51 protein-coding genes, 3 tRNA genes and 2 pseudogenes (1 of these 56 only partly in view) are annotated in these 56068 nt (G+C 70.2%); 32 read left to right on the top strand and 24 right to left on the bottom strand.

Going from position 1 to position 56068, the window contains the following annotated elements; all coding sequences use genetic code 11:
* The 3 genes from gyrA to ACIRP7_RS11500 form a co-directional block, all read left to right on the top strand.
* Window positions 1-2041 carry the 3' portion of a DNA gyrase subunit A gene (gene gyrA / locus ACIRP7_RS11510; RefSeq protein WP_403656596.1) on the top strand. It extends 545 nt beyond the left edge of the window, so the window shows 2041 of its 2586 coding nt (coding positions 546-2586); its start codon lies beyond the left edge, outside the window; it ends in the stop codon at window positions 2039-2041.
* Window positions 2042-2059: 18 nt separating this feature from the next.
* Window positions 2060-2854 carry a DUF3566 domain-containing protein gene (locus ACIRP7_RS11505; RefSeq protein ID WP_403656593.1) on the top strand — a complete coding sequence of 265 codons (795 nt, stop codon included), beginning with the start codon at window positions 2060-2062 and terminating at the stop codon, window positions 2852-2854.
* A 112-nt stretch (window positions 2855-2966) separates the two neighbouring features.
* Window positions 2967-3043: transfer RNA gene (locus tag ACIRP7_RS11500), tRNA-Ile, on the top strand.
* 272 nt (window positions 3044-3315) lie between these two features.
* On the opposite strand, the gene ACIRP7_RS11495 is transcribed toward ACIRP7_RS11500, so the two are convergent.
* Window positions 3316-3657 (bottom strand): DUF6344 domain-containing protein, encoded by a 342-nt coding sequence (locus ACIRP7_RS11495; protein WP_403656590.1) that lies wholly within the window; start codon window positions 3655-3657, stop codon window positions 3316-3318.
* A gap of 350 nt (window positions 3658-4007) precedes the next feature.
* Between ACIRP7_RS11495 and ACIRP7_RS11490 the strand changes: the two genes are divergently transcribed.
* The gene (locus tag ACIRP7_RS11490; RefSeq protein WP_003999697.1) at window positions 4008-4136 is read left to right on the top strand and encodes a DLW-39 family protein; all 129 of its coding nucleotides are present in this window, start codon (window positions 4008-4010) and stop codon (window positions 4134-4136) included.
* 184 nt (window positions 4137-4320) lie between these two features.
* Window positions 4321-5718 carry a hypothetical protein gene (locus ACIRP7_RS11485; protein ID WP_403656588.1) on the top strand — a complete coding sequence of 466 codons (1398 nt, stop codon included), beginning with the start codon at window positions 4321-4323 and terminating at the stop codon, window positions 5716-5718.
* 12 nt (window positions 5719-5730) lie between these two features.
* Here ACIRP7_RS11485 and ACIRP7_RS11480 read toward each other — a convergent pair whose 3' ends face one another.
* Window positions 5731-7680 carry a protein kinase gene (locus ACIRP7_RS11480; protein ID WP_403656586.1) on the bottom strand — a complete coding sequence of 650 codons (1950 nt, stop codon included), beginning with the start codon at window positions 7678-7680 and terminating at the stop codon, window positions 5731-5733.
* 238 nt (window positions 7681-7918) lie between these two features.
* Window positions 7919-8467, bottom strand: coding sequence for a DNA-binding protein (locus ACIRP7_RS11475; protein WP_352387221.1), 549 nt, complete (start codon window positions 8465-8467; stop codon window positions 7919-7921).
* A gap of 185 nt (window positions 8468-8652) precedes the next feature.
* On the opposite strand from ACIRP7_RS11475, the gene ACIRP7_RS11470 reads away from it, so the two are divergent.
* Window positions 8653-8725: transfer RNA gene (locus tag ACIRP7_RS11470), tRNA-Ala, on the top strand.
* A gap of 147 nt (window positions 8726-8872) precedes the next feature.
* On the opposite strand, the gene ACIRP7_RS11465 is transcribed toward ACIRP7_RS11470, so the two are convergent.
* Window positions 8873-9823: a glycoside hydrolase family 26 protein gene (locus ACIRP7_RS11465; RefSeq protein WP_403656584.1), complete on the bottom strand. Its 951-nt coding sequence runs from the start codon at window positions 9821-9823 to the stop codon at window positions 8873-8875.
* A gap of 153 nt (window positions 9824-9976) precedes the next feature.
* On the bottom strand, window positions 9977-10666 hold the full coding sequence (locus ACIRP7_RS11460; protein ID WP_403656582.1) for a DUF5324 family protein: 690 nt from the start codon (window positions 10664-10666) through the stop codon (window positions 9977-9979).
* A gap of 242 nt (window positions 10667-10908) precedes the next feature.
* Between ACIRP7_RS11460 and ACIRP7_RS11455 the strand changes: the two genes are divergently transcribed.
* A complete protein-coding gene (locus ACIRP7_RS11455; RefSeq protein ID WP_280850479.1) occupies window positions 10909-11442 on the top strand; it encodes a peptidylprolyl isomerase in 534 nt (177 codons plus the stop codon).
* A 124-nt stretch (window positions 11443-11566) separates the two neighbouring features.
* A complete protein-coding gene (locus ACIRP7_RS11450; RefSeq protein WP_403656579.1) occupies window positions 11567-12451 on the top strand; it encodes a rhomboid family intramembrane serine protease in 885 nt (294 codons plus the stop codon).
* 264 nt (window positions 12452-12715) lie between these two features.
* Here ACIRP7_RS11450 and crgA read toward each other — a convergent pair whose 3' ends face one another.
* Window positions 12716-12970, bottom strand: a complete 255-nt coding sequence (gene crgA / locus ACIRP7_RS11445) for a cell division protein CrgA (protein ID WP_403656576.1) — start codon at window positions 12968-12970, stop codon at window positions 12716-12718.
* Between the two features lie 140 nt (window positions 12971-13110).
* On the opposite strand from crgA, the gene ACIRP7_RS11440 reads away from it, so the two are divergent.
* The 6 genes from ACIRP7_RS11440 to ACIRP7_RS11415 are packed head-to-tail and all read left to right on the top strand — an operon-like array spanning window position 13111 to window position 17377.
* Window positions 13111-13890, top strand: a complete 780-nt coding sequence (locus ACIRP7_RS11440) for a DUF881 domain-containing protein (protein WP_403656573.1) — start codon at window positions 13111-13113, stop codon at window positions 13888-13890.
* A 27-nt stretch (window positions 13891-13917) separates the two neighbouring features.
* Window positions 13918-14607: a class E sortase gene (locus ACIRP7_RS11435; RefSeq protein WP_403656570.1), complete on the top strand. Its 690-nt coding sequence runs from the start codon at window positions 13918-13920 to the stop codon at window positions 14605-14607.
* Between the two features lie 26 nt (window positions 14608-14633).
* Entirely contained in the window at window positions 14634-14822 is a 189-nt protein-coding gene (locus tag ACIRP7_RS11430; protein WP_352387235.1) for a hypothetical protein, read from the top strand.
* Window positions 14819-15457 (top strand): aminodeoxychorismate/anthranilate synthase component II, encoded by a 639-nt coding sequence (locus tag ACIRP7_RS11425; RefSeq protein ID WP_403656566.1) that lies wholly within the window; start codon window positions 14819-14821, stop codon window positions 15455-15457. The genes ACIRP7_RS11430 and ACIRP7_RS11425 overlap by 4 nt, the downstream gene beginning before the upstream one ends.
* Window positions 15454-16626, top strand: a complete 1173-nt coding sequence (locus ACIRP7_RS11420; protein ID WP_403656563.1) for a class E sortase — start codon at window positions 15454-15456, stop codon at window positions 16624-16626. The genes ACIRP7_RS11425 and ACIRP7_RS11420 overlap by 4 nt, the downstream gene beginning before the upstream one ends.
* A gap of 13 nt (window positions 16627-16639) precedes the next feature.
* A complete protein-coding gene (locus ACIRP7_RS11415; RefSeq protein ID WP_403656560.1) occupies window positions 16640-17377 on the top strand; it encodes a class E sortase in 738 nt (245 codons plus the stop codon).
* A gap of 96 nt (window positions 17378-17473) precedes the next feature.
* Here ACIRP7_RS11415 and ACIRP7_RS11410 read toward each other — a convergent pair.
* Window positions 17474-17752: pseudogene (locus ACIRP7_RS11410) on the bottom strand (restriction endonuclease); the annotation flags it as partial.
* 28 nt (window positions 17753-17780) lie between these two features.
* Between ACIRP7_RS11410 and ACIRP7_RS11405 the strand changes: the two are divergent.
* Window positions 17781-18257, top strand: coding sequence for a hypothetical protein (locus ACIRP7_RS11405; protein ID WP_403656557.1), 477 nt, complete (start codon window positions 17781-17783; stop codon window positions 18255-18257).
* A gap of 11 nt (window positions 18258-18268) precedes the next feature.
* Here the strand turns inward: ACIRP7_RS11405 and ACIRP7_RS11400 are convergent, their stop codons facing one another.
* The 7 genes from ACIRP7_RS11400 to ACIRP7_RS11370 all read right to left on the bottom strand — a co-directional run bounded on the left by ACIRP7_RS11400 (window position 18269) and on the right by ACIRP7_RS11370 (window position 26888).
* Window positions 18269-18529, bottom strand: coding sequence for a hypothetical protein (locus ACIRP7_RS11400; RefSeq protein ID WP_403656554.1), 261 nt, complete (start codon window positions 18527-18529; stop codon window positions 18269-18271).
* 178 nt (window positions 18530-18707) lie between these two features.
* A complete protein-coding gene (gene pknB, locus ACIRP7_RS11395) occupies window positions 18708-20702 on the bottom strand; it encodes a Stk1 family PASTA domain-containing Ser/Thr kinase (protein WP_403656551.1) in 1995 nt (664 codons plus the stop codon).
* A 169-nt stretch (window positions 20703-20871) separates the two neighbouring features.
* Window positions 20872-22344 (bottom strand): peptidoglycan D,D-transpeptidase FtsI family protein, encoded by a 1473-nt coding sequence (locus ACIRP7_RS11390; RefSeq protein ID WP_403656548.1) that lies wholly within the window; start codon window positions 22342-22344, stop codon window positions 20872-20874.
* The gene (locus ACIRP7_RS11385; protein WP_403656545.1) at window positions 22341-23795 is read right to left on the bottom strand and encodes an FtsW/RodA/SpoVE family cell cycle protein; all 1455 of its coding nucleotides are present in this window, start codon (window positions 23793-23795) and stop codon (window positions 22341-22343) included. Before ACIRP7_RS11385 ends, ACIRP7_RS11390 begins: the two co-directional genes overlap by 4 nt.
* Before the next feature lie 27 nt (window positions 23796-23822).
* Window positions 23823-25388: a Stp1/IreP family PP2C-type Ser/Thr phosphatase gene (locus tag ACIRP7_RS11380; RefSeq protein WP_403657128.1), complete on the bottom strand. Its 1566-nt coding sequence runs from the start codon at window positions 25386-25388 to the stop codon at window positions 23823-23825.
* Window positions 25389-25486: 98 nt separating this feature from the next.
* The gene (locus tag ACIRP7_RS11375) at window positions 25487-25999 is read right to left on the bottom strand and encodes an FHA domain-containing protein (protein ID WP_352387250.1); all 513 of its coding nucleotides are present in this window, start codon (window positions 25997-25999) and stop codon (window positions 25487-25489) included.
* Between the two features lie 10 nt (window positions 26000-26009).
* Window positions 26010-26888: an FhaA domain-containing protein gene (locus ACIRP7_RS11370; protein ID WP_403656542.1), complete on the bottom strand. Its 879-nt coding sequence runs from the start codon at window positions 26886-26888 to the stop codon at window positions 26010-26012.
* Window positions 26889-27387: 499 nt separating this feature from the next.
* On the opposite strand from ACIRP7_RS11370, the gene ACIRP7_RS11365 reads away from it, so the two are divergent.
* Window positions 27388-27474, top strand: a tRNA-Leu gene (locus ACIRP7_RS11365).
* Between the two features lie 93 nt (window positions 27475-27567).
* Here ACIRP7_RS11365 and ACIRP7_RS11360 read toward each other — a convergent pair.
* Window positions 27568-30026, bottom strand: a pseudogene (locus ACIRP7_RS11360) (FtsX-like permease family protein).
* Window positions 30020-30880, bottom strand: coding sequence for an ABC transporter ATP-binding protein (locus ACIRP7_RS11355; protein WP_403656539.1), 861 nt, complete (start codon window positions 30878-30880; stop codon window positions 30020-30022). The pseudogene ACIRP7_RS11360 and the gene ACIRP7_RS11355 overlap by 7 nt, the downstream one beginning before the upstream one ends.
* Before the next feature lie 190 nt (window positions 30881-31070).
* Between ACIRP7_RS11355 and ACIRP7_RS11350 the strand changes: the two genes are divergently transcribed.
* The 5 genes from ACIRP7_RS11350 to ACIRP7_RS11330 all read left to right on the top strand — a co-directional run bounded on the left by ACIRP7_RS11350 (window position 31071) and on the right by ACIRP7_RS11330 (window position 35944).
* Window positions 31071-32378 (top strand): sensor histidine kinase, encoded by a 1308-nt coding sequence (locus ACIRP7_RS11350; RefSeq protein WP_403657125.1) that lies wholly within the window; start codon window positions 31071-31073, stop codon window positions 32376-32378.
* Window positions 32378-33010 carry a response regulator gene (locus ACIRP7_RS11345; protein ID WP_403656536.1) on the top strand — a complete coding sequence of 211 codons (633 nt, stop codon included), beginning with the start codon at window positions 32378-32380 and terminating at the stop codon, window positions 33008-33010. Before ACIRP7_RS11350 ends, ACIRP7_RS11345 begins: the two co-directional genes overlap by 1 nt.
* A 106-nt stretch (window positions 33011-33116) precedes the next feature.
* Window positions 33117-34640, top strand: coding sequence for a DUF2252 domain-containing protein (locus ACIRP7_RS11340; protein WP_403656533.1), 1524 nt, complete (start codon window positions 33117-33119; stop codon window positions 34638-34640).
* A gap of 102 nt (window positions 34641-34742) precedes the next feature.
* Window positions 34743-35558, top strand: a complete 816-nt coding sequence (locus ACIRP7_RS11335; RefSeq protein ID WP_403656530.1) for a hypothetical protein — start codon at window positions 34743-34745, stop codon at window positions 35556-35558.
* 56 nt (window positions 35559-35614) lie between these two features.
* On the top strand, window positions 35615-35944 hold the full coding sequence (locus ACIRP7_RS11330) for a rhodanese-like domain-containing protein (protein ID WP_352388024.1): 330 nt from the start codon (window positions 35615-35617) through the stop codon (window positions 35942-35944).
* A gap of 166 nt (window positions 35945-36110) precedes the next feature.
* On the opposite strand, the gene ACIRP7_RS11325 is transcribed toward ACIRP7_RS11330, so the two are convergent.
* The 6 genes from ACIRP7_RS11325 to paaA all read right to left on the bottom strand — a co-directional run bounded on the left by ACIRP7_RS11325 (window position 36111) and on the right by paaA (window position 40997).
* Window positions 36111-37259 (bottom strand): acyl-CoA dehydrogenase family protein, encoded by a 1149-nt coding sequence (locus ACIRP7_RS11325; protein ID WP_403656527.1) that lies wholly within the window; start codon window positions 37257-37259, stop codon window positions 36111-36113.
* Window positions 37260-37359: 100 nt separating this feature from the next.
* Window positions 37360-38418 (bottom strand): 2Fe-2S iron-sulfur cluster-binding protein, encoded by a 1059-nt coding sequence (locus ACIRP7_RS11320; protein WP_403656524.1) that lies wholly within the window; start codon window positions 38416-38418, stop codon window positions 37360-37362.
* Window positions 38418-38942 carry a 1,2-phenylacetyl-CoA epoxidase subunit PaaD gene (gene paaD, locus ACIRP7_RS11315; protein WP_403656521.1) on the bottom strand — a complete coding sequence of 175 codons (525 nt, stop codon included), beginning with the start codon at window positions 38940-38942 and terminating at the stop codon, window positions 38418-38420. The genes ACIRP7_RS11320 and paaD overlap by 1 nt, the downstream gene beginning before the upstream one ends.
* A complete protein-coding gene (gene paaC, locus ACIRP7_RS11310) occupies window positions 38936-39703 on the bottom strand; it encodes a 1,2-phenylacetyl-CoA epoxidase subunit PaaC (protein ID WP_403656518.1) in 768 nt (255 codons plus the stop codon). Before paaC ends, paaD begins: the two co-directional genes overlap by 7 nt.
* Complete coding sequence (gene paaB / locus ACIRP7_RS11305) at window positions 39700-39987, bottom strand: 1,2-phenylacetyl-CoA epoxidase subunit PaaB (RefSeq protein ID WP_403656515.1); 288 nt, start codon at window positions 39985-39987, stop codon at window positions 39700-39702. Before paaB ends, paaC begins: the two co-directional genes overlap by 4 nt.
* Window positions 39984-40997, bottom strand: a complete 1014-nt coding sequence (paaA, locus tag ACIRP7_RS11300) for a 1,2-phenylacetyl-CoA epoxidase subunit PaaA (RefSeq protein WP_403656512.1) — start codon at window positions 40995-40997, stop codon at window positions 39984-39986. Before paaA ends, paaB begins: the two co-directional genes overlap by 4 nt.
* Window positions 40998-41324: 327 nt before the next feature.
* Between paaA and ACIRP7_RS11295 the strand changes: the two genes are divergently transcribed.
* The 3 genes from ACIRP7_RS11295 to ACIRP7_RS11285 are packed head-to-tail and all read left to right on the top strand — an operon-like array spanning window position 41325 to window position 44349.
* Complete coding sequence (locus ACIRP7_RS11295) at window positions 41325-42263, top strand: DUF5819 family protein (RefSeq protein ID WP_403656510.1); 939 nt, start codon at window positions 41325-41327, stop codon at window positions 42261-42263.
* On the top strand, window positions 42260-43606 hold the full coding sequence (locus ACIRP7_RS11290) for an HTTM domain-containing protein (protein WP_403656507.1): 1347 nt from the start codon (window positions 42260-42262) through the stop codon (window positions 43604-43606). The genes ACIRP7_RS11295 and ACIRP7_RS11290 overlap by 4 nt, the downstream gene beginning before the upstream one ends.
* On the top strand, window positions 43603-44349 hold the full coding sequence (locus ACIRP7_RS11285) for a TrmH family RNA methyltransferase (protein ID WP_403656505.1): 747 nt from the start codon (window positions 43603-43605) through the stop codon (window positions 44347-44349). Before ACIRP7_RS11290 ends, ACIRP7_RS11285 begins: the two co-directional genes overlap by 4 nt.
* Here the strand turns inward: ACIRP7_RS11285 and paaN are convergent.
* Entirely contained in the window at window positions 44346-46037 is a 1692-nt protein-coding gene (gene paaN, locus ACIRP7_RS11280) for a phenylacetic acid degradation protein PaaN (RefSeq protein ID WP_403656503.1), read from the bottom strand. The two genes, ACIRP7_RS11285 and paaN, sit on opposite strands and share 4 nt — an antisense overlap.
* A gap of 160 nt (window positions 46038-46197) precedes the next feature.
* On the opposite strand from paaN, the gene ACIRP7_RS11275 reads away from it, so the two are divergent.
* Window positions 46198-47715: a 3-hydroxyacyl-CoA dehydrogenase gene (locus tag ACIRP7_RS11275; RefSeq protein ID WP_403656500.1), complete on the top strand. Its 1518-nt coding sequence runs from the start codon at window positions 46198-46200 to the stop codon at window positions 47713-47715.
* Window positions 47712-48302, top strand: coding sequence for a TetR/AcrR family transcriptional regulator (locus ACIRP7_RS11270; RefSeq protein ID WP_352387281.1), 591 nt, complete (start codon window positions 47712-47714; stop codon window positions 48300-48302). Before ACIRP7_RS11275 ends, ACIRP7_RS11270 begins: the two co-directional genes overlap by 4 nt.
* A 2-nt stretch (window positions 48303-48304) precedes the next feature.
* Here ACIRP7_RS11270 and ACIRP7_RS11265 read toward each other — a convergent pair whose 3' ends face one another.
* A complete protein-coding gene (locus ACIRP7_RS11265; RefSeq protein ID WP_403656497.1) occupies window positions 48305-48805 on the bottom strand; it encodes an Lrp/AsnC family transcriptional regulator in 501 nt (166 codons plus the stop codon).
* Window positions 48806-48979: 174 nt separating this feature from the next.
* Between ACIRP7_RS11265 and pdhA the strand changes: the two genes are divergently transcribed.
* From pdhA to ACIRP7_RS11235, 6 genes are all read left to right on the top strand, one after another.
* On the top strand, window positions 48980-50125 hold the full coding sequence (gene pdhA, locus ACIRP7_RS11260; RefSeq protein WP_403656494.1) for a pyruvate dehydrogenase (acetyl-transferring) E1 component subunit alpha: 1146 nt from the start codon (window positions 48980-48982) through the stop codon (window positions 50123-50125).
* Window positions 50122-51126 carry an alpha-ketoacid dehydrogenase subunit beta gene (locus tag ACIRP7_RS11255; protein ID WP_403656491.1) on the top strand — a complete coding sequence of 335 codons (1005 nt, stop codon included), beginning with the start codon at window positions 50122-50124 and terminating at the stop codon, window positions 51124-51126. Before pdhA ends, ACIRP7_RS11255 begins: the two co-directional genes overlap by 4 nt.
* On the top strand, window positions 51126-52445 hold the full coding sequence (locus ACIRP7_RS11250; RefSeq protein WP_403656488.1) for a dihydrolipoamide acetyltransferase family protein: 1320 nt from the start codon (window positions 51126-51128) through the stop codon (window positions 52443-52445). The genes ACIRP7_RS11255 and ACIRP7_RS11250 overlap by 1 nt, the downstream gene beginning before the upstream one ends.
* A 160-nt stretch (window positions 52446-52605) precedes the next feature.
* Window positions 52606-53526 (top strand): NTP transferase domain-containing protein, encoded by a 921-nt coding sequence (locus ACIRP7_RS11245; RefSeq protein ID WP_403656486.1) that lies wholly within the window; start codon window positions 52606-52608, stop codon window positions 53524-53526.
* Window positions 53523-54908: a molybdopterin molybdotransferase MoeA gene (locus tag ACIRP7_RS11240; protein WP_403656483.1), complete on the top strand. Its 1386-nt coding sequence runs from the start codon at window positions 53523-53525 to the stop codon at window positions 54906-54908. Before ACIRP7_RS11245 ends, ACIRP7_RS11240 begins: the two co-directional genes overlap by 4 nt.
* Window positions 54905-56002: a potassium channel family protein gene (locus tag ACIRP7_RS11235; RefSeq protein ID WP_403656480.1), complete on the top strand. Its 1098-nt coding sequence runs from the start codon at window positions 54905-54907 to the stop codon at window positions 56000-56002. Before ACIRP7_RS11240 ends, ACIRP7_RS11235 begins: the two co-directional genes overlap by 4 nt.
* The last annotated feature ends 66 nt before the right edge of the window (window positions 56003-56068 follow it).

Raw genomic sequence — 56068 nt, 5'->3', positions numbered from 1 at the left:
CTCGGCCGGTATCGCGGTCGGCATGGCGACCAACATCCCGCCGCACAACCTGCGCGAGGTCGCCGCCGGCGCCCAGTGGTACCTGGAGAACCCCGAGGCCTCGCACGAGGAGCTGCTGGACGCGCTCATGGAGCGCATCAAGGGCCCCGACTTCCCGACCGGCGCCCTCGTCGTCGGCCGCAAGGGCATCGAGGAGGCGTACCGCACGGGCCGTGGCTCGATCACCATGCGTGCGGTCGTCGAGGTCGAGGAGATCCAGAACCGCCAGTGCCTGGTGGTCACGGAGCTGCCGTACCAGACCAACCCCGACAACCTCGCGCAGAAGATCGCCGACCTGGTGAAGGACGGCAAGGTCGGCGGCATCGCGGACGTCCGGGACGAGACGTCGTCGCGTACGGGTCAGCGGCTCGTGATCGTGCTGAAGCGTGACGCGGTCGCCAAGGTCGTTCTCAACAACCTCTACAAGCACACGGACCTGCAGTCGAACTTCGGCGCCAACATGCTGGCGCTCGTCGACGGCGTCCCGCGCACGCTGTCCCTGGACGCGTTCATCCGGCACTGGGTGGCGCACCAGATCGAGGTCATCGTCCGCCGTACGAAGTTCCGGCTGCGCAAGGCCGAGGAGCGGGCGCACATCCTGCGCGGCCTGCTGAAGGCCCTGGACGCCATCGACGAGGTCATCGCGCTGATCCGGCGCAGCGACACCGTCGACATCGCGCGCACGGGCCTGATGGAGCTCCTGGAGATCGACGAGATCCAGGCCAACGCCATCCTCGAGATGCAGCTGCGCCGGCTCGCCGCCCTGGAGCGTCAGAAGATCGTCCAGGAGCACGACGAACTCCAGGCGAAGATCACCGAGTACAACGAGATCCTCGCCTCGCCGGTCCGCCAGCGCGGCATCGTCAGCGCCGAACTCGCCGCGATCGTCGAGAAGTACGGCGACGACCGCAAGACCATGCTGGTGCCCTACGACGGTGACATGTCCATCGAGGACCTCATCGCCGAGGAGGACATCGTCGTCACCATCACGCGTGGCGGCTACATCAAGCGGACCAAGACCGAGGACTACCGTTCGCAGAAGCGGGGCGGCAAGGGCGTACGCGGGGCGAAGCTGAAGCAGGACGACATCGTCGACCACTTCTTCGTCTCCACCACGCACCACTGGCTGCTGTTCTTCACCAACAAGGGCCGCGTCTACCGGGCCAAGGCGTACGAACTGCCGGACGCCGGGCGGGACGCGCGGGGCCAGCACGTCGCCAACCTGCTGGCCTTCCAGCCGGACGAGGCGATCGCCGAGATCCTCGCGATCCGCGACTACGACGCCGCGCCGTACCTGGTGCTCGCCACGAAGGCGGGTCTGGTCAAGAAGACGTCACTGAAGGATTACGACTCTCCGCGTTCCGGTGGCGTCATCGCCATCAATCTGCGGGAGCGTGAGGACGGTTCGGACGACGAACTGATCGGCGCCGAACTCGTCTCGGCCGACAGTGATCTGCTTCTGATCAGCAAGAAGGCGCAGTCGATCAGGTTCACCGCCTCGGACGACACCCTGCGTCCCATGGGCCGTGCCACCTCGGGTGTCAAGGGCATGAGTTTCCGCGAGGGCGACGAACTGCTCTCGATGAATGTTGTTCGACCCGGTACGTTCGTGTTCACTGCTACGGACGGCGGGTACGCGAAGCGCACCCCTGTCGACGAGTACCGCGTCCAGGGTCGCGGCGGCCTCGGCATCAAGGCTGCCAAGATCGTGGAGGACCGCGGATCGCTCGTCGGAGCGCTGGTGGTCGAGGAGACCGACGAGATCCTCGCCATCACGCTGTCCGGCGGTGTGATTCGTACGCGAGTCAGCGGAGTCAGGGAGACGGGCCGTGACACCATGGGCGTCCAACTGATCAACCTGGGCAAGCGCGATGCCGTGGTCGGCATCGCACGTAACGCCGAGGCGGGACGCGAGGCGGAGGAGATCGACGGCGATGTGGCCGACGACGAGACCGCCGAGACCATCGGCACGGACGAGGGTGAGGCGCCCTCGGCCGAGTAGCACGAGGAGTGAGTCATCGTGAGCGGAGCCACGGGCGCCGGATCGACCGGAACCTCTACGGGGTCCACCCCCGGCACGGAGGCGGATGGCGGCGGCCGTGGCTCTGCCGCGCGTGCTGCGGAGGCGCGGCCGGCAGAGCCGCACCCAACAGATACGCACACGACTCAACTCAAGGCGATCAAGCCGCCCGCGACGGACTCGCGCTCGCCCGAGACTCATGGATCCCAGGGGGGACCTGTGACGGACACCCAGCCGACGGCGCCCGCCGCCCCACCGAAGGGGGCGGCCGTACCGCAGCCCCAGCCTTCGCCCTCCCCGCTGCCGGGGGAACGGCAGCCGCAGCAGCAGGCTGGTCCGTACCACCCGCCGCAGGCCTACCCGGCCCAGGCCACCCAGGCCGGTGCCGTACGCCGCCCGCGCACCGGTGCGCGCACCATGCCCCGTACCCGCAAGGCACGGCTGCGGGTGGCCAAGGCCGACCCGTGGTCCGTCATGAAGGTCAGCTTCCTGCTCTCCATCGCGCTCGGCATCTGCACGATCGTCGCCGCCGCCGTGCTGTGGATGGTCATGGACGCGATGGGCGTCTTCTCGACGGTCGGCGGCACCATCTCCGAGGCGACCGGCTCGAACGAGTCGAACGGCTTCGACCTCCAGGCGTTCCTCTCCCTGCCGAACGTCCTGATGTTCACGTCGATCATCGCGGTCATCGACGTCGTCCTCGCGACGGCGCTCGCGACCCTCGGCGCGTTCATCTACAACCTCTCCGCGGGCTTCGTCGGCGGCGTCGAGCTGACGCTGGCCGAGGACGAGTAACGCTGCCCCGAACGTGCGGGGGCGGTCCCCGGGGAACCGATTTTGGGACTGCCCACGTCGTGCGCTAATCTTCAGGAGTCAGCGCGCGGGACACACTCCCGCAGAGCACGGCGGGGCTATAGCTCAGTTGGTTAGAGCGCATCCCTGATAAGGATGAGGCCACAGGTTCAAATCCTGTTAGCCCCACCAGCACGAAAACCCTCAGCCGATCATGGTTGGGGGTTTTTGTCATCTACGACTGACATCGGTCCTCGCTGCCGTGTCGGTCGCCTGTCCTCTGGTCTCCTGGGCCGACGGCCTCAGTGAGAAGGTCTGGGCGGATCATCCTCTTGGGCACTGCGGCGGATGTTCCGTGCGGTGCTGTGCCGTGTGGTGCTGTGCGCGACGTCGTCACTTCTCAAGCGCTTCTTCGATGGGTCTCTGCTGCGTCTTCGGTCTTCTCGGGCGGGGTGGCCGTGCCGTCAGGCGCAGTCCGCTCCAGCCCGTTCCGCAGTGTCCACTTCCGTGTCCGGGTGCGCGGCCGCGTCCGTGTCGCCGTGGGAGCGGGGCCGGCAGCTGGGACTCTTGCCGTGGGCCTCAGCCCGGATGCGCTGCTTCATCGTGGGGGGCAGTGACCTGACGTAGGACCAGAGACCGTGGGACATCGCCGGGGGCTCCGGGCGGGCGGCGGTGCTGTTGCGGGCCGACTGGGTATGCGGTACGGCAGCGGCGGCGGTCGTCGTGATGAGGCCGAGTGCCGTGAGCAGCGCCAGGAAGGCGGTGATGACGACGGTCCACAGCTTCATGACCTTGTTCCGGGCCATGATCCCTCACTTTCGGGTCGGGCGATTTGCGTACTTTCCTCATGATGTGTATGGACGTCGTGAAATCACGGACCTGAGGCTGTGGCGCGTCGATCTTCAGATGAACACCACACGGATGGGTGCATGAGTGGCGAAAAAGTGGAGAACCGGGGCGATAGAGGCTGAAGTGACCGTCCGTGAGCGTGTGATCGCCATGTGATCACACGCTGATCGGATGTCCCTGTTCCGCTTCTACTGGGCCGTTCCCGACGGGAGTTGAGGGCCCGAAGGCAGGTCACCGATCGGTCTCGGTCGGTGTGTATAGTCGGGCGCCAGAGGTCCCCTACGTCAACGAAAGACGAGGTCGCGCGGTGAAGAAGCTTCTCCTGGTCGCACTGGCCGCCATCGGCGGGCTCCTCGTGTACCGCCAGATCCAGGCGGATCGCGCCGAGCAGGATCTGTGGACGGAGGCGACTGACTCCGTGCCCACGGGTTCGTGAGTTCCGACATCCGATTCTGAGCAGACCCCGGCCGTCGTTGCGGTCGGGGTTTTGTGTTGCCCGGGCTTTCGGACGGTCGTACGGATTGCGAGGGTGCGCGGTGGCCGGGCGGGGCAGGATGGGCCACGGCCGACCGGCTGACGGTCGTAGGAGCTGGGGCGCGGGCACGGAGGGGTGGCGCGGGATGGGGCGGCGTACGGCGTGGTGGCGGGTGGCCCTCGTGGGGGGCGTACTGGGCGCGGTGGCCGGTGCGCCGGGAACTCCGGGCTTCGCGGCCCCGGTCTCTCCCACCACGGTTACCTCTCCCTCCACACCCGCCTCTCCTTCTTCCTCCACATCTGCCTCTCCCCCTCCCTCTGCTACTACGGCTTCCTCGTACGCCTTCGCCGAAGACGCCCCGTCGGTCACCGGAGCGACGGCCACCGCGGACGCCGAGCGCCTCGAACCCGGCACCACGTACCGGAGTTCGCTGCCGAGCGACGGGAAGGTCTACTACCGCCTCGTACTCGACGGCACGTCGACCGTGTACGTCGCCGCGACTGCCGTACCCCCGACGGACGCCGCGGTCACCCCCACGGAAGGCGTCAGGGTGTCCGTGCAGGACGCCGACGGCCGTTCCTGCTCCGCGGCGGACACCGCCAGCATCGGCGCCGGCCGCAGCCCGCGCCCCCTCACCGTGTGGGCCGCACGTCAGCTCCCGTCGAGCCGGTCGCTGTGCCGGGGCGCCGGCACGTACTACGTCGTCGTCGAACGAGTGCTGCGCACCGAGTCCGCGCCGGGGGACTGGGGCCTCGAGCTCGCGCCTGTGTCAGAGCCGCGGCTGCGGAAGGCCGCTTCGACCACCAGTGCGCCCGAGGCCTGGGACTCGGCCACGCCCTCGCCCCCCGGCGGGGAGAGCGTGCGACTGCGGGGCGGCGGGGGCTTCGGCTCGGCGACCGCGCTGAAGCAGGGAGTCTGGCGCGACGAGGTACGACCCGGGCAGACGCTGTTCTACGAGATGCCGGTCGACTGGGGACAGCAGGTGTACGCGACCGCCGACCTGAGCAGTGCGAGCGGTGGCGGGGCCGGCGGGGGCTTTGTGCCGGGGGGCGTGAACCTGGCGCTGTACAACCCCGTGCGCGGACTCGTCGACGACACGAGCATCAGTTACAACGGCAGCCGGAAGTCGGGCGCGCTCGCTGCCGTGCCGCCGGTCGGGTACGACAACCGGTACGCCGTTTCCGACCGGGTGGGCGGGATGCGGTTCGCCGGGTCCTACTACCTCGTCGTGCATCTCGCCGCCCGGGTGGGCGAGGAGTTCGGGGACGGACCGTTCGGACTGACGCTGCGAGTGAGGGTGAAGGGAACGGCGACGGCCGGGCCCGGTTACGCGGGGCAGTCCGAGCCCTCGGGGATCTTCCAGGTGGGGCTTCTCGGGCAGGGCTCGGGGACTGTGGGGGACGCGGGCGCGAGCGATGGGGACGGGGGTGGCGGCGCCGGGATGAAGCTGGTGGCCGCCGGGGGGATCGGGGCGGGGACCTTGGTGTTGGTGGTTCTCGGGGTGTGGGTCGTGGTGGGGCGCCGGAGGGCTGCCGGGGTGTAGGGCCTTCCAGTCTCAGACCTGAGTGAGCGCCCAGAACCCCACGGCGTAGCAGACCAGGGCCAGGAGCAGGAGAGGGATCGCCACCTTCGCGGGCGGGCCTGTGCGGCGTGCCCGCGAAAGTCGTGGGGCGGGACGTGGAACCTGCGGGCTCTGAGCGGTGTACGAAGCAGTAGAGGTGCCAGCGGTACCAACGGTGCCGGCGTGCTGCTGGTGCGGTGTCGATGTCGGCGCTGGCGGGGGGAAGGGCAGGGCGTGAGTGGGGGGTGTGGGGTCGTAGGGGGAGTGAGCCGCTGGGGTGGCAGGCCAGTGGGGTTGTGCGTGTGCCTGCTGGTGGAGGTGGTGCGGCTGTGCCTGGTGCTCCGGCGAAGGGGAGGGCTGCCGGGAGTGGGAGTCCGTGGGCCGGGGCGGCGGCAGACGGAAGCTGCCGGTGTCCGACACAGGGGGCGAGCTGGTGGGAGCGGGCCATTGGGTTCCGCGGCCTGTGGTGGGGGAGAACGCATCGGTACCTGGAGAGGGCAGGGAGTCGGCCTCGCGGGGCCAGGGCGGCGGGTCGGCCTGTTCGGGCCATGGCGCCGGGTTCGATTCCCTGGGCCAGGACGTGGAGTTCGTCTCCGCGGGCCAGGGTGGTGTGTTTCCACCCCTTCCTCCAGGCCAGGATTGCTGTCCGTTACCTTCACCGGGCCAGGAGGGAGCCCGGCTCGGGTCACCGGGCTGGAATGCGCCCCGCCCATTTCCGTCGCCGGATCGGGAGGAAGCGTCACCCGCATCGCCGGGCCGCGATCCCACCCCGTTTCCTTCACCGAACCACGAGGGTGTTCCACCCGCCTGACCTGGCCGGGAAACCACGCCGCTGCTCTGGCCGGGCCACGAAGGCACCTCGCCGGCACCACCGGCCTCCCCAGTGCCGGCGCCGGCCCCAGCACCACCCACCCCTTCACCGGCCCCCCGCCAGAAAGCCCCCGCATGTCCCCCACCGCCCCCAAAGGAACCCCCGCCTCGATCACCCGTTCCGAACCGTGCTCCTCCCCCCGTCCCGGACCCCCCGTTCCGTGTCCGGTTCGGGTCGACGCCCGGTGCTCGCTCGAATGGTCCCTCCGGGCCGAACCCAGGGGGCAGGGGGCCGAGTTGGTCGAAGATTTCTATGGACTCGTCGTCGGGGCCGGGGTCGGGAAGGAGTTCTCTGGCGGCGGCGAGGGCTTTACGGGCCCCCGTGGCCGTGCGGAAGCGAGCCTGGGGGTCCGGTTGGAGGAGGGAGGCCACGACCTGCCACAGCGGTTCGGGAACGCTCTGGGGCGCGCCAGGAGTGCCGTGGGCGGCGAAGTACTGGATGAGTGCCTTGGCGTCGGGCTTGGCGCCCTCCAGGAGATACAGCGCGACCAGGCCGACGGCGAACAGGTCGGCGGGGAAGTCCGGTTCCGCACCCATCATCTGCTCGGGCGCGAGATAACCGGGCGTGCCCACCACGAGGTTGGTCTCGGTCAGACGGGGTTCGCCCAGCCGCATCGCGATGCCGAAGTCGGACAGCCGCAGCCGCGGCCGGGCGGTACCGGTGGCTTCCAACAGGATGTTGGCGGGCTTGATGTCACGGTGCACCACACCTTCCGCGTGCACCGCGGCCAGACCGGCGAGGAGCTGGTCGACCAGGGTGCAGACGAACGCGGGTGGCAGGGGACCGTAGTCCCCGACCAGATGGACCAGCGAGCCGCCGGCGACCAGGTCCATGGTGAACAGGACCTTGTCGTCGTCGGCCGCCCAGCTGGCGGGCGCCAGGACATGGGGGTGGTCGATCCGCAGGGCCTGTTCACGGACGAAGCGCAGCAGGGAGTGGGCGTCGCTCTGCAGCAGGACCTTGGCGGCCACGTAACGGCGGCGCCGGTGGTCCCAGGCACGCCAGACGGCGCCGACGCCTCCGCGTCCGATCGGATCGGCCAGCTCGTACCGGCCGGCGAACACCTCACCCATGACTGCGCGTCGCTCCTCCCCCTGCGGTTACCCCCCTTGCTTCCCCCTCGATGAGCGATACGACCCCTCGTGGCCTCCCGGATGAGAGATACGGCCCCGTGTTCCTCGTCTCCTCGGCGGCTGACACACCCCCGCGTGTCAGCCCCCGGTGAGGAGCGCGACCCCCTCGCGCCCCTCCGTGCCGCCTGCACAGCCCCCGGCCCGGCCGCCGAACCCCTTCGGCCACCGGACGGACGGCTCAGTTCTGGTGGGACTGGTAGTGCGTGACCGCGTCGGACGTACGGCCGGCCCCGTAGACCCGGAGGAACTCTGCCAGTTCCGGATGGGTCGGCGCGAGAGTGTCGGCCGCGTCGATGATGTCTCCCGCGGCGGCCACCGAGCGCAGCAGCGACTGGATCTCGCGGACGACCCGCTTGACCGTCGGCGCGCCCGAACTGCTCGTCGTGGCCGTGGTGTTGCTGAGCACCGAACCCCCCTGCGACTTCTTGATCTCGTCCATGCGCTCGGTCGCCTCGGCCGCGCTCACGCTGCCGTCCGCGACCTGCCCCGCCAGATCCTGCAGCAACTGCACCCGCTGGACCACGGCGGGATTGCCGATCTTCGCCCGCTGACCACTCATCAGCTGGGACAGCATCGGAGCCGACAGTCCCAGCACCCCCGCGAGACGAGCCTGGTTGAGCCCCAGGTCATCTATGAGCTTACGGAAGAGCGCCCCCAGCGGCTCCCCATACCAGTTCCGCTGCAGTTCCCGCGCTCTTGCGGTCGCTTCCTGCTGTGCGGCGTCCATGTGCGTCTCCCCATCGCTTCCCCAAAAAACCGTGGTTCGCGACAGCGAACCCCGCCGAGCATCTTACGGAGAGTGGTCGTTCGCGGGGACCCCCAATCCTTTTTGCGGAATACCCCGGGTGACCCGGTACTCTGGTCTGCGACGCCCACCGGCACGTGGTTCCTCCGGCGGACGTTCCTCTTCCCGGGGCCTTAGCTCAGTTGGTAGAGCGCTGTCTTTGCATGGCAGATGTCAGGGGTTCGACTCCCCTAGGCTCCACACCAGAAAACCCCTCCGACCTGCGAATACGCGGGCGGAGGGGTTTTTCGTGCACACCGGGAACCCCGGCCGGATCAGCTTCGACGTGTCCTGCAAGCCTCCGGATCACACGCCGGACACCCGGCCGACCCCCGCCGCCGTACCGGCCTACCTCATCAGCGACCGGTACACCGCGGACGACCGCGGATGGGCCCGGCAGCCCCACACGCCGTGCGGGCAGTAGTCGGTGATGGCCTGGTAGAGCGGGCGCTGCCGGGCGAACCAGGTGAGCATGCCGCGCATGTACACCGGGTCGTCGCCGTTCTCGTACAGACCCCACTCCTGGTACGAGAAGGGTTTGCCGTGGGCGCGGGCGAAGCGGACATGGGCGCGCAGACCGTACGGCTCGCTCACCTGCTCGGTGAAACGCAGCCCGCGCGGGGCGTCGTAGGCATCCATACCGATGATGTCGACGACCTCATCCCCCGGATAGCAGCGCGGCCACGGGATCGCTTCACGGCCGCGGTTGGGCGTGAACTCGAAGCGGAAACCCTGACCGGACACCGAGCGCATCGCGCGCACGATCCTCGCCCAGTACCGCTTCCACGCGACCGGATCCGGACCGCAGCGGTGGCTGTACGTGGTGCCGTTCATCTCCCAGCCGAGAACGACGATCGTGTCCGGGACACCGAGAGCCGTCAACCGCCTGGCCAGCACGCGGAAATGACCGTCGTAGTCACCGCGCGCCCCACGCCGAAGCTGCTCACGGACCGCACGGTCGGGCAGGTGGGCCTCCGCGCGTTCCAGCATCGGCACGTTCAGGACGAACATCCGCCGCGCACCGGCCCGGCGCCACGCCGCCCAGGACTCCAGATAACCCGGCCCTCCCTCAATGTTGCTCCAGCGGTCACCCGGCAGATACACGTGCCCCACCCGGGGCGCGGGCCCACCGAGCCAGGCACCGAGCGCGCCCAGCCGCCCCACGTCAGCCCGCTCATAGCCGACGTACGCGCCGTACGCGGAAGCCGCCCCGGGCCCGGGGGCACGGGCGGTGCAGCCCGAGGCCAGAAGCAGCAGTACGACGGCCAGGGCGAGCGGCCCGCGGCGCGAGAGCTTCATCAGGGCAGCGGTCCGTCCGGTGCGAAAACAGGTCTCCGCGACAGTGACGCACCAGGGCCCCACCGCGCCGCTCCGGCCACACCGTCGGGTGAACACGACGGTGGGGCGGAGAAACTCCGCCCCACCACTGGTACACGCCGGCGAAAACCGGCGTCAGCGCCCTTCGTCGTGCTGCGCGGCGTCCTCCTCGGCCTCCTTCGCCTGAACCTCCGGATCCAGGACGGACTGACCGCTGCCGTCCACGGACGTCAGCCGGCCCGTCTCGGACACCTCGGTCGCGGCGGGCGGCTCGACCAACCAGTCAGGATTGGCCTGCTTGTCCCACCACTTCCAGGCGGCGTAAGCACCCCCCGCCACGAGGCCCGCGACCGCCAACGCCTTGGCGAGCCGTCCTGCACGGGCCCGCCGCTCGTGCTTGCGGATCAGCTTCTGGACCTCCTTGGGAGAGACCTGGCCACGCAGTGCGGCCAGTGCGGCCGCACTGCGGGCTGTGGCCTCCCCGGCGACCGGACCGGCCGCGGCAACGGCCTGCTCGATCTTCGGGCGGGAATAGTCGGCGGCCTGCCGAGCTGCCTTACGCGTGCGTACGGCGGCCTGGTCGACCTTCGGCGGAACATGCGTACGGGCCTGCTCCAGGCGCGGCGCGAGATGAGCGCCGTACTGGACACGCGCCTGCTCGGCCGCCTGCGAGACCTTAGGCGCGAGCCGTACGCGTGCCTCGGTCGCGTAGTGCGAGGCCTTGTCCTTGGCCGTGTCGGCGTAGGGCGCCACCACTTCCGCGGCGTGCAGCACGCTGTCCTTCGCCGAGCCGGTCGCGGCGCGCACGCTGTCGATGCGGGTCACGGGATCCTCCTCCTCGGTGGCGTATGGTATTTCGACTTTCCACCCTTTTACGGATCATGCCTGCCGGAGTGCAGCCCGGCACCTGAGGGCGGGCATCCGGATCAATAACGGATGAATACGTAACAACAGGAGCTTGCCGACGACAATGCCACGGATCGCCGCCGTGCGCCCCTGCCCGACCGATCCTCGGCCGGATCCGTGCGAGGATCGGTCGGGCACAAGCAGACAACGGAAGGCAGATCGTGGCCGAGCAGCTGTACGCCACCCTGAAGACCAACCACGGCGACATCGAAGTCCGGCTTCTGCCGAACCACGCCCCGAAGACGGTCAGGAACTTCGTCGAACTCGCCCAGGGCGAGCGCGAGTGGACGCACCCCGGCACCGGGGAGAAGTCCACCAAGAGGCTCTATGACGGCACGATCTTCCACCGCGTCATCAGCGGCTTCATGATCCAGGGCGGCGACCCGCTGGGCACCGGCATCGGCGGCCCGGGCTACGAGTTCGAGGACGAGTTCCACCCGGACCTCGGCTTCAACAAGCCCTACCTGCTCGCTATGGCCAACGCCGGCCCCGGCACCAACGGCTCGCAGTTCTTCATCACCGTCTCCCCGACGGCCTGGCTGAACCGCAAGCACACCATCTTCGGCGAGGTCACGGACCCCGCCAGCCAGAAGGTCGTCGACGCCATCGCCGGCGTCAAGACCACCCGCCCCAACGACCGCCCGGTCAACGACGTCGTCATCGAGCAGGTCGTCGTGGAGACGCGCCAGGGCTGAGCCCCGGCAACCCCCACCAAGGGAACCAAACGCCCCGCTCAACCGTAAGGAGGAGCGGGGCGGTGCATGTGGGCACGACGACCCAGGGCGATTTCGGGCAACTTCGGGCGACTTAGGGGATGGCATGAATCAGGAGGCGGGCAGTACGCCAGAGGCCCAGAACCTGCCTGGCTGCTACCGGCACCCGGACCGTGAGACCGGCATCCGCTGCACCCGCTGCGAACGCCCGATCTGCCCCGAGTGCATGGTCAGCGCCTCCGTCGGCTTCCAATGCCCCGAGTGCGTCCGCGACGGGGGCGGCACCGGACCGGCTCCGGCCGCGGCACGACCCCGCACCCTCGCCGGCGGGACGGTCACGGCCGATCCCCGGCTGCTCACGAAGATCCTCATCGGGATCAACGTCGCGGTGTTCATCGCCCTCCAGGTCAACACGTCCCTGGCGGCGGACCTCAGCCTCATCGGTGCCTGGCCGCCGGCGCCCTTCCAACCCACCGAAGGTGTCGCGGACGGGCAGTACTACCGCCTGGTGACCTCGATTTTCGCGCACCAGGAGATCTGGCACATCGGCTTCAACATGCTCAGCCTGTGGTGGCTCGGCGGACCGCTCGAAGCGGCCCTCGGCCGCGCCCGCTATCTCGCGGTCTACCTCGCCTCCGGTCTCGCGGGCAGCGCCCTGGCCTATCTGCTGGCAAGTCCGGCCACCCAGACCCTCGGCGCCTCCGGTGCCATCTTCGGCCTCTTCGGCGCGACCGCGGTCCTGATGCGCAAGCTCAACTACGACCTCCGGCCGATCATCGCGCTCCTGGTGATCAACCTGATCTTCACCTTCAGCTGGAGCGGCATCTCCTGGCAGGCACACATCGGTGGCCTGGCCGCCGGCCTGATCACCGGCTACGGCATGGTCCACGCCCCGCGCAAGCGGCGGGCACTCGTGCAGTACGGGACCTGCGCGCTGGTCCTGCTGGTCGTCGTGGGCATGACCCTGATCAGAACGGCCCAGCTGACCTGACGGGTCGGTGCGACCCCTCTGAGCGGCCCGTTTTCCACAGCGAGTACCGGATCTTGTGCATACAGTGCGGGAACAGCTGTGCCCCCTGTCGCTGACCCGCGTTTGTGCAGGTCAGGAAGGGGGCGAACAGGCTTGCGGGGGATGGTGCGATGGTCGTACCGGCGTCAACGTCCGATGGGTTATCCACAGATCGTCGTCTTTTCCCCAGGTCCTGTGGATATTGCTCCAGGCTGTGGATAACTCAGCGGATAGCCCTGGGGAGAGCTACTTCCACTGGGTGGAGACGCCGAATCCGGCGGCGATGAAACCGAAGCCCACCACGATGTTCCAGTTGTCCAGAGCGTCGATGGGGAGCGAGCCGTCCGTCACATAGAAGACGACGATCCAGGCCAGCCCGATGAGGAACATGGCCAGCATCACAGGGGCGACCCAGGTGCGGCTGTTCAGTTTGATGGCGGTCGCCTGCTTCGCCGGGGGCGGCGTGTAGTCGGCCTTCTTGCGGATACGTGACTTCGGCACGAGGGTCTCTCCTGTCGATGCGCTGCGTGGCCGCGCAGGTAACTGGTCGGGCTCCGGGCAGCGTACAAGGGGACTCTTAGCGCTCCCCTGGGCGTCCGTTAGCGTAGTGCTTCCGCGGCGCCGAAGGAGATAAGGGTACGTTGAGCAATTCTGCCGACTCCCCCCAGTCCGGATCCAGTCCTGTCCGCAGGCGAGGTTTCCGGCCGGTGCGGGTGCTCACCGTGGCCGTCTTCGCTCTCGCGGGACTCATCTTCTTCACGAGTTTCAATACGGCCAAGGGCACCGACATCCGCACGGACGCCTCCATGCTGAAGCTCTCGGACCTCATCCAGGAGCGGAGCCGCAACAACGGCGAGCTCGACGAGTCGAACGGCTCGCTGCGCCGGGACGTCGAGTCGCTCGCCGAGCGCGACGACGGCAGCACCAAGGCCGAGGACGACAAGCTCGCCGCCCTGGAGGAGCGGGCAGGCACCCAGAAGCTCAAGGGGAAGGCGGTCACGGTCACGCTCGACGACGCCCCGCCGAACGCGACCGCCAAGCTTCCCGGCTACCCCGAGCCGCAGCCCGACTACCTGGTCATCCACCAGCAGGATCTGCAGGCCGTGGTCAACGCCCTGTGGAAGGGCGGCGCCCAGGGGATCAAGGTCATGGACCAGCGGCTGATCTCCACCAGCGCCGTGCGCTGTGTCGGCAACACCCTGATCCTCCAGGGCCGCGTCTATTCGCCGCCGTACAAGATCCAGGCGGTAGGTGATCCCGGGAAGCTGAAGCAGGCGCTCGCGGACTCCAAGGCGATCCAGAACTACATGGTCTACGTCAATGTCTACGGGCTCGGCTGGAATGTGGCCGACGACGGCACGGTGACTCTTCCCGGCTACTCGGGCACAGTGGATCTGCAGTACGCCAAGCCCGTGGAGTGAGCACGGTGTGAGCCCCTGGAGCCGCCGGTGCGTGTCGTCGTCAGGACCGTCAGCGAGCTGTGCATCACCGTCGGCGCCCTGATCGTGTTGTTCGTCGTCTATGTGCTGTTCTGGACCGGTGTGAAGGCCGACACCGTCATGGACGACCAGATCGACCAGTTGCAGAACCAGTGGGCGCAGGGGAGCGTGCGGCAGCCGAAGGTGACGGCCGGCCCGTCCGGCTCCCCTGCGGATCCGGCGCCGTACCGGAGCGGGAAGCCTTTTGCGATCATGTACATCCCCCGGCTTGGTTTCACGTGGAACAAGCCCGTGCTCGAAGGCACCGAGGTCGCCACCCTGAAGAAGGGTCTCGGGCACTACGTGAACACCGTGCAGCTCGGACAGCAGGGCAACTTCTCGGTCGCCGGGCACCGGCGCACCTATGGGGATCCGTTCAAGGACTTTTCGCGGCTGCGGCGAGGTGACGCGGTGGTCCTGACGGACGGGACGACCTGGTTCACGTATCGGATCGACAAAGGGCCTTACAAAACAGTGCCCACCGACATTGAGGTGATCGATCCTGTGCCACGTAAATCCGGGTACACGCGGCCTGGCCGCTATCTCACGCTGACCACGTGCGATCCGGAGTGGGGACACAGCCACCGGCTGATCGTCTGGGCACACCTGGACTCCACACAGCCTGTGGAGGACGGCAAGCCGGTTGCCCTGCGCCGTTAGTCTGGTGCGGTACGGCGTGTGTGTGGATGCCGTGGTGCGACGGAAGGGACGGCATGTACGGCTGGATCTGGCGGCATCTGCCGGGGAACGCATGGGTGAAGGCGCTGCTCTCACTCGTGCTGGTCGTTGCTGTGGTCTACGTCCTGTTCCAGTACGTGTTCCCGTGGGCCGAACCGCTGCTGCCCTTCAACGATGTGACGGTGGACAACCAGTGAGCGCGCGCATTCTCGTCGTCGACAACTACGACAGCTTCGTCTTCAACCTCGTTCAGTACCTGTATCAGCTGGGTGCGGAGTGCGAGGTGCTGCGCAACGACGAGGTGTCGACGGCGCACGCCCAGGACGGCTTCGACGGCGTCCTGCTGTCGCCCGGACCCGGTACGCCGGAGGAGGCCGGGGTCTGCATCGAGATGGTGCGTCACTGTGCCGCGAGCGGGGTGCCGGTCTTCGGTGTCTGTCTCGGGATGCAGTCGATGCAGGTGGCGTACGGCGGTGTCGTGGACCGCGCGCCCGAGTTGCTGCACGGCAAGACGTCGTTGGTCGAGCACGAGGGCCGTGGGGTCTTCGCCGGGCTGCCCACGCCCTTCACGGCGACGCGCTACCACTCGCTGGCCGCGGAGCCGGCGACCGTCCCGGCCGAGCTGGAGGTCACCGCGCGGACGCACGACGGGATCGTCATGGGGCTCAGGCACCGTGAACTCCCGGTCGAGGGCGTGCAGTTCCACCCGGAGTCGGTGCTGACGGAACACGGCCATCTGATGCTGGCCAACTGGCTGGTGGAGTGTGGGGACCAGGGCGCGGTGGCGAGGTCGGTGGGGCTCGCCCCGGTGGTGGGCAGGGCCACGGCGTGACGGCCCTGCGCCCCGAGCGCGAGGACTTGTACGGCGACGCGTCGTACGAGTCCTACGGCGGCGATGCCTATCGCGGGGAGTCCTTCGCCGGTGGTTCGTCTGGTTCGCCTGGTTCGTCTGCCCAGGAGCCCTACGGTCAGGAGTCCTACGCCCAGGAGTCGTTCGGGGAGGCGTCCTCGGGCGCGTCCTCGGGTGGGGCGTCGGCGTCGGTGCCCTATGTCCCCCCGGCCGACGATGAAACGGTGGCGTTGCGGATACCCGATCCGCCGCCGCCCTCCATATCCGCCTCTGCGGCCTCTTCCGTCACATCCGCCACTGGATCCCCACAGGGCGGCCGTGCGGCCCGCAGAAAGGCCGCCAAGCGCCGTCACGGGCGTCATGGCGGTACGGCGGCCCCCGATGCGCAGCCGGAGCAGGGCGCGCCGGACTCGCCGAACTCGCCGGAGGGCAAGCCGCTCTCCCGTGTCGAGGCCCGTAAGCAGGCGAAGGCCCGTAAACCCGGCGCGGCCGTGGTCGCGAGCCGGGCGATCGGCGAGGTGTTCATCACCACCGGTGTGCTGATGCTGCTGTTCGTCAGCTACCAGCTGTGGTGGACCAACGTCCGGGCGCACGCGCAGGCGGACAAGGAGGCGAGCAGCCTCCAGAACGACTGGGCCAGCGGGAAGGGTGCCCCGGGTACCTTCGAGCCGGGTCAGGGCTTCGCCCTGCTGCACATTCCCAAGCTGGACGTGGTGGTGCCGATAGCCGAGGGCGTCAGCAACAAGAAGGTCCTCGACAAGGGCATGGTCGGGCACTACAGCGAGGGCGCGCTCAAGACGGCGATGCCCGACGCGAAGACCGGCAACTTCGCCCTGGCCGGGCACCGCAACACACACGGCGAGCCCTTCCGTTACATCAACAGGCTCAGCCCGGGTGACGCGATCGTCGTCGAGACGCAGGACGACTACTTCGTCTACAAGATGACGTCGACGCTTCCGGTGACGTCTCCGAGCAACACGAGCGTGATCGACCCCGTCCCCAAGGGATCCGGTTTCACCACGGCCGGCCGCTACATCACCCTCACCACCTGCACGCCGGAGTTCACCAGCAAGTACCGGTTGATCGTCTGGGGCAAGATGGTCGAGGAACGGCCGCGCAGCAAGGGCAAGCCGGATGCGCTCGTCCAGTAAGGGCAGATGACTAGTGGCAGCGACCACCGAGCAAGAGCAGAACACCGGCAATCCCGCGCCGCGCCGCCGCGGCACCGGCCGGATCGCCATGGCGGTCAGCGTCTTCGGTGAACTCCTCATCACGGCGGGCCTGGTGCTCGGCCTGTTCGTCGCCTACTCGCTGTGGTGGACGAACGTCATCGCCGACCGTTCGGCGCACAAGGAAGCCGACAAGGTGCGCGACAGCTGGATGCAGGGCCGTGACACCGGTCCGGGCGCGCTGGACACGAAGAACGGCATCGGCTTCCTGCACGTCCCCGCGATGAAGAACGGTGAGGTCCTGGTCGAGAAGGGCACCTCGACGAAGATCCTCAACGACGGCGTCGCCGGCTACTACGTCGACCCCGTCAAGGCCACGCTCCCCACCAGCGGCAAGACCGGCAATTTCTCCCTCGCCGCCCACCGCGACGGGCACGGCGCGAAGTTCCACAACATCGACAAGGTCAAGAAGGGCGACCCGATCGTCTTCGAGACCAAGGACGAGTGGTACGTCTACAAGGTCTACGCCGTCCTTCCCGAGACCTCGAAGTACAACGTCACGGTCCTCGGCCGGATCCCCAAGGAGTCCGGCAAGAAGAAGGCCGGCCACTACATCACCCTGACGACGTGCACGCCGGTGTACACCTCGCGGTACCGGTATGTGGTGTGGGGCGAGTTGGTCCGCACGGAGAAGGTGGACAACGAGCGGACACTGCCGAAGGAACTGCGGTGACTGGGGTCCTTTGAGGACCTCAGTCGCCTAGCATGGCGGAGGCCCGAAGCCGCAACTATCTCTTGCGGCTTCGGGCCTCTTTGCGCCGGGCCGTGCCTACTCCAGGACTTCCAGCGGTTCCCCGGCGCTCCACTGCTCCAGCAGCCCCCGGTGTACGACGGTGATCTCGGTCTCGGCGGCGATGCTCAGGGCCTCAGGGGTGAAGGGGCAGGTCGCCACGTAGAGGGCCACATCCGCGTTGTGGAGAACCTTCGCCGCCCCGACGAACTTCTGGACCGCCGGGCTGGTGATGTTGAGGTAGGGCGCGAACCGCTTGCACTGCACGACGAGCCGTCGTCCGGTGGCAGTGAGCCCGATGATGTCGACACCCCGGTCCCCGCGACCGCCCTCTACGACGACGTTGGTGCAGCCCGTCCCGGCGCAGCAGTTTGGCGATGTGGTGCTCGAACCTGCGGCCGTTCATGGCGTCCATGGCGGCCATGACTCCGACGGTGGGCCGGTCGTCCCGTACGCCTTCGAGTCGTTGAAGGCGGGTGTGGTGCTGGTGGAGGCGTCGCTCGATGCGCTGGACTCCTGCGCGCAGGGCGATCAGCTCCTTGCGGTGCTCGCCCGATGTTTCGATCAGGGCGTTGAACATCGGTACGACGGTCTTGCCGAGGATGTGGGTGATGCGTTGGTCGATGCGGTCGTCGAGAGAGACGGTCTCCCTGTGGACAGGGTTATCCACAGGCTGGGTGCGGGCCAGGTACTCCATGTCCAGGAGGTACACACGCACCTGACGTGCGACTTCGCTGTCGCGGAGGAGCATGGCGACGTTGAGGACGGCTCGGCGGGAGAAGAGGGCGAGGGAGCGGGAACGCGACTGAATCCCACTGAGTGACTTGAAGTCACTCAGTCGCGAACCTGCCAAACGTGGTAGCCGTTGTTCTCCAGCTCTGTTCGGTGGTCCTGGACGAGGGCTCGGAGGGCCTCCACAGTGACTTCGAAGTACGCCGCCACCATCGCCGTGGTCACATGCATCCCGTCCGGCAGCAGCGACAGTGCCTTGACCCTGTCGAGTACGTCCGTGCGTTCCAGGACGCTGTTGCGCAGGCTCTGGGATTCCAGCAGCGCCGATTCGTTGATCATGTTCTGCCCTTCCGGTTGAGGCATGGCTCCATGGCCAGGGCAGAGCTTCGGCACCCCACTCGAATGGATCAACGAGTCGGCATATAGGAAGACACGATCGGTATGCGAACACGCCGACGGACGGGCGCGGGTCGCCATGAGGAAGCCCCGTCGCCCTGTGATGGGCGGCGGGGCTTGTCTCTGTGCGGGGTTCTCCGTGCGGCTAGCCGGTTCCGCCTCCGAAGAAGCCTCCGCCGTTGTTGCCGCCGTTGTTGTTGCCGTTGCCGACGCTCACCGTGGTGAGGTTGATCTGGGTGCCGCCCGCGTTGTCGACCTCGCTGCCCCCCTGGGGGTCCTGCTGGGTCACGAGGGCGGTGTCGCTCTGGTCGCTGCCGTTGGTGAACTGGATGTTCGTGAAGCCGGCGTTGTTGAGGATCTGCCGGGCCTGGGCGACCGTGCGGCCCCTGACGTCCGGGACCGCGGTCTTGTTCGCTGCCTTGCCGATCTGGATGTCGACCGACGAGTTCTTGTCGACCTGGGTGCCGGCCTGCGGCGAGGTCGAGATGACCTTGTCGATCTGGTTGGTGTCGTTGGTCTCCACCTGGGTGCAGTTGCCGACGAGGTTGTTGGCCTGCATCTGTGCCTTGGCGTCGTCACAGGACCGGCCGGTGACGTCCGGGACCGTGGATTTCTCCTCGGCCTTGGCGATGGTGAGGGTGATGGTGGAACCCTTCTCCACCTCTTCGCCGAGCCTCGGGTCCTGGTTCAGGACGATGCCCTCCTTCTCGGTGGACACCTCCTTCTTGGTCTTGACGACGAACTGGTACTTGTCGTCCTGCAGCGTCTGCGTGGCCTGGTCGACGTCCTGGCCGAGGACGCTGGGGACGGCCACCTTGGGTGCCCCGGTGGACACCACGATGCTGACCGTGGAGTTCTTGTCGACCTTGGTGCCGCTCGTCGGGTTCTGCTCGCAGATGTTGCCCTTGGCCGTGTTCTCGCACGGCTTCTCCGTGACCTGGCCGAGCTTCAGGTCGACGTTGCTCAGCTGTTTCGTCGCGTCGGGCTGCGACTGGTTGACGAGGTTCGGCACGGTCACCTGGTCGTTGCCCGCACCTCCGCCGCTGAAGATCCACTTGCCGATCAGGATGGCGCCGACGAGCACCAGGACGCCCGCCACCACCAGCAGGATGGTCGAGGTGTTCGACTTCTTCTGGCGGCGCCGGTCGGGGCGGTCGTCGTAGCCGAAGCCACCGTCGTCCCCGTTCATCGGCGGCAGCATGGTGGTGGCGCCGGCGTCGGAGCGCAGGGCGGTGGTCGGCTGGTCGTCCGGGTAGCCGCCGTAGCCCACCGAGCTCATCGCCGCGGTGGCCGCGACCGGCTGGCCGTCGAGGCAGGCCTCGATGTCGGCGCGCATCTCGTCGGCCGACTGGTAGCGGTAGTTCGGGTCCTTGACCAGGGCCTTGAGGACGATGGCGTCCATCTCGGGCGTGATCTCGGGGTCGAACACCGACGGGGGCTGCGCTTCTTCCCGTACGTGCTGGTAGGCGACGGCCACCGGGGAGTCGCCCACGAAGGGCGGCCGGACCGTGAGGAGCTCGTAGAGGAGGCAGCCGGTGGAGTAGAGGTCCGACCTGGCGTCGACCTGCTCGCCCTTGGCCTGCTCGGGCGAGAGGTACTGGGCGGTGCCGATGACCGCGGAGGTCTGCGTCATGGTCATGCCGGAGTCGCCCATGGCGCGGGCGATGCCGAAGTCCATCACCTTGACCTGGCCGTTGCGCGTGAGCATCACGTTGGCCGGCTTGATGTCGCGGTGGACGATGCCGCTGCGGTGGGAGTACTCCAGCGCCTGGAGGATCCCGATGGTCATCTCCAGGGAGCGCTCCGGCAGCAGCTTGCGGCCGGAGTGCAGCAGCTCGCGGAGGGTGGAGCCGTCGACGTACTCCATGACGATGTACGGGATCGAGACCCCGTCGATGTAGTCCTCGCCCGTGTCGTAGACCGCCACGATCGCGGGATGGTTGAGCGAGGCGGCCGACTGGGCCTCCCGGCGGAACCGGGCCTGGAAGGAAGGATCACGCGCGAGGTCCGCGCGCAGCGTCTTCACCGCCACCGTGCGGCCGAGGCGCGTGTCCATGGCGAGGTAGACCTCCGCCATGCCACCACGGCCGAGCACCTGGCCCAGCTCGTACCGGCCGCCGAGGCGACGCGGCTCTTCCATAGCTTCCTACCAGCCCTCTCCGTCGGTCCCGACCGGCACGTGTGTGCCGTCGGAGGCTGCACTCCGGGCCTACCGTACCCGGCTAGCTTTGTGTGACCTGGCCAAGTGCGTCACCCGATACAGGACCGGTATCGCAACGTGCATCGATGCGGAGGCGACGTGATCGGGGTCACTGCTTGGACTTGATGACCGCCTCCATGACGCTCTTGGCGATGGGCGCCGCGAGACCGCTGCCGGAGATGTTCTCGCGGACCGCGTTGTCGTCCTGGACGACCACGGCGACCGCGACCGGGGCGCTGTCGCCGACCTTGGCGTACGAGATGAACCAGGCGTACGGGTTCTTGCTGTTGTTCTCGCCGTGCTGGGCGGTACCGGTCTTGCCGCCGACGGTGACGCCCTGGATCTGGGCCGTCGTGCCGGTGCCCTTCTGGACGACCGTCTCCATCATCGACTGGAGGATCTGCGCGTTCTCCGCGGAGAGCGGTTCGCTCATCTTCTGCGGCTTGGTCTTCTCCAGGGTGTCGAGGTTCGGGGCCTGGAGGGAGTCGACCATGTACGGCTTCATCAGGGTGCCGTTGTTGGCGACGGCCGAGGCGACCATGGCCATCTGCAGCGGGGTCGCGGCGGTGTTGAACTGGCCGATGGAGGAGAGCGCGACCTCGGAGGGCGCCATGTCGTCGGAGAAGACCGGCGCGCTGGAGCGGACCGGCGTGAACTGCTCCTCGGTGAAGCCGAACTTCTTGGCCTCTTCGAGCATCTTGTCGTTGCCGAGGTCGGAGCCGACCTTGCCGAAGACGGTGTTGCAGGAGTACTGGAGGGCGGTCCGCAGGGTGGCGTTCTTGCAGGGGATGCTGCCCTCGTTCTTCAGCTGGGTCGTGGTGCCGGGCATGGTCCACGGCAGCGGTGAGTCGGTCTTCTCGTCGGCCGACTTGTACAGGCCGTTCTCCAGCGCGGCAGCCGCGGTGACGACCTTGAAGGTGGAGCCGGGCGGGTAGACCTCGCGCAGCGCCCGGTTGAGCGACGGGTCGTCGGGGTTGTTCTTCTTGTCGATCTTCTTCCAGGCCTCGGCGTCGGCGTCGCTGCCGCCGGCGATCGTCGAGGGGTCGTACGACGGGTAGGAGGCCAGCGCCAGGATCTTGCCGGTGGAGGGCTCGATGGCGGCGACCGCGCCCTTGCCGCCCTGCTTCTTCAGACCGTCGTAGGCGGCCTTCTGCGCGGCGGCGCTCAGGGTGGTGACGACGTTGCCGCCCTCCTTCGGCTTGCCGGTGAGCATGTCGAGGGTGTTGCGGAAGAAGAGCCGGTCGTCGTTGCCGGTGAGGATGCCGTCCTCGAGGGACTCCAGCTGGGTGGCGCCGTAGGCCTGCGAGACGAAGCCCGTGACCGGCGCCCACATCGCGCCGTCCTTGTAGGTGCGCTTGTACTTGAAGTCGCCCGAGGTCGTCTCCGCGTGCCCGGTGATGGACTTGCCGTCGACGATGATGTCGCCGCGGGGCGTGGCGTACCGCGCGATGAGCACGCGGCGGTTGTCCGGGTCCTCCCGGAGGCTGTCGGCCTTGACGTACTGGAGCCAGTTGTCGCGGATGAGCAGGGCCAGGACCAGGAGGCCGCAGAAGATCGCGATCCGGCGCAGGGGCTTGTTCATGACGGGCGGACCACCTGGGTCATCTCGGCGTCGGGGCTGGGGGCGGGGGCGGGCGCGGGGCGGCGTGCGGTGTCGCTGATTCTGATCAGGATGCCGATCAGGGCCCAGTTGGCGATGACGGAGGAACCGCCGTACGCGAGGAAGGGCATCGTCATACCGGTGAGCGGGATCAGGCCCATCACGCCGCCGGCCACCACGAAGACCTGGAGCGCGAAGGCGCCGGACAGGCCGATGGCGAGGAGCTTGCCGAAGGGGTCGCGGGCGGCGAGGGCGGTGCGGACGCCGCGCTCCACGATCAGGCCGTAGATCAGCAGGATCGCCATGAGGCCGGCCAGGCCCAGTTCCTCGCCGAAGGTGGCGAGGATGAAGTCGGAGTTGGCGGCGAAGCGGATCAGCTCGGAGTGGCCCTGTCCCCAGCCGGTGCCGAGGGTGCCGCCGGAGCCGAAGGCCCACAGGGCCTGCATGGCCTGCTCGGAGTGGACCATGCCGTCGCCGTTGGGGGTGCGGCTCAGCGTGTACTCGCGCATCGGGTTGAGCCAGGCCTGGACACGGGTCTGGACGTGCGGTTCGAAGCTGGCCACGCCGACGGCCCCGGCGGCGGACATCAGCAGACCGAAGACGATCCAGCTGGTCCGCTCGGTGGCGACGTACAGCATGATGATGAACATTCCGAAGAACAGCAGCGACGTACCGAGGTCGGTCTCGAACACCAGGATGAGGATCGAGATCATCCAGACGACGATGATCGGGCCGAGGTCGCGGCCGCGCGGCAGGTACAGGCCCATGAAGCGGCGGCTGGCGAGGGCGAGCGCGTCGCGCTTGACCATGAGGTAGCCGGCGAAGAACACCGCGAGGACGATCTTGGCGAACTCGCCGGGCTGGATGGTGAAGCTGCCGACCTGGATCCAGATCTTGGCGCCGTAGGTGATGTTGGCGCCGAGGCCCGGGACCAGCGGGAGGAGCAGCAGGACCAGCGCGCCGACCATGGAGATGTAGGTGTAGCGCTGCAGGGTGCGGTGGTCCTTGAGGAAGATCAGGACGACGGCGAACAGGGCGATGCCCATCGCGGTGTAGATCAGCTGGTTGGTGGCCTTGCCGCCGGCGACATGGATCTGCTGGAGCAGCTTCGACTGGTCCAGCCGCCAGATCGCGACGAGTCCGAGGCCGTTGAGCAGGGTGGCCAGGGGCAGCATCAGCGGGTCCGCGTACGGGGCGAACTTGCGGACGACGAGATGGGCGACGCCGGCCAGCAGACCGAGGCCCAGGCCGTAGCTGAGCAGCCCGGTGGGGACCTGGTCGTTGATGGCCAGGCCCACGTTGGCGTAGGCGAAGACCGGGATCAGGACGGCGAACACCAGCAGCGCCAGCTCGGTGTTGCGGCGGCTCGGCGCGCCGATCGCGCCGATCGTGGACGTGTGGTGCGTCGACGTGTTCGAAGTACTGCTGCTCATCGTGTGCCAGGGCCTCTCACGGCTTGCCTACTGCGTACCGCAGTTCCCGACGACCTGCTTCTCCTCGTCCGAGAGGGTGGGGCCGGGGGTGGGAGTGGGCGTCGGGGATGCGGAAGCGTTCGGGGACGGGGAGGTCGTGCTCGTCGGGGTCGGTGTGGCCTTGGACGCCAGGGAGGACTGAGTGGTTCCCGTGGTGCCGCCGGCCTGGCCCTCGCCCGTCTTGGAGTTCTTCTTGCTCTCCGTGGCCTGCGCCGCGGCCTGCTTCTTGCACGCGGAGGCCTGGACGCCCAGTTCGTCGATCTTCTTCTGGGCCGTCTTCAGGTCGCCCTCGGCGATGGTGCCCTCGACCGACTTCTGCTGGTACGGCGGCAGGTACTTGAGTTCGATCTCGGGGTGGTCCGTGGACACCTTCGAGAGCGAGACCCAGGCCAGGTCCTGGCTGATGCCGCGGTACAGCGCCACGTGCTCGCCGTTGACGCCGACGTAGTACTGGGTCTGGGTCCAGCGCCAGCCGCCGTACAGGCCGCCGCCGATGACGGCGAGCGCGAGAACCGAGTAGAACGATCTCTTCAGCCACCTGCGGCCCTTGCGGGGCTTGACGAAGTCGTCGTCGGAGTAGTCGCCGAAGCTGCCCGCGGGGATGTAGCCGGTGGTGTCGGAGGAGCCGGGCGGCCCGAACTCGCCGCCCCCGCCCTGCCCTTGGCCCTGGCGGCCGAGCCCGGAGGCGCGGCCCGCGGGGGTCTGCATGATGCCGTTGTCGTGCAGCTGGTGCTGGTTCTCGGCGACCGCGCCGACCACGACCGGCGTGTCGGAGAGCTGTCCGGCGAGGGTGTCCCCGGTGTCCAGGTCGAGGACGTCGGCGACGATGACCGTGATGTTGTCGGGTCCGCCGCCGCGCAGCGCGAGCTGGATGAGCTCCTGCACGGTCTCCTGGGGGCCCTGGTAGCTGGCGAGGGTGTCCTCGAGCGTCTGGTGCGAGACGACGCCGGAGAGGCCGTCGGAGCAGATCAGATAGCGGTCGCCGGCGCGGACCTCGCGGATGGACAAGTCGGGCTCGACGTGTTCGCCGCTGCCCAACGCCCGCATCAGCAGGGAGCGTTGGGGGTGGGTGGTGGCTTCTTCCTCGGTGATGCGGCCCTCGTCGACCAGGCGCTGCACCCAGGTGTGGTCCTGGGTGATCTGGGTGAGGACGCCGTCGCGCAGCAGGTACGCGCGCGAGTCGCCGACGTGCACGAGGCCCAGGCGCTGGCCCGTCCACAGCAGGGCGGTCAGCGTGGTCCCCATGCCTTCGAGCTGGGGGTCCTCCTCGACCATGGAGCGCAGCTGGTCGTTGGCGCGCTGGACGGCCACGCCGAGTGAGGTGAGGACGTCGGAGCCGGGGACGTCGTCGTCGAGGGCGACGATGGTGGAGATGGCCTCGGAGGAGGCGACCTCACCGGCGGCGGCGCCGCCCATGCCGTCGGCGATCGCGAGCAGGCGCGGGCCGGCGTATCCGGAGTCCTCGTTGCCCTCCCGGATCATGCCTTTGTGCGATCCGGCGGCGAAGCGCAGTGACAGACTCATGCGCACCTCGCCCGTCGGCTCCGGGTACATCCGCACGGTGCCCACCCTCCGGTCGGGAGCGCGCCGGGGCCCGGGGTGGGGGCCCACGCCGCGTGCTCGCTCCGCTCGCGCCTATTCATGATGTAGCACTACTTCCGCAGCTCGATGACGGTCTTGCCGATGCGGATCGGCGCGCCCAGCGGAATCGGTGTCGGGGTCGTCAGCCGCGTTCGGTCGAGATACGTGCCGTTGGTGGAGCCCAGGTCCTCGACGATCCACTGGCCGTCGCGGTCCGGATAGATCCTGGCATGGCGGCTGGAGGCGTAGTCGTCGTCCAGCACGATGGTGCTGTCGTGCGCCCGGCCCAGCGTGATCGTCTGGCCCTGGAGCGCGACGGTGGTGCCGGTGAGGGTGCCCTCGGACACGACGAGTTTGGTGGGGGCGTTACGGCGCTGGCGGCCCCCGGTGGCCGGCTGCTGGCGCTGCTGCGGGGGCGCCTGCCGCTGGGCCTGCTGGGCCCGGCCTGCTTCCCGGCGCGAGCCGCGCTGGGTGACGCGCGTACCGAACAGGTCGCTGCGGATGACCTGCACGGCCACGATCACGAACAGCCACAGTACGGCCAGGAAACCCAGCCGCATGACCGTCAGGGTCAGCTCTGACATTGCCCCCGCTTCACCCTTCGGCTTGCCGGTAAATGATGGTGGTACTGCCCACGACGATCCGCGAGCCGTCGCGGAGCGTAGCGCGGGTGGTGTGCTGCCCGTCCACCACGATGCCGTTGGTGGACCCGAGATCCTGGATCGTCGAGGGCGTTCCGGTCCGGATCTCACAGTGCCGGCGTGAGACGCCGGGGTCGTCGATCCGCACGTCGGCTTCGGTGCTGCGGCCCAGCACCAGCGTGGCGCGGGAGATCTGATGGCGGGTGCCGTTGATCTCGATCCAGTGGCGGGTGCGGGAGCCCGGCGCGGGCGCGCCGACCGGGCCGCCGCCCGGGCGCGGGGCCTGGGCGGGCTGCGGATAGCCGTAACCGCCACGGCCGGGCGGCGGGGCGGCCGGCATGGGCGGGGCGCCCGCCGGAGCGGCCGGCGGGTAGCCGTAGCCGCCGGCGCCCGCACCGGGCGCCGGTGCGCCGGGCCGGCCGGCCGGGGGCGCGGTTCCGGGGGCCTGCTGGTTGGTGGAGGAGGCGAGCGTACGGCTGCGCACCCGGTACAGACCGGTGTCGAGATCGTCCGCCTTCTCCAGGTTGACCTTGATCGGGCCCATGAAGGTGTAGCGCTGCTGCTTGGCGTAGTCCTGCACCATGCCGGCCAGCTCGTCGCCGAGCTGGCCCGAGTAGGGGCTGAGCCGCTCGAAGTCGGGCGTGCTCAGCTCCACGATGAAGTCATTGGGTACGACCGTGCGGTCGCGGTTCCAGATGGTCGCGTTGTTGTCGCACTCCCGCTGGAGCGCTCCCGCGATCTCCACGGGCTGGACCTCGGACTTGAACACCTTGGCGAAGGTGCCGTTGACCAGACCTTCGAGACGCTGCTCGAACTTCTTCATGACTCCCATGAGGCACCTCCTCCGTCCTTGCCGTCCTGGGTACTGCGCCGGCTGCTTACCTGGTACTGCTTACTGATCGTATCCACGCGCCGGTGAATCGGCTGGTTCCCCCCGTCGGCACGGTCGACGGGTGTCGACGCCTCCGAAGTTCCCTGTGGAGCTCCACTTCGAACTCCGCAGTCGAAGTCCTCTGTGCACTCCTTGGTCAAGGATCGTAGAGGTGGCCGCAGACCAGTGTCCCGCACCTGACTGTGGACCCTTGCCTGCTCCTGGGGAGACGGGGGCTACCGGTACGAGGTTGATACGTGAACCGGCACAGGTTGATACGTGAACCGGCACGGGTCGAAACGTGGCCGACCGCACCCCGGATCGGCGGACCGCTTCCGAAGCCGCTGGTGGGCGGCTGCCCGCGGATATGGGATGTGAATCCACCCCCTTCAGCGTGCTAATGTTCTGCGTGTCGGAAGGCGCCGCACCGCAAGGCGAGGAGCCCGAGGACACACCCAATGCGCGGGTGGCGGAATAGGCAGACGCGCTGGATTCAGGTTCCAGTGCCCGAAAGGGCGTGGGGGTTCAACTCCCCCCTCGCGCACCACTGGAAGCCCCTCAGGTCCTGGACCTGAGGGGCTTTCTGGTTGCCCCTTCTTGGGGGGCGGGTGGTGGCGCGGCTCACGCTGTGAGGTCTCTCTCACTCCCTCGTGCCGGCCGGTTCCACGGCCCCGCGACGCATCGCCCAGGCTGCAGAGGTCACCGAGAACGCCACGGCGAGGACCGCGCAGGCGCCGGTGACCGCGCCCAGTTCCGGCCACGGCATCCGCATCGGCGCGTGCACCGACAGCAGTTCCAGCGCGCCCCGCATCCCGGCCAGGTTGAGCCCGGCGACCAGGATTCCGAGTACCCCGCCCACTGCCACGACCGTCAACGCCTCGGCGCCGACCAGCCGCAGCACCTGCCGGCGGGTGGCCCCGGCGAGGCGGAGCACGGCGAGGTCACGCACCCGGTCCGAGGTCGCCATGACCATCGTGTTGGCGAGGCAGATCCCGCTGTAGAGCAGGGCGATGCCGAGGACCAGCAGGAAGCCGTACCAGGTGGTCCGGTCGGTCCCGGGGCGACTCGCCCGCAGCCACTCGTCCCGGGTGAGGACGTGTCCGCCCGCCTCGCGCAGTTCACCGGCCACGACAGCGGGGTCGGCGCCGGAGGCGAGGGTGACGTCCACGCGGTCGACAGGAGCACCCGCGGCGTTGGCCGGGGTGAGGTAGACGCCGTTGTCGCCGGTGCCGGTCGTCATCACCGCGGCGATCCGCAGCGACTTCCTGGTGCCGTCGCCGAGCCACACGTCCACGGATTGCCCCACGGTGTGCCGCTGCCACTCCTCGTTGACGATGATCGACCCGTCGTCGAGGTCGCTCACCTTCCCGGCGGCCAGGGGGAGACGGGTGGTCGCGGCGAGCGGTGCGGCCTCGGCGGCGCGGGCCTCGGACCTGATGAGGGCCACGCCGTCCTCCAGGACGAAGACGGCGCTCGACGAGGTCGCGGAGGCTGTGGTGCCGGGGATCGTGCGGAGCTTGTGGAGTGTCTGCGCGTCGAATCCCGTGGTCCCGTCGGGGGCGGGGACGACCACGAAGTCGGCCGTGATCCGCTCGCGCGTCTCGGTGGCCCTGGCCTCACTCAGGGTGGCGGTCGCGCCGAGCAGCGAGCCCGTGAGGGCGACGGTGACCAGGACGGGCGCCGCGACGGCTGCCGTACGGCGGACTGCCGCGACGGCGTTCTCCCGCACCAGCATCCCTGCCGCGCCCGGCAGTTGGGCCGGCAGCCAGGCCAGCAGCCGGATCAGCGGGCCCACCAGGAGCGGCGCGAGCAGCGCGACCGCGGTGATCAGCAGCATCGGACGGCTGACGTAGGTCTTGCGGTGCAGCAACTCACCCGGATCGGTGACCAGGGCCACGGCCGACAACACCGCGGCGGTCACCAACAGACCGCCCCCGAACAGCAGACGGCCCCAGGTCATCGCTCTGGCGTCCACGGAGGCCTCGCGCAGTGCCTGGGCGGCGCCGGTGCGACCCGCCCGCCAGGACGCGGCGATCACACCGAGCAGTGCGACGAGCAGACCCGTCCAGAAGGCCATGTGGTACGGCCACGTGGAATCGCCGATGGCGAACCAGCTCGGGGCCAGGCCGACGTCGACCACCCGGTCGGCGAGGCGCGGAGCGCCGTACGAGCCGAGCACACAGCCGGTGGCCGAGGCGAGGACACCGACCAGCAGTGCCTCCGCGCACACCGTCCGGCGGATCTGTCCGGGCGTGGCTCCCGCGGTGCGCAGCAGTCCGAACTCCCGGCGCCGCTGTGCGACCGCGAAGGCGAAGGTGGACGCCACGACGAACACCGACACGAACGCGGTGACTCCGCCGGCGGTCCCGAACAGGGCGTTCATCGCGGTGAGCGCCCTGTGGTCGCGGTCCGGGTCGGGGTCGGCGAGGCGACGGGCGCTGCCGGTGAGGACGTGGACGGATTCGCCCTTCACCGCTGCTCGTACGTCTCGCGCATCCGCCTCCACCAAGAGTTGCGTGCTTTTGGGGGACAACTCGGCGGCCCGGGCGGCGGTGTGGAAGACGGCGGTCTCGAAGCCTCGGGAGTGGACGGTGCCTACGACTCGTACGGTGCCGTGGTCGGTGCGCAGCCGGTCGCCGGGGTGCGTCCAGTCACCGGTGACGACCACTTCGTCCGCGGTGCGGGGTGCGCGGCCTTCTGCGATCTCGTACGGGGCGAACGCGGCGGTGGACCAGGGGTGGCCCACGAGATGGCGGGGCCGCCCTCGGCGCGTACCGGGAAGGAGCGGTCCGGGATGACCGTGCCGAGCCTCTCCAACTTTGCGACGGTTGCCTCGGGAACCGCGCGGGGGTGGGCGAGTTGGCGTGTTTCACGTGAAACATGGGCGCCGATCGAGGTCGGCACGGTCAGGGTGTTCCGGCCCTGGACGACGACTGGTGCGGTGGCGAATCGCTCGGGTCGTCGCTCCGGTGCGTCCAGCGAGGAGGCGAGGGCCAGACCCATCACCGCGAGCAGGGCGACGCCGAGGGAGAGGGCGACGAACGTGCCCAGGAACGTCGACCAGCGGGTGCGGAGGGTGTGGAGGGCGATGGTCAGCACGGCCGGCCCTCGGAGTGGATGCCGGTGACGGGTGCGGGACGGAGTGTGGGGGTGGTGGTCGGCCGGGCCGGTGGTGTGGTCTTCAGCGTGGCCAGGTGGGTGGCGATGGCGTTCGTGCCGGCTCCGACGAGCTCGCCGTTGACCCGGCCGTCGACGAGGAAGACCACGCGGTCGGCACAGGACGCGGCCACCGGGTCGTGGGTGACCATGACGACCGTCTGGCCCTCACGGTCGACCATGGTTCGCAGCAGGGCCAGTACCTCGCTCCCGGTCCGCGAGTCCAGGGCGCCGGTCGGTTCGTCGCCGAAGAGGACCTCGGGGCGGGTGACCAGGGCACGGGCCAGGGCGACGCGCTGCTGCTGGCCGCCGGACAGCTCTGTCGGACGATGCCGGGCGCGTTCGGCGAGGCCGACCTGCTGGAGCACCTCGCGGATCCGGGCCCTCGGAACACGCCGGCCGGCCAGCCTGAGCGGCAGGGCGACGTTCTGCTCGGCGGTGAGTGCGGGCAGCAGGTTGAACGACTGGAAGACGAACCCGATGCGCTCCCGCCGCAGGAGGGTCAGCTTGGTCTCGCTGAGCGTCGTGAGCTCGGTGCCGCGCAGGGTGACCGAGCCCGAGGTGGGCCGGTCCAGGCCCGCGGCGCACTGCAGCAGGGTCGACTTGCCGGAGCCGGAGGGGCCCATGACGGCGGTGAAGGTGCTGTGGGGGAAGGCGAGGGTGACGTCGTGGAGTGCGGTGACGGTCAGGGTGGGGTCGTCTCGTGAGGCGCGTCTGCTGGTCCTGTGGTGCGTCCTGCCGTATGTCCTGTCGTACGTCTTGCTGACGGATCGCAGGCTGATGGCGTCGGTGGTCATGGGCCCCCACTCGTCAGGGTGTTCTCGGTGGCTCCACGAAACCGCGCGGAGGGGTTCGGGCGCAGTGCGGCGGGACCGAGATCTGGGGTAGGGCGGGCCATACCCTCACTCCTCCGTCCTGGCCCATGGCCCCGTCCCGCGCCGCGCTTCTACGGTGATCCGCATGCATCCTCGGAATGTGTGGCAGGCCATGTCCCGGCCGGGCTTCCTGCTGTCGGCGTGGCCCTGGCGCTCGGTCGGTTACCTGCTGAGCGGTGCGGTGGCCGGTGCGGTCGCGCTGGTGGGGATCGGGACGCTGGCGGTGGTCGGCGGGGCGCTCACCGTCGTGCTCGTGGGACTGCCGCTGCTCGTCATGTCGGCGCTGTCCGGTGTCGTGGTCGCCGGGGTGGAACGGCGGCGGCTGCGCATGGTCGACGCAGGCCCGGTACCCGATCCGCACCGGGCGCCCGCCGCCACCGGGTTGTGGGCCTGGCTGACGACACGGCTGAGGGAACCGTCGACCTGGCGTGAACTCGGGTACACCCTGCTGTTCGCGGGGCTGCTCTGGCCCGTCGACGCCCTCGCGGTCACCGTCGCCCTGTTCTTTCCGGTCTCCATGGCCGCCGCCCCGCTGCTGATGGCCACGGTCGGGGACGGCCGGGAGGCGAAGGTCCTCAAGCAGTGGACGGTCACCACCTGGCCGACGGCCTTCGCGGTCGCCGTACTCGGGCTGCTGCTCCTGGCGGCAGGCCTGTACGCGCTGGGGGTTGTGGCGGGTGCGCGGGCCGGGCTGACGCGTGCGCTGCTCGCCTCGCGCGACGGCGAACTGGACGCCAGGGTGGTCGAACTGAGCCGTTCGCGCGTGCGGTTGGTGGACGCCTTCGAGGCGGAACGCAGACGCATCGAACGCGATCTGCACGACGGCGCCCAACAGCGCCTGGTCGCCCTGACGATGACCCTCGGCCTGGCCCGCCTCGACGCCCCGCCCGGACCGCTCGCCGACCAGCTCGCAAAGGCCCACGACGAGGCGGGCAAGGCCCTGGCCGAACTGCGTGAACTCATCCAGGGCATTCACCCCAAGGTCCTCGCGGACTACGGCCTGACCGCCGCCGTCGCCGACGCCGCGGACCGTTCCGTCGTCCCGGTCGACGTCGATCTGCCGGTGCCGGGGCGGCTGGACCAGGCCGTGGAGGCGGCCGCCTATTTCGTGGTCTGCGAGGCCCTGGCCAACGTCGCCAAGCACAGCGGGGCGGGCCGGGCCGAGGTGCGCGGTCGCCACTCCCGCGGTCGGCTGCTGCTGGAGGTGCGGGACGACGGCCGCGGCGGCGCGGACCCCTCGGCGGGCAGCGGGCTGACCGGACTCGCCGACCGGGTGTCGGTCCTGGATGGCACACTCTCCCTGTCCAGTCCGCCGGGCGGTCCGACCCTGTTGCGTGTGGAGTTCCCTTGCGAGGTGACCGAGTCGGCCCAGGCGCGCGGGACGGACGGGGTGACGGCGCAACGCGATCGCTACGGGTAGTGCTCGCCGAGGACAGCGTGCTGCTGCGCGAGGGGCTCGTCGGCCTGCTCGGCCGGTGCGGCCACCAGGTCGTCGCGGCGGTCGGCGACGCCGAGGCACTGTTGGTCGCGGTCGAGGAGCACAGTCCCGACATCGTCGTGACGGACGTCCGTATGCCGCCTGGCTTCCAGGACGAGGGGTTGCACGCGGCCGTCCGCCTGCGGGAACGGCGCCCCGGCCTTCCGGTGCTGGTCCTCAGCCAGTACGTGCAGCGGGCGTACGCCTCCGAACTCCTCGACTCCGGAGACGGCACCGGTGTCGGCTATCTGCTCAAGGACCGGGTCGGCCAGGTCGAGCAGTTCGTCGACGCCCTGTGCGAGGTCGCGGACGGCGCCACGGTCGTGGATCCCGAGGTCGTACGGCAGTTGCTGCGCCGTCGCCGTGACCCGCTGGAGCGGCTCACCCCGCGCGAGCGCGAGGTCCTCGCGCTGATCGCCGAGGGAAAGTCCAACGGGGCCATCGCCCGGGAACTGGTGGTGTCCGAGGCCGCGGTCGGCAAGCACATCGGCGGCATCCTGACGAAGCTGGACCTGCCGCCGGCGGAGGAGACACATCGGCGGGTGCTGGCGGTGCTGGCGTACTTGCGGGCGTGAGACTTTCCTCCCCGGGTTTTCGGGGTCCCCGGGTTTTCCACAGCCGTGGAGTTGTCCACAGGGTCTGACGCGTTTCGGCTGGTGGTTGTACGGTCGGCACGAGTTGATGTTCTTGCGAGTCACGGGGGAGGCGGTCGGTGTGGTCGGTGCCGGAGTGGAGGCGAAGGCCGGGGCGCATGCCGGCGAGGGGGCCGAGGCGCGGGAGGTGCCGGCCCCGGTGACGGCCGATGCGGGCGAGGGCCCGGCCCGGCGGCGGCCCCGGGTACGCGGCTTCGCCCAGTGGCCCGCCGAGGGCTCGCCCAAGAAGGAGGGCAAGGCCCTGCGGGAGACCGTCCCGCGCAGTGCCCATGCGGCGCTCGACCTCGACATCTCCCGCCCCGGTGCGGTCGAGGCCGTCGAGGAGTCGAGCCGGGGCCGCATCCCCGAGCTGACCCCGCTGCGGGTGGGCCGGATGGCGGCCACGCCGTTCGCCTTCCTGCGCGGCTCGGCGGGCCTCATGGCGTACGACCTGGCCGGCACCCCGATGACCAGGATCCGCGCCCAGATCTGCGGCGACGCGCACGCGGCGAACTTCGGCCTGTACGGCGACGCCCGCGGCGACCTGGTCATCGACCTGAACGACTTCGACGAGACGGTGTACGGCCCCTGGGAATGGGACCTCAAGCGCCTCGCCGCCTCCCTGGTCCTCGCGGGCCGGGAGATCGGCGCCGACGAGGACACCTGCCGCGCGGCGGCGCACGGGGCGGTGGGCGCGTACCGGCGCACCATGCGGCTGCTCGCCAAGCTCCCGGTGCTGGACGCGTGGAACGCGATCGCGGACGAGGAGCTCGTCTCCCACACCGACGCCCATGAGCTGGTCGGCACGCTGGAGCGGGTGTCGGAGAAGGCGCGGGCCAACACCAGCGGCCGCTTCGCGGCGAGGTCGACGGAGCTCACCGAGGACGGCGGCCGGCGCTTCGTGGACGCCCCGCCGGTGCTGCGCCGGGTGCCCGACGAGGAGGCCGTGGCGGTGGCCGCGTCCCTGGAGCACTACCTGACCACGATCTCCGAGGACCGTCTCCCGCTGCTGGCCCGCCACGCGGTGCACGACGTGGCGTTCCGCGTCGTCGGCACGGGCAGCGTGGGCACCCGCTCCTACGTCGTCCTGCTGCTGGACCACCGCGGCGAACCGCTGGTCCTCCAGGTCAAGGAAGCACGAGCCTCGGCCCTCCTGCCGCACCTGGTCACCGCGGGCTTCGACGCCCCGCCGGTCGAGCACGAGGGCCGCCGGGTGGTCCAGGGCCAGAAGCGGATGCAGGTCGTGAGCGACATCCTGCTGGGCTGGACGACCGTGGAGGGCCGTCCCTTCCAGGTCCGCCAGTTCCGCAACCGCAAGGGCAGCGTCGACCCGGCCGCCCTCTCCGCCGACCAGATAGACGACTACGGCCGTATGACCGGCGCCCTCCTGGCCCGCGCCCACTCGCACAGCGTCGACCCCCGCCTCATCTCCGGCTACTGCGGCAAGAACGACGAACTCGACGAGGCGATCGCCACGTTCGCGGTGACGTACGCGGACCGGACGGAGGCGGACCACGCGGAACTGGTGGCCGGGGTCCGGTCGGGGAGGGTGGCGGCGGAAACGGGGGTGTGACGCCGCGGCCGGAACAGTACGTCCGCGGCCGGAGTGCGCATGCGGGCTGCCCCGGATTCCCGGATGGCGTCCGGCTCCCGTCGGCACAGTTACGCTGTTCGGATGACGTCCCCCGAAGCTGACCCCCAGGGCGCAGCCGCCGCAGGTACGGAGCGGTTGGAGCGGGCCGTGCGGGCCGCGGAGCAGGCGCTCATCGAGTACGAGATCGCGGTGGAGACCTTCCGCATCGAGGTGGAGAACTTCTCCCGCCTGCACCACCAGAAGCTCGGCCCCATGTACACCCGCCTCGACGAGCTGGACGCGCAGATCGCGGAGATCCGGGCCGCCCGCAGCGGCGACCCCGAGGATCTGCGCATGGCGGAGGAGGCCCGCGCCCGCGTGCTGCCCATGCCCGGCGTCGAGGAGCTGTTCCACGGCTGGATGGACGGGGAGGGCCTGTTCCCGGAGGCCGCCGCGATGCTCACCGACCAGCAGGTGCGGCCCCCGCAGCGGGTGCGGCCCAGCGACGAGGCCCGCAAGCTCTATCGCGAGCTCGTCCGCAAGGCCCACCCGGACCTCGCCCAGGAAGACACCGAGCGGGCGCGTCGCGAGGAGTTCATCACCCGGGTCAACGGGGCCTACTCCCGCGGCGACGAGCCTCTCCTGCGGGAACTGGCCGAGGAGTGGGCCGCCGGCCCCAAGCCGCCGGAGCAGGGTCCCACGCCCAGCGAGGAGCTCTACGCCCGCCTCGAATGGCTCTCCCGGCGCAAGGAACTGCTCTCGGTGGTCGCGCGGGAGCTGGAGGAGAGTGCGATCGGCTCGATGCTCCGGATGGCACCGGACGACCCGGACCGCCTCCTGGAGGAGATCGCCGAGAAGCTCCTGGCCGACGTCTCCACGCGCGAGGCGGAGCTGGCGGAGCTGCTCACTCAGGAGTGACCGGCCGCGTCCCCGGGGCGTCAGGTAGCGTCGGACCCATGAATTTCGGTGCTGGTGTGCCCACGGTCCAGGTCACGGACCTCAAGGACGGCGATTTCCTGCTGGACGTCCGTGAGGACGACGAGTGGCAGGCGGGTCACGCCGAAGGGGCGCTGCACATCCCCATCAGTGAGTTCGTGGCCCGCTACGGCGAGCTGACCGAGGCCGCCCCGCAGGACGGCCGGGTCCACGTGATCTGCCGTTCCGGAGGCCGTTCGGCCCAGGTCACGATGTATCTGGCCCAGCAGGGCATCGACGCGGTGAACGTCGACGGCGGGATGCAGCTGTGGGCCGAGGTCGGCCGTCCCGTGGTGACCGACGACGGCCGACCGGGTTTCGTGCTCTAGCCTTCGGCAGCCGAGGGGACGGCCGGACTTCGGGGCGGGTGCCGGACGGCGGAGCCCGGTTTGGTGGGTGCGGGGCGGCCATGCCTGGTGGTGGCTGCCTGGTCCTCGTCACCGGCATGCCCATCGCCCCGCTCTGCTGCTGTCGCTTGCGCCGTTGCGGTCCGCGTCAGCCCAGGGGATGCGCTGCCAGCAGATCCCCCAGCGCCTCCTCGTGCGCCGCCGCCGGACCGAGCGACAGCTCCAGGTGCTTGGCCCAGGCGTGGTACCGGTGCAGGGGATAGTCGGTATCGGCGCCGAAACCGCCGTGCAGATGCTGTGCCGTCTGCACCACCCGCCGTACCCCCTCCGATGCCCAGATCTTCGCCACGGCGACATCCCCCGCGACCGGCAGCACCCCCCGCGCTCCCGAGGTGAGCCGCCACGCGGCCTGCCACAGCGTGACCTCCATCGCGCGCAGGTCGATGTAACGGTCGGCGGCCTGCACGGCGACGGCCTGGAAGGTGGCCACCGGGAACCCGAACTGCTCCCGCTTGCTGGTGTATTCACTGCTCATCCGCAGCACCCGCTCACCCAGCCCGAGCGCCAGCGCACAGGTCCCCGTGGTCAGCAGATCCCGCAGCCACTCCCATGCGCCTTCGACATCGATCACGTCCCGTGCGCCGATCCGCACCGACTCCAGCCGCAGTTCGCCCAGCCGCTCCCCGCTGGTGGAGAACTGCTCGCCGAGCGCGACCCCGTCATGGACCCGGGGCACCAGTGCGAGGACGGCCCGGCCCGCGGCCGTATGTGCCGGTACGACGACGAAGTCCGCGTCGTACGCCCACGGCACCGCCGTCTGCACCCCGTCCAGGATCCAGTCGGCGCCCTCCCCTGCCCCCTCTTCCTGCCGCGCGGTGACGGCGAGTTCGGCGGGGTCGTGTCCGGTGCGGCCGCTGGCGGCGACGGTCAGCACGACTTCCCCGCGCCCGGCCCGCTCCAGCAGTTCCCTCTTCAACTCCGGTCCGCCGTATTCCTGTACGGCCGCCATGGCCGCGCTGCTCTCCAGCAGCGGCACCCGCGCCAGCACCTTCGCCGACTCGCGCAGCACCAGACACAGTGCGACAGCGTCCAGGCCCGCCCCGCCGTACTCCTCGGCCGACATCAGGCTCAGCAGGTCCGCGTCGGCGAGCCTGGCCCACAGCGCACGGTCGAACTCGTCGGCCACAGCACCCGTGGTCAGCGCCGGAGACGGCACCGCGTCCGGTGCGACATCGGCGAACACCCCCAGCGCCGCCTCGGCCGCCGCCTGCTGCTCCTCGCTGAAGGTGAAGTCCACGGTCCCTGTCCTTCCGACGGGTCGGCAGATCGGGTCAGCTGATCTGACGGTCCGTCAAGATAGAACAGGTTCTAGAAGAAGGGAACGGGCTCCCGCCTGCCTACCTGTCGAAGTCCAGCTCCACCTTCTCCGTCACCGGATGCGACTGGCACGCCAGCACATAGCCCGCCTGCGTCTCCTCCGGCTCCAGCGCGAAGTTGCGGTCCATGCGCACCTCACCGGAGACCAGGAAGGCCCGGCAGGTCCCGCACACCCCGCCCTTGCAGGCGTAAGGCGCGTCGGACCGGTTGCGCAGCACCGTCTCAAGGAGCGACTCGCCGTCCTGGACGGGCCAGCTGCCACCACGTCCGTCGAGCCGGGCGGTCACCGTGCTGTGCGCGGGTGCGGGAACCGTCCGCGCCGGGGCAGCCCCCGCGTCCACATGGAAAATCTCCTCGTGGATCCGGGTACGCGCGACCCCGAGCTCCCGCAACGCCTTCTCCGCACCCTGCACCAGTCCGAACGGTCCGCACAGGAACCACCCCGCCACTCGGTCCACCGGCAGCAGCGCCGGCAGCAGTCCGGTCAGCCGCTGCCGGTCGAGCCGCCCGGACGGCAGCCCCGCCTGCTGCTCCTCCCGGGAGAGCACCGTGACCAGCTGGAACCGCTCGGGGTAGCGGTCCTTCAGGTCGGCGACCTCCTCCAGGAACATCGTCGACGCGGACGTACGGTCGCTGCGGATCAGACAGAACCGGGCCTCGGGCTCACGCGCCAGCAGGGTCGACACGATCGACAGCACCGGGGTGATGCCACTGCCACCGACGATCGCCGCGTACAGTCCGGGCGCCGGGCCGAGGGTGAAGCGGCCCGCCGGGGTCATCACCTCCAGCACATCGCCGACGTTGATCTCCTTGAGCGCGTATGTCGTGAACGCGCCGCCCTCCACCAGCCGCACACCGACCCGCAGTTCGCGCGGACCCTCTCCGCCGGGTGCCGGGGAGCAGATGGAGTAGGTCCGGCGTATCTCCTTGCCGTCAGCCGTGCGGCGCAGGGCCAGATGCTGGCCCGCGGAGTGCCGGAACTCCTCGCGCAGCTCGGGTGGCACGGTGAGGGTCAGGGCCACGGAGTCGTCGGTGAGAGGGTCGACCGCGGCCACCGGGAGCGGGTGGAAGCGGGCCATCACAACTCCTTGAAGTGGTCGAACGGTTCACGGCAGTCCAGGCATCGCCGCAGCGCCTTGCACGCGGTCGAGGAGAACCGACTGAGCAGCTCGGTGTCGGCGGAGCCGCAGTGCGGGCAGCGGACGGCTTCGGCCTCCGCGTCGAGTGTTCGCGTGGGCCCCAGTCCCACCGTGACCGGTCCGGGCGCTGCGGCGCGGGGTGGGGCTATGCCGAACTCCCGCAGCTTGCGGCGCCCTTCGGCCGTGATGTCGTCGGTCGACCAGGCGGGTGCGAGCACGGTGCGGACGGTGACCTCGCGCACGCCGTGTTCGCGCAGCACCCGCTCTATGTCCAGGGACATCGCCTCGATCGCCGGGCAGCCGGTGTACGTCGGAGTCAGTTCGACCTCGACCGAGTCCGCGCCCCGGACGTGCACCGCGCGCAGCACGCCCAGCTCGTGCAGGGTGAGCACGGGCAGTTCGGGGTCGGGCACCGAACCGGCGAGCGCGAACAGCTCGGTCTCCAGCGGGGTGAGCGTCACCATGATGCCCCCGGGTGACTGCGGTGCAGATGCTGCATCTCGGCGAGCATCCGCCCGAAGGACTCGGTGTGCAGGCCCTGCCGCCCCGCCCCTGCGGCCCACGCACCCGAGCGCGGCCCTTCGGGGACGCTCAGGGTGGCCCGGCGCAGGATCTCCCCCACGGATTCGAGCCAGGCGGCCTCCATGCGCTCCGCGTCGACCTCCACCCCCGCCACCGGCTGGAACATCTCACCGGTGAATCGCCACAGCGCCTCGCACGCCCGCAGCATCCGCGTGCGGCTCTCCTCGGTGCCGTCGCCGAGCCGCAGGGTCCACTGCTCGGCGTGGTCGCGGTGGTAGGCGACCTCCTTCACGGCCTTCGCGGCGAGTGGGGCGAAGGGGCCGTCGCCCGCTGCCAGTTCGGCGTAGAGGAGGTGCTGGTAGGTGGAGAAGTAGAGCTGGCGGACGATGGTGAAGGCGAAGTCGCCGTTCGGCTGCTCCACCAGCTGGAGGTTGCGGAAGGCGCGCTCCTCGCGCAGATACGCCAGTTCGTCCTCGTCGCCGGCCAGGGACAGCAGCACCCGGGCCTGGCCGAGCAGGTCGAGCGCGATGTTGGCGAGGGCGACCTCCTCCTCCAGGACGGGGGCGTGGCCCGCCCACTCGCCGAGGCGGTGCGAGAGCACCAGCGCGTCGTCACCGAGCGCCAGGGCCGCCGCCGTGGGAATCGGGGAGAGCGTGGGGGTCGGGGACGGCGCGGGGGCGGCCGTCGTCTCAGGTGTAGTCACAGGTGCTTCACCCCCTCCGGGATCTCGTAGAACGTCGGGTGCCGGTACGGCTTGTCGGCGGCCGGCTCGAAGAACGGGTCCTTCTCGTCGGGCGAGGAGGCCGTGATCGCGGACGAGGGCACCACCCAGAGGGAGACGCCCTCACCGCGCCGGGTGTACAGGTCGCGGGCGTTGCGCAGGGCGAGCTCCGCGTCCGGGGCGTGGAGGCTGCCGGCGTGGGTGTGGGAGAGTCCGCGGCGCGAGCGCACGAAGACCTCCCACAGGGGCCAGTCGGTGTTCGTCATGCGCGCGTCGCTCCTGTCTCGCCGGTGTGCTTCGCCGCGTGGGCCGCGGCCGCCTCCCGCACCCAGGCGCCTTCGTCGTGCGCCCGTCGGCGCTGGGTGATCCGCTGTTCGTTGCACGGCCCGTTGCCTTTGAGGACCTCCCGGAATTCCGTCCAGTCGATCGGGCCGAAGTCGTGGTGCCCGCGCTCCTCGTTCCACCGCAGCTCCGGGTCGGGGAGCGTGAGGCCGAGGGACTCGGCCTGGGGGACGCAGATGTCGACGAATCGCTGGCGCAGCTCGTCGTTGGAATGGCGCTTGATCTTCCAGGCCATCGACTGCGCGGAGTGCGCGGACTCGTCGTCGGGCGGACCGAACATCATCAGGGACGGCCACCACCAGCGGTCCACGGCGTCCTGCGCCATCGCGTGCTGCTCGGGCGTGCCGTTGCTCAGAGCCAGCAGCAGCTCGTACCCCTGGCGCTGGTGGAAGGACTCCTCCTTGCAGATGCGGACCATCGCACGCGCGTACGGGCCGTAGGAGCAGCGGCACAGCGGGACCTGGTTGGTGATCGCGGCGCCGTCCACCAGCCAGCCGATCGCGCCGACGTCCGCCCACGTCAAGGTCGGGTAGTTGAAGATCGAGGAGTACTTCTGGCGGCCGGAATGGAGCTTGTCGAGGAGCTCGTCGCGGCCGGTGCCGAGGGTCTCCGCCGCGCTGTAGAGGTAGAGGCCGTGCCCCGCCTCGTCCTGGACCTTGGCCATCAGGATGGCCTTGCGGCGCAGGGAGGGCGCGCGCGTGATCCAGTTCGCCTCCGGCTGCATGCCGATGATCTCCGAGTGGGCGTGCTGCGCGATCTGGCGGACCAGGGTCGCGCGGTAGGCGTCGGGCATCCAGTCGCGCGGCTCGATGCGCTCGTCGGCGGCCACGGTGGCGTCGAAGACGCTCTGGTACTCCGCGGTGTCGTCGCCGACGGCGCCCTGAGCGCCGTACGTCCGTGTGCTCGCCGTCTGATGCGCGGCTGCTGTCGCCATGAGGCCCCCTCGACCTGGGCTCCGCCGGAACCTGCTCCCGACCGATCGTTCGGTTCGTGCGATTCCATGGTGTGCCGGGCGCCGTAAGGTGTCAACCGCTGTGGAAAACCCACCCCGGCGGCCTGTGGAAAACCGGTAGAAAGCCGGTTCGGGAGTGAGAACGGCCATAGCGGGGTCGGCCGACAGGGGCTGTGCGTGGCGGTCGGGCCTGAGTACCGTGCCGTGCGAGCCACCGCGGCGAGGCGGGTGCGGGCGCCTGGCCACCGGGCGCCGCCGTCTCCTGCGGCCGGGCGGCGGTGCACGGACCGGAATCGGGAACGGGGCGGAATGGACGCGTACGACGGAGGCTCGAACGCCCGGCGACGACCGGGCGCCGCGAGCGAGCCGGGCGATGCCGCTGAGCCCCGGGGAGTCGAGGGACCTGAGAGGGCAGAGGGGTCAGAGGAGCCAGACGGTCCCTACGGGCCGGGAGCGCTCGGTGAGCCGGAAGTGCAGGGCGGGTCCGACGCGACCCCCGAGTCCTCCGACACCCACCCCTCCGCCCCCGCAGCGATACCCCCGGCCGCCCCGGCCTCAGGGCCTGCCCCCCTCCGGAACCCGGACTCCGACCCCGAGCCCCGTACCGGCGTGACCGCCCTCTCCCTGCGCTATCAGATCGGTGTAGTCCTGGCGCTCGCCGTCGTCGCTGTCGCCGTCTGTGTCCACATCGGGATGGTGTTTCTGCACGTCGCGCCGGTGAACACGGTGACCAAGCAGCACGGCAGGGCGGTGGACGACTGGGTCTACCCGGAGTTCGAACAGAACTGGAAGCTCTTCGCTCCGAACCCCCTTCAGCAGAACATCGCGGTGCAGGTCCGGGCCCGGATACGGACCGCCGACGGTGGCAGTCGTACGACCGGCTGGTACGACCTGTCCGCCCAGGACGGCCGGGCCATCGACGGCAATCTGCTGCCCAGCCACACCCAGCAGAACGAGCTGCGCCGTTCCTGGGACCTCTTCGTCTCCACGCACGACGCCGACAACCGTCCGGTCGGCCTGCGCGGCACCCTGTCCCAGACGTATCTCCGCCGCCTCGTGGTGCTGCGTCTGGAGCGCGACCACGTGGCCGCGCGGGGCGACATCCTTGTGAGTGTCCAGGCCCGCTCCAGGACGTCGAGCGTGCCCCCGCCGAAGTGGAGCGAGGAGAAGGTCTCGGTGCAGCCGGTCTACCGCGAGCTGCCTTGGTGGGCCGTGACGTCGGAGGACACCGAGGGGAGCGCCCGGTGAACCGATTCGCCCTGGCGGTGTCCACCGGCATCGCCCGCGTCACCGAGGCCGCCCTCGGCCCCTACCAGACGGCCATGATCCGTATCGGTTTCAGCGCGACATGGCTGCTGTTCCTGCTGCGCGAGTTCCCGCACCGCCAGGAGCTGTACGGCCCGGACGGACCGTGGAGCTGGAACCTCGCCGACCAGCTGATCTCGCTCAACGGCGCGTTCACGGCCCTGATGTGGTCGGACGGCCAGTTCTGGTTCGAGACGGTCTATGTGCTCGCCGTCCTGTCGAGCCTTCTGCTGCTGCTCGGCTGGCGCACCCGTGCGACGTCCGTGCTCTTCATGGTCGGCGTGCTCTCGCTCCAGAACCGCAGCATCTTCATGGGTGACGGCGGCGACAACGTCCTGCATCTGATGTGCATCTACCTCGTCTTCACGCGCTGCGGTCAGGTCTGGTCGCTGGACGAGCGGCGGGCCCGGCGCACGCGGGAGGCACGCGCGCGTGGAGAGCACGTCGTGGACCGTGTCGGCCCGGCCCTGTGGGGCGTCCTCGGGCTCGTGCTGGTGTCGGCGGCCTTCCTGGACAGGCTGAACGGCGACTGGGTCGTCCCGGCGCTCCTGTGGGTCCTGTGGCTGGCGCAGGCCCTGTGGTGGGCGGTCGGTCGGTTCGCCCGGTCCGGGCAGTCGCGGATCATGCTCGACGTCGTCGGCAACATCGTCCACAACGGCGCTCTGCTCGTGATCATGGCCGAGGCGTGTCTGATCTACGCGACGGCGGGCTGGTACAAGATCCAGGGCTCCCGCTGGCAGGACGGCACGGCCGTCTACTACCCCCTCCACCTGGAGTCCTTCTCGCCCTGGCCCGCCCTCGCCGACCTGCTGTCGGCCAACGGCGTCATGGTGATGCTGGTGACGTACGGCACGGTCGCCGTACAGGTCGCCTTCCCGTTCACGCTGTTCAACCGGCGGGTCAAGAACGTCCTCCTGGCGGCGATGATCACCGAGCACGCGGTGATCGCAGTCGTCCTCGGCCTGCCGTTCTTCTCGCTGGCGATGATCGCGGCCGACTCGGTGTTCCTGCCGACGTCGTTCCTTCGCCGACTCGGCGACTGGGCGGCACACGCGCGTACGCGGCTGTGGGCGCGCTTGGCTGGCGGTCCGAAGGAGCAACGCGGCCCGAAGGAGCAACGCGGTCCGAGGGGGCGCCGGCCCCCTCGGCAGCCAGGCCCACCGATGGAGCCGGGGATGGGCTCCGCGAAGCCCCCGAGGCCCGCTGACGGCGCCGGCGACAACCCCGGCGGCAGCCCCGGTGACCCCGAGAACCCCGGTCACCGGCACGTAGGCTTCCCCGCATGACCGGTCCCGATCCCGTGAGCCTGTGGCACCGGCTCGCAGATACCTCCGTGCTGCTCGACGGCTTCCACGCCCTCAAGCACGCCGTGCGCTTCGGGGCCGAGGTCCCGGTGGCGGTCGCCGTCGACCGGGGCGCGGCGCTCGCTCTGGCCGAAGAGCTGGCGCCGGACGTACGAGGCGCTCTGGGCGCGCTGCTGACGCAGATCCCGGAGTCGGCGTACGCGTCCCTCGTGCCGCGCCCGCATCCCACGGCGGTGGCGGCTCTGGCCGTACGACCGTCCCGAGCCGCGAACCTCCGGAAGCTGGCGCACATCCCGCGTACGGCCCCCGTCGTGGTCCTGGACCATCCGCGCAACCTCGGCAACGCCGGGGCCGTGATCCGGCTGGCCGCGGGCTTCGGGGCGACCGGTGTGGTCACCACGGGCACGCTCGACCCCTGGCATCCGACGGTGGTCCGCGGTGGGGCGGGCCTGCATTTCGCGACCGCGGTGGAGCGGCTGACGGTGGCCGAGCTGCCGCCGGGCCCGGTGTTCGCCCTGGATCCGGAGGGCGACGACATCCGGGGTGTGAAGCTCCCGGACGACGCCGTCCTCGCCTTCGGTTCGGAGCGCAGTGGGCTGTCGCCGGAACTACGCGCGCGTGCCGACCATTTGCTCGCCCTTCCCATGCGCCCCCAGGTCTCCAGCTACAACCTGGCGACGAGTGTGGCGATGGCCCTCTACCACTGGAGTCTCGGCGGGTCCTAGGCCTCCCGGCGCACCTCGACGACCCGGAACCGGTTGGCGACGAACGCCCCGTCGCACAGCGCGGAGTTGGCGGCCGGGTTGCCTCCCGATCCGTGGAAGTCGGAGAACGCGGCCGTCTGGTTGACGTACACCCCGCCCACGAGGTTCAGCGACAACTGCGCGGCCTCCTCCAGGCAGACCTCCTGGACGGCCTGTTCGACCTCCTCGTCGGTGGTGTACGCGCCGACGGTCATCGCGCCCTTCTCGCGGATCGTGCGCCGCAGCAGTTCCACCGCGTCGGCCGCCGAGTCGACCGCGACGGCGAACGACACAGGGCCGAAGCACTCGCTCATGTAGGCGGCCTCGTCGTCCGGCTTGGCCCCGTCCAGCTTGACGACGACGGGTGTGCGCACGACCGCGCCCGGGAACTCCGAGTTGGTGATCTCCCGCGAGGGCAGGGCGACTTCGCCCAGCCCGGCCGCGGCCTCCAGGCGGGCCTTCACGTCCGGGTTGACGATCGCGCCCAGCAGCGCGTTCGCGCGCGCGTCGTCGCCGAGGAGGCCGTCGACCGAGCGGGCGAGGTCCGAGACCACCTCGTCGAAGGTCTTGGGACCCTCGTCGGTGCGGATGCCGTCCCGGGGGATCAACAGGTTCTGCGGGGTCGTGCACATCTGGCCGCTGTACAGGGACAGGGAGAAGGCCAGGTTGGAGAGCATCCCCTTGTAGTCGCCGGCCGACTCCACGAGCACCGAGTTGACGCCGGCCTTCTCCGTGTAGACCTGCGCCTGGCGGGCGTTGGCCTCCAGCCAGTCGCCGAACTCCGTCGAGCCGGTGTAGTCGATGATGCGGATCTCGGGGCGCGTGGCCAGGGTCTTCGCGATGGCCTCGCCGGGGCGCTCGGCGGCGAGCGCCACCAGGTTCGGGTCGAAGCCGGCCTCGCTCAGGACGTCCCGCGCCACCTGGACCGTGAGCGCCAGGGGCAGCACCGCGCGCGGGTGCGGCTTCACCAGGACCGCGTTGCCGGTGGCCAGGGAGGCGAACAGGCCCGGATAGCCGTTCCACGTCGGGAAGGTGTTGCAGCCGATGACCAGGCCGATCCCGCGCGGGACCGGTGTGAACCGCTTGGTGAGCGCGAGCGGGTCGCGCTTGCCCTGCGGCTTGGTCCACTCGGCGGTGTCGGGGGTGCGGACCTGCTCCACGTACGCGTACGCCACCGCCTCCAGGCCGCGGTCCTGCGCGTGCGGGCCGCCCGCCTGGAACGCCATCATGAAGGCCTGGCCGCTGGTGTGCATGACCGCGTGCGCGAACTCGTGGGTCCGGTCGCTGATCCGCTTGAGGATCTCCAGACAGACCACCGCGCGGATCTCCGCGCCCGCGTCCCGCCACGCCTTCTGGCCCGCCTTCATGGCGGGCAGCAGCACGTCGATGTCCGCGTGTGGGTAGGTCACGCCCAGTTCGATGCCGTACGGGGAGACCTCGCCGCCCACCCAGTCGTCGGTGCCGGGCTGGCCGAGGTCGAGGCGGGTGCCGAGGAGGGCGTCGAAGGCGGCCTTGCCCGCCGCCATGTCCAGGCTGCCGTTCTCGCCGTAGGCCTTGGGGTGCTCGGGGTGCGGCGACCAGTACGCGCGGGTGCGGATCGCTTCCAGCGCCTGGTCGAGGGTGGGCCGGTGCGCGGCGATCAGATCGTGCGCGGTGAGTTCGGCGGCCATACGGGACCAACTCCTCGTCTCAAGAACTCTTCGTCGAGCTCATGACCTGGGCAGAAACCTGGGCAGGAACGGACAGTCAGAGTTAGAGTAACCGAACGATCGGTCGGGACAAGGGGGTCCGCCGCATCTGTGGAAAACCCCGTGCGGGAGGATCGCGCACATGACAGGACTCGACCTCAGCAGCCCCGTGGCCGTCGTCGGCACCGGCACCATGGGCCAGGGCATCGCCCAGGTCGCGCTGGTCGCCGGGCACACCGTGCGGCTGTACGACGCCGCCTCCGGCCGTGCCCGGGAGGCGGCCGACGCGATCGGTGCCCGCCTTGACCGGCTCGTCGAGAAGGACCGGCTCACCGCCGCCCACCGGGACGCGGCGCGCACCCGTCTGGTGGCCGCCGAGCATCTCACCGACCTCGCGGACTGCACCCTGGTCGTCGAGGCCGTCCTGGAGCGACTGGACGTCAAGCAGGAGTTGTTCCGGGAGCTGGAGGACATCGTCGGCGAGGACTGTCTGCTCGCCACCAACACCTCCTCCCTGTCGGTGACGGCCATCGCCGGTGCCCTGCGCCACCCGGGCCGCTTCGTGGGCCTGCACTTCTTCAATCCCGCGCCGCTGCTGCCGCTGGTCGAGGTCGTCTCCGGGTTCGCCACCGAGGTCTCGTCGGCCACGCGCGCGTACGAGATGGCACGCGCGTGGGGCAAGACCCCGGTCGCGTGCGCCGACACCCCCGGCTTCATCGTCAACCGCATCGCGCGGCCCTTCTACGCCGAGGCGTTCGCGGTCTACGAGGCCCAGGGCGCCGAGCCCGCCACCATCGACGCGGTCCTGCGCGAGTGCGGCGGCTTCAAGATGGGCGCGTTCGAACTGACCGACCTGATCGGGCAGGACGTCAACGAGTCCGTGACGCACTCGGTGTGGCACGCCTTCTTCCAGGACGTGCGCTTCACGCCCTCGCTGGCCCAGCAGCGCCTGGTCGAGTCGGGCCGGCTCGGCCGCAAGAGCGGGCGGGGCTGGTACGAGTACACGGACGGCGTCGAGCGCGACGAGCCGCACACCGCGGAGCGGGCCCAGGCGCCCGCGTACGTCGTCGCCGAGGGCGATCTGGGCCCCGCGTCCGAACTGCTCGCGCTGATCCGCGAGGCGGGCATCCAGGTCCGCGACGACGAGGAGGACCACGGCACCCGTCTGGTCCTGCCGAGCGGCGGCCAGCTCGCGCTCGCCGACGGGCAGACCTCGGTGGAGTTCCGGGACGTCGTCTACTTCGACCTCGCCCTCGACTACCGCAGGGCCACGCGGATCGCGCTGTCCGCCTCCCAGGACACCTCGCAGCAGACGCTCGCCGAGGCCGTTGGGCTCTTCCAGGCGCTCGGCAAGGACGTCAGCGTCATCGGTGACGTGCCCGGCATGATCGTCGCCCGTACGGTCGCCCGGATCATCGACCTGGCGCACGACGCCGTCGCCAAGGGCGTCGCCACCCGGGAGGACATCGACACCGCCATGCGGCTCGGGGTGAACTATCCGCTGGGCCCCTTCGAGTGGAGCCGCAGGCTCGGCCGCAACTGGGCCTACGCCCTCCTCGACGACCTGCACCTGCGCGACCCGTCCGGACGGTACGCGCCCTCGCTCGCGCTGTACCGGCACGCGTACGCCTCCGACAAGCGGGAGGGCAGTACCTCATGACGACCGCCAAGCGCGACACGTACACCCCGGAGACGCTGCTGTCCGTCGCCGTCCAGGTCTTCATCGAGCGCGGCTACGACGGCACCTCCATGGAGCACCTCTCCAAGGCGGCCGGCATCTCCAAGTCGTCGATCTACCACCACGTCTCCGGCAAGGAGGAACTCCTGCGCCGGGCCGTCAGCCGGGCGCTGGACGGTCTCTTCGGGATCCTCGACGAGGAGCACGCGCGCGTGGGCCGTGCCTCCGGCCGCCTGGAGTACGTCGTGCGGCGCATGGTGGAGGTGCTGATCGCCGAACTCCCTTACGTCACCCTGCTGCTGCGGGTGCGCGGCAACACCGGCACCGAGCGGTGGGCCCTGGAGCGCCGCCGCGACTTCGACCACCGCGTCGCCGAGCTCCTCAAGGCGGCGGCCGCGGACGGCGATGTACGCGGTGACGTGGAGGTACGCCTCGCGACCCGTCTGGTCTTCGGGATGATCAACTCCATCGTGGAGTGGTACCGCCCGGACGGCCGGGGCATGAACGAACGCGAAGTGGCGGACGCGGTCGCCCAGTTGATCTTCGGCGGGCTGCGGAAGGCTTCCTGAACTCAGCCCTGCGGTTCCAGGTCCTCCTCCTCGAAGACCAGGAGGGTGCGGGTGCTGAGGACCTCGGGGATGGCCTGGAGGCGGGTGAGGACCAGTTCGCGCAGGGATCTGTTGTCCGGGGTGTGGACGAGCAGCAGGACGTCGAAGTCGCCGCCGACCAGCGCGATGTGCGAGGCCCCGGGCAGCTGTCTGAGCTGTTCGCGGACCGTGCGCCAGGAGTTCTGGACGATCTTCAGGGTGATGTACGCCGACGTGCCCTGGCCCGCGCGCTCGTGGTTGACCCGGGCTCCGAAGCCGCGGATGACGCCGTCCTCGACGAGCCGGTTGATCCGCGCGTAGGCGTTGGCGCGCGAGACATGCACCCGTTCGGCGACCGACCGTATCGACGCGCGGCCGTCCGCCTGGAGCATCTGGATGATGTCCTGATCGATGGCGTCGAGCGGACGCGGGGGTGGAAGGGGGACGCCGCTCTCCGGGCCGTCGGCCATTTGTTCAGGTGCCATGTCCCCCCGCCTCCCTACCATGGACGTACTGCGTCCATCTCAGGCTGTGGAGAACCGTTTGTCCACAGCCTGAGGGGGCCTGTAGCCAAAATGTGCCGGCGACCGAACAATCGGTAGGTGAGGCGCCTCACACCCGTGGTGCGCCACCAGCCGCTCCCACGAGGAGGTGCCGTCATGACGGTCATGGAGCAGCGTGGCGCGTATCGGCCATCGCCGCCGCCCGCCTGGCAGCCCCGCACGGATCCCGCGCCCCTGCTGCCCGACGCGCAGCCCCATCGCGTCCTCGGCACCGACGCGGCCGCGCAGGCCGACCCGGCCCTGCTGCGCCGGCTGTACGCCGAGCTGGTGCGCGGCCGCCGCTACAACACCCAGGCCACCGCCCTCACCAAGCAGGGCCGCCTCGCCGTCTACCCCTCCAGCACCGGCCAGGAGGCCTGCGAGATCGCCGCCGCGCTGGCCCTCCAGGACCGCGACTGGCTCTTCCCCAGCTACCGCGACACCCTCGCCGCCGTCGCCCGCGGCGTGGACCCCGTCCAGGCGCTGACCCTCCTGCGCGGCGACTGGCACACCGGCTACGACCCGCGCGAGCACCGGGTGGCCCCCCTGTGCACCCCGCTCGCCACCCAGCTCCCGCACGCCGTCGGTCTCGCTCATGCCGCCCGTCTCAAGGGCGACGACGTGGTCGCGCTCGCCATGGTCGGCGACGGCGGCACCAGCGAGGGCGACTTCCACGAGGCACTGAACTTCGCCGCCGTCTGGCAGGCCCCGGTCGTCTTCCTGGTCCAGAACAACGGCTTCGCGATCTCCGTTCCGCTCGCCAAGCAGACCGCGGCCCCCTCGCTGGCCCACAAGGCCGTCGGCTACGGCATGCCCGGGCGGCTGGTCGACGGCAACGACGCGGCCGCCGTGCACGAGGTCCTCACCGCCGCCGTACGCCATGCGCGCGCGGGCGGCGGCCCCACCCTGGTCGAGGCGATCACCTACCGCGTGGACGCCCACACCAACGCCGACGACGCGACCCGCTACCGCGGCGACGCCGAGGTCGAGACCTGGCGCGGACACGACCCGATCGCCCTCCTGGAACACGAGCTGACCGAGCGCGGCCTGATCGACGAGGCCGGCATCGAGGCCGTACGCGAGGACGCGGAGGAGTTCGCCGCGGGACTGCGCGAGCGCATGAACCAGGACCCGGTCCTCGACCCGATGGACCTGTTCGCCCATGTGTACGCCGAGCCCACCCCGCAACTGCGCGAGCAGCAAGCCCAGTTGCGTGCGGAACTGGAAGCCGAGCACGACGCTCACGGGGAGACGCACCGATGACCACCGTCGCCCTCAAGCCGGCCACCATGGCGCAGGCGCTCACCCGGGCGCTGCGCGACGCGATGGCGGCCGACCCCACCGTGCACGTCATGGGCGAGGACGTCGGCACCCTCGGCGGTGTCTTCCGGGTCACCGACGGACTGGCCAAGGAGTTCGGCGAGGACCGCTGTACGGACACCCCGCTCGCCGAGGCCGGCATCCTCGGCACCGCCGTCGGCATGGCGATGTACGGGCTGCGTCCGGTCGTGGAGATGCAGTTCGACGCCTTCGCCTACCCGGCGTTCGAACAGCTGATCAGCCATGTGGCGAAAATGCGCAACCGCACCCGCGGGGCGATGCCGCTCCCGATCACCATCCGGGTCCCCTACGGCGGCGGCATTGGCGGGGTCGAGCACCACAGCGACGCCTCCGAGGCCTACTACATGGCGACGCCGGGACTCCACGTCGTCACGCCCGCGACCGTCGCCGACGCCTACGGACTGCTGCGCGCGGCCATCGCCTCCGACGATCCCGTCGTCGTCCTGGAGCCCAAGCGGCTGTACTGGTCGAAGGACTCCTGGAACCCGGACGACCCCCAGGCCGTTGAACCGATAGGCCGTGCGGTGGTGCGGCGCCCCGGCCGGAGCGCCACACTCATCACGTACGGGCCGTCCGTACCCGTGTGCCTCGAAGCTGCCGAGGCCGCGCGGGAGGAGGGGTGGGACCTCGAAGTCGTCGACCTGCGCTCACTGGTGCCGTTCGACGACGACACGGTCTCGGCCTCGGTACGGCGGACCGGACGAGCGGTCGTCGTGCACGAGTCGGGCGGGTTCGGCGGACCGGGCGGGGAGATCGCGGCCAGGATCACGGAGCGCTGCTTCCACCATCTGGAGGCGCCGGTGCTGCGCGTGGCCGGGTTCGACATCCCTTATCCGCCGCCGATGCTGGAGCGTCACCACCTGCCCGGCGTGGACCGGATCCTGGACGCCGTGGGGCGTCTGCAGTGGGAGGCGGAGAGCTGATGGCGCAGGTGCTGGAGTTCAGGCTGCCGGATCTCGGCGAGGGCCTGACCGAGGCGGAGATCGTCCGCTGGCTGGTGGAGGTCGGCGACGTCGTCGCGGTCGACCAGCCGGTCGTCGAGGTCGAGACGGCCAAGGCGATGGTCGACGTCCCCTGCCCCTACGCCGGGGTCGTCACGGCCCGCTTTGGCGAGGAGGGCAGTGAGCTCCCCGTGGGGTCACCTCTCATCACGGTCGCGGTGGGGGCACCGGCGTCCGACCCCGATGTACGGACCGAGGGCTCGGGGAACGTCCTTGTCGGGTACGGCACCTCGGAGGCACCAGCGCGCAGGCGCAGGGTGCGGCGGGAGCAGCAGGTCCCCGTGCCGGTGAACGGCAGCCCGGCACCCCCCGAGGTGGTCGAGGGCCCCGTCCCCGTGATCTCCCCGCTGGTCCGCCGCCTCGCCCGGGAGAACGGCCTGGACCTCAGGGAGCTCACCGGTTCCGGCCCCGACGGACTGATCCTGCGGGCCGACGTCGAGTACGCCCTGCGTGCCGTCGCCTCACAGGGACGCCCGGCAGCGGCAGCGACCGTCATCCCGGAAACCCCGCAAGCCCCGCACACCCCGGTGACTGCCCCGGCCACCACCCCCGCAGGGACCCGTGTCCCCCTCAAGGGCGTCCGGGGCGCGGTCGCCGACAAGCTGTCCCGCAGCCGGAGCGAGATCCCCGACGCCACCTGCTGGGTGGACGCCGACGCGACGGAACTCATGCGCGCGCGTGCCGCGATGAACGCCACCGGCGGCCCGAAGATCTCCCTGCTCGCGCTGCTCGCCCGGATCTGCACCGCCGCCCTCGCCCGCTTCCCGGAGCTCAACTCCACCGTCGACATGGCGGCCAGGGAGATCGTGCGACTGGACGCCGTGCACCTGGGGTTCGCCGCGCAGACCGAGCGGGGACTGGTCGTGCCGGTCGTCAAGGACGCGCAGGCGCGGGACGCGGAGTCGCTGTCCGCGGAGTTCGCCCGGCTGACCGAGGCGGCCCGCACCGGCACCCTCACCCCCGCGGAACTCACGGGCGGCACCTTCACGTTGAACAACTACGGCGTGTTCGGTGTCGACGGCTCCACGCCGATCATCAACCATCCCGAGGCGGCCATGCTCGGCGTCGGCCGCATCGTCCCCAAGCCATGGGTGCACGAGGGCGAGCTGGCGGTGCGTCAGGTCGTCCAGCTCTCGCTCACCTTCGACCACCGGGTGTGCGACGGCGGCACCGCGGGCGGCTTCCTGCGGTATGTGGCGGACTGCGTGGAACAGCCGGCGGTCCTGCTGCGCACCCTGTGACCGAGGCACCCGCACAACACGCACCCTGTGACCGAGGCACCCGCACACCACGCTCGCGGTGCCGGCACCCGCCCGCCGCGAGCGCGGTGCCGGCCCGCCACCCCCGATCGCGGTGCCGCCGCACGTTCCCTGTGATCGCGACGGCACGCATACTCGGGGGGTGACCTCCAACGAGCCCCCGCGCGCCTCGGACGCCGGTCCCGTGTACGACGTGGTCGTGCTCGCCGGGGGTGCCGCCCGGCGGCTCGGCGGTGCGGACAAGCCCGGTGTGCGGGTGGGCGGACGCGCCCTGCTCGACCGCGTCCTCGCGGCCTGTGCCGACGCGAGCACCACCGTCGTCGTCGCCGACCCCCGCCCCACCGCCCGGCCGGTGACCTGGGCCCGCGAGGACCCGCCCGGCGGCGGTCCGCTGGCCGCCCTGGACGCCGGTCTGCGGCACACCGCGGCGCGGTACGTCCTGGTGCTCTCCGCCGACCTGCCCTTCCTTCAGGAGGGCACGGCACGAACGCTGCTGACCGTCCTGCGCACGGGCGGCACCGACGGCGTACTGCTCACCGACGCCGACGGCCGCGACCAGCCGCTGGTGGCCGCGTACCGCACCTCGTCACTGCGCCACGAGCTCGCCGCACTCGCGAAGAAGCACGGCGCTCTCACCGGCCTTCCGCTGCGCCGGCTGACTACCGTGCTCGACCTCACCCGCGTCCCCGACCCCGTCGCGTCCTTCGACTGCGACACCTGGGACGACATCGCCACCGCCAGGGCACGCATCAGGGAGCATGGACACGTGTTGGATGAATGGATTTCCGCAGTCAAGGACGAGCTGGGCATCGACCTCGACGTCGACACCGGCGTGCTGCTCGACCTCGCCCGTGACGCCGCGCACGGCGTGGCCAGGCCCGCGGCACCGCTGACCACCTTCCTCGTCGGCTACGCCGCCGCACGGGCGGACGGTGGCCCCGAGGCGGTCGCCGATGCCTCCCGCAAGGCCGCGGCCCTGGCCCTGCGCTGGGCGGAGGAGGCCGACAGGGAGACGGCCGCCGCACCCGACGGGGCCCCGGACACTCGCCCGGACGCCGGATGACCGCCCGTTCCGTGCGCGCCGGTGACCCCGCGGGCCTCGCCGAGGACGCCGACGACCTCGACGTCGAGGAGGCGCTGGCCCTGGTGAGAGAAGACAACGGCACCGCGCACCCGGGGGGCCGCCGCACTCCCGCACCGCCGCCCCAGGGCTCAGGCCCGGCGGCCGAACCCGACGCCCGCCACAGGGCTACCCCCTGGCCCGAGGCTCGCGCCACCGCCGCCCGGGCCGCTCGCGCGGTCACCCGCCGTGCCCCCGTCTCCGTACGGCTCGAAGACGCCCTCGGACTCACCCTGGCCGCCCCCCTCGACGCCCTCACCGACCTCCCCTCCTTCGACACCTCGGCCATGGACGGCTGGGCGGTCGCGGGCCCCGGCCCCTGGGCCGTACGGGAGGAGGGCGTACTGGCCGGGCACGCCGAGCCCGCTCCCCTCACCGACGGCGAGGCGGCCCGGATCGCCACCGGCGCGCGCGTCCCCCCGGACACCACCGCCGTCCTGCGCAGCGAGCACGGGCGGACCGACGAGAAGGGCCGGCTGCACGCCACCCGGGAGGTCGTGCACGGCCAGGACATCCGCCCGCGCGGCCAGGAATGCCGCAGCGGCGACCAGCTCCTGCCGCCCGGCACCCTCGCCACCCCGGCTGTCCTCGGCCTTGCCGCGGCCGCCGGGTACGACACCCTCACCGCCGTCCCCCGCCCCCGCGTCGACGTCCTGGTCCTGGGCGACGAGTTGCTCACCGAAGGCACCCCGCGCGACGGTCTGATCCGCGACGCCCTCGGCCCGATGCTCCCGCCCTGGCTGCGCGCGCTCGGCGCCGAGGTCACCGCCGTACGTAGGCTCGGTGACTCCGCCCAGGCCCTGCACAAGGCGATCACCGGCTCCAAGGCGGACGTGATCGTCACGACCGGCGGCACCGCGGCCGGACCCGTCGACCACGTCCACCCCATCCTTCGCCGTATCGGCGCCGAACTCCTGGTCGACGGTGTCCAGGTGCGCCCCGGCCACCCCATGCTGCTGGCCCGCACCAAGGAGAACCAGCACCTCGTCGGTCTGCCGGGCAACCCCCTGGCCGCCGTCTCCGGCCTGCTCACGCTCGCCGACCCGCTGCTGCGCACCCTGGCCGCCCGCCCGGCCCCGGAGCCGTACACCCTGCCCCTGAGGGACGAGGCCCACGGTCACCCCTACGACACCCGGCTCGTCCCGGTCGTCCTGCACGGTGACTGCGCTATCCCGCTGCACTACAACGGTCCGGCCATGCTGCGGGGCATCGCGGCCGCCGATGCCCTCGCCGTCGTACCGCCCGGGGGTACCCGGCCGGGGCAGGAGGCCGAACTGCTCGATCTGCCCTGGGCGTCCGCCGGAATCGGGGTGTGTTTCACGTGAAACTTCCGGGCCATGACGCGATCGCCCGCCAGGCGGACGAGCATCTCGTGACCCACAAGGTGAAGTTGCCGCGCAAGGTGGTGGAGCACCCGTTCCGTCAGGTCGCCAAGCGGGTTCTGATGGCCCTGCTGGTCCTCGCGGCGACCGCCCTGATCGTCTACGCCGACCGTGATGGCTACAACGACAACTCGGACCGGTCGGTCGACTTCCTCGACGCCTGGTACTACGCGACCGTCACCCTCTCCACCACCGGATACGGCGACATCACCCCGGTCAGCGATGCCGCCCGGCTCACCAACATCTTCGTCATCACGCCCCTGCGTGTGCTGTTTCTGATCATCCTGGTCGGCACCACGCTCGAGGTCCTCACCGAGCGCACCCGCGACGAGTGGCGACTCAACCGCTGGAGGTCCACCTTGCGCGACCACACCGTCGTCGTCGGCTTCGGAACCAAGGGCCGCTCCGCGATCCAGACCGTGTGCGCGACGGGCCTGAAGAAGGAGCAGGTCGTGGTGGTCGACCCCAGCGGCAAGGCGATCGAGGCCGCGACGGCCGAGGGCTATGCGGGGGTCATCGGTGACGCGACGCGCAGCGAGGTGCTGAAGCGGGCCGAGGTGCACAGGGCTCGGAAGATCATCATCGCCACTCAGCGCGACGACACGGCCGTCCTGGTGACCTTGACCGCCCGGCAGCTCAACAAGGGCGCCAAGATCGTGGCCGCGGTGCGCGAGGAGGAGAACGCGCCGCTGCTCAAGCAGTCCGGCGCGGACGCGGTCATCACCAGCGCCAGCGCGGCCGGCCGGCTTCTCGGACTGTCGGTGCTGAGCCCCGCGGCCGGCATGGTGATGGAGGACCTCATCCAGCAGGGCAGCGGACTCGACATCATCGAGCGACCGGTCATAAAGGCCGAGGTGGGCAGGAAGCCACGGGAGGCGGACGACCTGGTGGTCAGTGTGCTGCGCGGGCACCGGGTGCTCGGGTACGACGATCCGGCCGTCGGGACGCTGGAGCTGACGGACCGGCTGATCACGATCGTGCGGGCGACGCCGGGCACCCAGGTGGCACCCGACGTCCGCCCGTTTCCGCAGGACTGAGTACGCTCCGGAACGCGGATCTGGTCATTTGCGGTTGTACAGCCGCATGGTGATCGGTCCGAAGAC

This window comes from Streptomyces sp. NPDC102270 (genome assembly GCF_044766405.1).
Classification (GTDB): Bacteria; Actinomycetota; Actinomycetes; order Streptomycetales; family Streptomycetaceae; genus Streptomyces.
The sequence above is the reverse complement of the archived record's forward strand: the minus strand, read 5'-3'. Positions and strand labels throughout refer to the sequence as shown.

Coding starts and splice junctions, on each gene's coding strand:
- ACIRP7_RS11355 (WP_403656539.1), bottom strand. CDS start 30,880: ATGACCACCGACGCCATCAGCCTGCGATCCGTCAGCAAGACGTACGAC.
- ACIRP7_RS11390 (WP_403656548.1), bottom strand. CDS start 22,344: ATGAACAAGCCCCTGCGCCGGATCGCGATCTTCTGCGGCCTCCTGGTC.
- paaN (WP_403656503.1), bottom strand. CDS start 46,037: ATGGCCGCCGAACTCACCGCGCACGATCTGATCGCCGCGCACCGGCCC.
- ACIRP7_RS11375 (WP_352387250.1), bottom strand. CDS start 25,999: ATGTCAGAGCTGACCCTGACGGTCATGCGGCTGGGTTTCCTGGCCGTA.
- ACIRP7_RS11295 (WP_403656510.1), top strand. CDS start 41,325: ATGGACGCGTACGACGGAGGCTCGAACGCCCGGCGACGACCGGGCGCC.
- ACIRP7_RS11380 (WP_403657128.1), bottom strand. CDS start 25,388: ATGTACCCGGAGCCGACGGGCGAGGTGCGCATGAGTCTGTCACTGCGC.
- ACIRP7_RS11495 (WP_403656590.1), bottom strand. CDS start 3,657: ATGGCCCGGAACAAGGTCATGAAGCTGTGGACCGTCGTCATCACCGCC.
- ACIRP7_RS11250 (WP_403656488.1), top strand. CDS start 51,126: ATGGCGCAGGTGCTGGAGTTCAGGCTGCCGGATCTCGGCGAGGGCCTG.
- ACIRP7_RS11465 (WP_403656584.1), bottom strand. CDS start 9,823: ATGAAGCTCTCGCGCCGCGGGCCGCTCGCCCTGGCCGTCGTACTGCTG.
- ACIRP7_RS11475 (WP_352387221.1), bottom strand. CDS start 8,467: ATGGACGCCGCACAGCAGGAAGCGACCGCAAGAGCGCGGGAACTGCAG.
- ACIRP7_RS11255 (WP_403656491.1), top strand. CDS start 50,122: ATGACCACCGTCGCCCTCAAGCCGGCCACCATGGCGCAGGCGCTCACC.
- ACIRP7_RS11320 (WP_403656524.1), bottom strand. CDS start 38,418: ATGGCCCGCTTCCACCCGCTCCCGGTGGCCGCGGTCGACCCTCTCACC.
- ACIRP7_RS11275 (WP_403656500.1), top strand. CDS start 46,198: ATGACAGGACTCGACCTCAGCAGCCCCGTGGCCGTCGTCGGCACCGGC.
- ACIRP7_RS11400 (WP_403656554.1), bottom strand. CDS start 18,529: ATGCCTCAACCGGAAGGGCAGAACATGATCAACGAATCGGCGCTGCTG.
- ACIRP7_RS11430 (WP_352387235.1), top strand. CDS start 14,634: ATGCCGTGGTGCGACGGAAGGGACGGCATGTACGGCTGGATCTGGCGG.
- ACIRP7_RS11270 (WP_352387281.1), top strand. CDS start 47,712: ATGACGACCGCCAAGCGCGACACGTACACCCCGGAGACGCTGCTGTCC.
- ACIRP7_RS11385 (WP_403656545.1), bottom strand. CDS start 23,795: ATGAGCAGCAGTACTTCGAACACGTCGACGCACCACACGTCCACGATC.
- ACIRP7_RS11285 (WP_403656505.1), top strand. CDS start 43,603: ATGACCGGTCCCGATCCCGTGAGCCTGTGGCACCGGCTCGCAGATACC.
- ACIRP7_RS11340 (WP_403656533.1), top strand. CDS start 33,117: ATGTTCTTGCGAGTCACGGGGGAGGCGGTCGGTGTGGTCGGTGCCGGA.
- ACIRP7_RS11370 (WP_403656542.1), bottom strand. CDS start 26,888: ATGGGAGTCATGAAGAAGTTCGAGCAGCGTCTCGAAGGTCTGGTCAAC.
- ACIRP7_RS11265 (WP_403656497.1), bottom strand. CDS start 48,805: ATGGCACCTGAACAAATGGCCGACGGCCCGGAGAGCGGCGTCCCCCTT.
- ACIRP7_RS11335 (WP_403656530.1), top strand. CDS start 34,743: ATGACGTCCCCCGAAGCTGACCCCCAGGGCGCAGCCGCCGCAGGTACG.
- pknB (WP_403656551.1), bottom strand. CDS start 20,702: ATGGAAGAGCCGCGTCGCCTCGGCGGCCGGTACGAGCTGGGCCAGGTG.
- ACIRP7_RS11480 (WP_403656586.1), bottom strand. CDS start 7,680: ATGGGTGAGGTGTTCGCCGGCCGGTACGAGCTGGCCGATCCGATCGGA.
- pdhA (WP_403656494.1), top strand. CDS start 48,980: ATGACGGTCATGGAGCAGCGTGGCGCGTATCGGCCATCGCCGCCGCCC.
- paaD (WP_403656521.1), bottom strand. CDS start 38,942: ATGGTGACGCTCACCCCGCTGGAGACCGAGCTGTTCGCGCTCGCCGGT.
- ACIRP7_RS11350 (WP_403657125.1), top strand. CDS start 31,071: ATGTCCCGGCCGGGCTTCCTGCTGTCGGCGTGGCCCTGGCGCTCGGTC.
- ACIRP7_RS11240 (WP_403656483.1), top strand. CDS start 53,523: ATGACCGCCCGTTCCGTGCGCGCCGGTGACCCCGCGGGCCTCGCCGAG.
- paaA (WP_403656512.1), bottom strand. CDS start 40,997: ATGGCGACAGCAGCCGCGCATCAGACGGCGAGCACACGGACGTACGGC.
- ACIRP7_RS11485 (WP_403656588.1), top strand. CDS start 4,321: ATGGGGCGGCGTACGGCGTGGTGGCGGGTGGCCCTCGTGGGGGGCGTA.
- paaB (WP_403656515.1), bottom strand. CDS start 39,987: ATGACGAACACCGACTGGCCCCTGTGGGAGGTCTTCGTGCGCTCGCGC.
- ACIRP7_RS11450 (WP_403656579.1), top strand. CDS start 11,567: ATGAATCAGGAGGCGGGCAGTACGCCAGAGGCCCAGAACCTGCCTGGC.